Origin of the sequence: Enterobacter sp. MGH 37 (genome assembly GCF_000534515.1) — a bacterium.
GTDB lineage: Bacteria > Pseudomonadota > Gammaproteobacteria > Enterobacterales > Enterobacteriaceae > Enterobacter > Enterobacter kobei.
On sequence record NZ_KI973205.1, the window covers coordinates 1,823,645 to 1,881,315 of the forward strand.

The 57,671-nt window shown below is 54.4% G+C and carries 56 protein-coding genes, 1 pseudogene and 1 riboswitch (2 of these 58 running past the window's edge); of the genes and pseudogenes, 26 read left to right on the top strand and 31 right to left on the bottom strand.

Translation table 11 applies throughout. The annotated features are described in order from the left end of the window. Both L383_RS15115 and L383_RS15110 read right to left on the bottom strand, forming a co-directional pair. Window positions 1-888, bottom strand: partial view of a TonB-dependent siderophore receptor gene (locus tag L383_RS15115; protein ID WP_023330625.1) — the beginning only. The gene continues 1,215 nt to the left of window position 1, outside the view; 888 of the gene's 2,103 nt are visible here — the first part of the coding sequence; it begins with the start codon at window positions 886-888; the stop codon falls past the left edge of the window. A gap of 112 nt (window positions 889-1,000) precedes the next feature. Further along, window positions 1,001-1,255 (bottom strand): GlsB/YeaQ/YmgE family stress response membrane protein, encoded by a 255-nt coding sequence (locus L383_RS15110; RefSeq protein WP_014884251.1) that lies wholly within the window; start codon window positions 1,253-1,255, stop codon window positions 1,001-1,003. 207 nt (window positions 1,256-1,462) lie between these two features. Here L383_RS15110 and L383_RS15105 point away from each other — a divergent pair, with 207 nt between their 5' ends. After that, the gene (locus L383_RS15105) at window positions 1,463-2,194 is read left to right on the top strand and encodes a flagellar brake protein YcgR (RefSeq protein WP_014884252.1); all 732 of its coding nucleotides are present in this window, start codon (window positions 1,463-1,465) and stop codon (window positions 2,192-2,194) included. Between the two features lie 37 nt (window positions 2,195-2,231). Here L383_RS15105 and emtA read toward each other — a convergent pair whose 3' ends face one another. After that, window positions 2,232-2,843 (bottom strand): membrane-bound lytic murein transglycosylase EmtA, encoded by a 612-nt coding sequence (gene emtA, locus L383_RS15100; RefSeq protein WP_014884253.1) that lies wholly within the window; start codon window positions 2,841-2,843, stop codon window positions 2,232-2,234. A 106-nt stretch (window positions 2,844-2,949) separates the two neighbouring features. On the opposite strand from emtA, the gene ldcA reads away from it, so the two are divergent. Together ldcA and L383_RS15090 are read left to right on the top strand one after the other, a co-directional pair. After that, window positions 2,950-3,864, top strand: coding sequence for a muramoyltetrapeptide carboxypeptidase (gene ldcA, locus L383_RS15095; protein WP_014884254.1), 915 nt, complete (start codon window positions 2,950-2,952; stop codon window positions 3,862-3,864). 97 nt (window positions 3,865-3,961) lie between these two features. Further along, window positions 3,962-5,695 (top strand): potassium/proton antiporter, encoded by a 1,734-nt coding sequence (locus L383_RS15090; RefSeq protein ID WP_014884255.1) that lies wholly within the window; start codon window positions 3,962-3,964, stop codon window positions 5,693-5,695. Between the two features lie 48 nt (window positions 5,696-5,743). Here L383_RS15090 and dadX read toward each other — a convergent pair whose 3' ends face one another. After that, window positions 5,744-6,814 (bottom strand): catabolic alanine racemase DadX, encoded by a 1,071-nt coding sequence (gene dadX, locus L383_RS15085; protein ID WP_014884256.1) that lies wholly within the window; start codon window positions 6,812-6,814, stop codon window positions 5,744-5,746. Between the two features lie 9 nt (window positions 6,815-6,823). Beyond that, complete coding sequence (locus L383_RS15080; RefSeq protein ID WP_023330626.1) at window positions 6,824-8,122, bottom strand: D-amino acid dehydrogenase; 1,299 nt, start codon at window positions 8,120-8,122, stop codon at window positions 6,824-6,826. Window positions 8,123-8,443: 321 nt separating this feature from the next. Here L383_RS15080 and L383_RS15075 point away from each other — a divergent pair, with 321 nt between their 5' ends. Further along, on the top strand, window positions 8,444-9,976 hold the full coding sequence (locus L383_RS15075; RefSeq protein WP_014884258.1) for a SpoVR family protein: 1,533 nt from the start codon (window positions 8,444-8,446) through the stop codon (window positions 9,974-9,976). Between the two features lie 67 nt (window positions 9,977-10,043). Here L383_RS15075 and fadR read toward each other — a convergent pair whose 3' ends face one another. Continuing rightward, the gene (fadR, locus tag L383_RS15070) at window positions 10,044-10,763 is read right to left on the bottom strand and encodes a fatty acid metabolism transcriptional regulator FadR (protein WP_014884259.1); all 720 of its coding nucleotides are present in this window, start codon (window positions 10,761-10,763) and stop codon (window positions 10,044-10,046) included. A gap of 200 nt (window positions 10,764-10,963) precedes the next feature. On the opposite strand from fadR, the gene nhaB reads away from it, so the two are divergent. Beyond that, window positions 10,964-12,502, top strand: a complete 1,539-nt coding sequence (nhaB, locus tag L383_RS15065; protein WP_023330627.1) for a Na(+)/H(+) antiporter NhaB — start codon at window positions 10,964-10,966, stop codon at window positions 12,500-12,502. A gap of 143 nt (window positions 12,503-12,645) precedes the next feature. Beyond that, entirely contained in the window at window positions 12,646-13,176 is a 531-nt protein-coding gene (dsbB, locus tag L383_RS15060; protein ID WP_014884261.1) for a disulfide bond formation protein DsbB, read from the top strand. Window positions 13,177-13,275: 99 nt separating this feature from the next. Here the strand turns inward: dsbB and L383_RS15055 are convergent, their stop codons facing one another. The 3 genes from L383_RS15055 to L383_RS15045 all read right to left on the bottom strand — a co-directional run bounded on the left by L383_RS15055 (window position 13,276) and on the right by L383_RS15045 (window position 14,791). Beyond that, window positions 13,276-13,716 (bottom strand): YcgN family cysteine cluster protein, encoded by a 441-nt coding sequence (locus L383_RS15055; protein ID WP_014884262.1) that lies wholly within the window; start codon window positions 13,714-13,716, stop codon window positions 13,276-13,278. Between the two features lie 93 nt (window positions 13,717-13,809). Beyond that, on the bottom strand, window positions 13,810-14,469 hold the full coding sequence (locus tag L383_RS15050) for a fumarylacetoacetate hydrolase family protein (protein ID WP_023330628.1): 660 nt from the start codon (window positions 14,467-14,469) through the stop codon (window positions 13,810-13,812). Window positions 14,470-14,515: 46 nt separating this feature from the next. Continuing rightward, window positions 14,516-14,791 carry a YcgL domain-containing protein gene (locus tag L383_RS15045; RefSeq protein WP_014884264.1) on the bottom strand — a complete coding sequence of 92 codons (276 nt, stop codon included), beginning with the start codon at window positions 14,789-14,791 and terminating at the stop codon, window positions 14,516-14,518. 123 nt (window positions 14,792-14,914) lie between these two features. Here L383_RS15045 and minC point away from each other — a divergent pair, with 123 nt between their 5' ends. Genes minC through minE form a run of 3 tightly spaced genes read left to right on the top strand, consistent with a single transcriptional unit; the run spans window position 14,915 to window position 16,731 of the window. Then, entirely contained in the window at window positions 14,915-15,622 is a 708-nt protein-coding gene (gene minC, locus L383_RS15040) for a septum site-determining protein MinC (RefSeq protein ID WP_023330629.1), read from the top strand. 23 nt (window positions 15,623-15,645) lie between these two features. Further along, window positions 15,646-16,458 (top strand): septum site-determining protein MinD, encoded by an 813-nt coding sequence (gene minD / locus L383_RS15035; protein ID WP_014884266.1) that lies wholly within the window; start codon window positions 15,646-15,648, stop codon window positions 16,456-16,458. A 3-nt stretch (window positions 16,459-16,461) separates the two neighbouring features. Continuing rightward, complete coding sequence (minE, locus tag L383_RS15030; RefSeq protein WP_008500504.1) at window positions 16,462-16,731, top strand: cell division topological specificity factor MinE; 270 nt, start codon at window positions 16,462-16,464, stop codon at window positions 16,729-16,731. 74 nt (window positions 16,732-16,805) lie between these two features. On the opposite strand, the gene rnd is transcribed toward minE, so the two are convergent. The 5 genes from rnd to L383_RS15005 all read right to left on the bottom strand — a co-directional run bounded on the left by rnd (window position 16,806) and on the right by L383_RS15005 (window position 23,185). Beyond that, window positions 16,806-17,921, bottom strand: coding sequence for a ribonuclease D (rnd, locus tag L383_RS15025; protein WP_162184518.1), 1,116 nt, complete (start codon window positions 17,919-17,921; stop codon window positions 16,806-16,808). An 83-nt stretch (window positions 17,922-18,004) separates the two neighbouring features. Next, complete coding sequence (gene fadD, locus L383_RS15020) at window positions 18,005-19,690, bottom strand: long-chain-fatty-acid--CoA ligase FadD (RefSeq protein WP_074146898.1); 1,686 nt, start codon at window positions 19,688-19,690, stop codon at window positions 18,005-18,007. 203 nt (window positions 19,691-19,893) lie between these two features. Continuing rightward, a complete protein-coding gene (locus L383_RS15015; RefSeq protein WP_014884269.1) occupies window positions 19,894-20,475 on the bottom strand; it encodes a Slp family lipoprotein in 582 nt (193 codons plus the stop codon). Between the two features lie 37 nt (window positions 20,476-20,512). Further along, entirely contained in the window at window positions 20,513-21,208 is a 696-nt protein-coding gene (gene tsaB / locus L383_RS15010) for a tRNA (adenosine(37)-N6)-threonylcarbamoyltransferase complex dimerization subunit type 1 TsaB (protein WP_014884270.1), read from the bottom strand. A gap of 66 nt (window positions 21,209-21,274) precedes the next feature. Then, a complete protein-coding gene (locus L383_RS15005; protein ID WP_023330632.1) occupies window positions 21,275-23,185 on the bottom strand; it encodes an ATP-dependent DNA helicase in 1,911 nt (636 codons plus the stop codon). A 133-nt stretch (window positions 23,186-23,318) separates the two neighbouring features. On the opposite strand from L383_RS15005, the gene L383_RS15000 reads away from it, so the two are divergent. Next, window positions 23,319-23,663 (top strand): RidA family protein, encoded by a 345-nt coding sequence (locus tag L383_RS15000; protein ID WP_014884272.1) that lies wholly within the window; start codon window positions 23,319-23,321, stop codon window positions 23,661-23,663. 6 nt (window positions 23,664-23,669) lie between these two features. Here L383_RS15000 and L383_RS14995 read toward each other — a convergent pair whose 3' ends face one another. Then, entirely contained in the window at window positions 23,670-23,864 is a 195-nt protein-coding gene (locus tag L383_RS14995) for a YoaH family protein (protein WP_014884273.1), read from the bottom strand. 61 nt (window positions 23,865-23,925) lie between these two features. Here L383_RS14995 and pabB point away from each other — a divergent pair, with 61 nt between their 5' ends. The 4 genes from pabB to L383_RS14975 all read left to right on the top strand — a co-directional run bounded on the left by pabB (window position 23,926) and on the right by L383_RS14975 (window position 29,113). Then, window positions 23,926-25,254 (top strand): aminodeoxychorismate synthase component 1, encoded by a 1,329-nt coding sequence (gene pabB, locus L383_RS14990; protein ID WP_032629030.1) that lies wholly within the window; start codon window positions 23,926-23,928, stop codon window positions 25,252-25,254. A 2-nt stretch (window positions 25,255-25,256) separates the two neighbouring features. Further along, complete coding sequence (locus L383_RS14985) at window positions 25,257-25,835, top strand: CoA pyrophosphatase (protein WP_014884275.1); 579 nt, start codon at window positions 25,257-25,259, stop codon at window positions 25,833-25,835. A 184-nt stretch (window positions 25,836-26,019) separates the two neighbouring features. Continuing rightward, window positions 26,020-27,384, top strand: a complete 1,365-nt coding sequence (sdaA, locus tag L383_RS14980) for an L-serine ammonia-lyase (RefSeq protein ID WP_023330634.1) — start codon at window positions 26,020-26,022, stop codon at window positions 27,382-27,384. Window positions 27,385-27,514: 130 nt separating this feature from the next. After that, the gene (locus L383_RS14975) at window positions 27,515-29,113 is read left to right on the top strand and encodes an EAL domain-containing protein (protein ID WP_023330635.1); all 1,599 of its coding nucleotides are present in this window, start codon (window positions 27,515-27,517) and stop codon (window positions 29,111-29,113) included. 6 nt (window positions 29,114-29,119) lie between these two features. Here the strand turns inward: L383_RS14975 and yoaE are convergent, their stop codons facing one another. Then, window positions 29,120-30,679, bottom strand: coding sequence for a CNNM family cation transport protein YoaE (gene yoaE / locus L383_RS14970; RefSeq protein WP_014884278.1), 1,560 nt, complete (start codon window positions 30,677-30,679; stop codon window positions 29,120-29,122). A 461-nt stretch (window positions 30,680-31,140) separates the two neighbouring features. On the opposite strand from yoaE, the gene manX reads away from it, so the two are divergent. The 5 genes from manX to mntP all read left to right on the top strand — a co-directional run bounded on the left by manX (window position 31,141) and on the right by mntP (window position 35,306). Beyond that, window positions 31,141-32,106, top strand: a complete 966-nt coding sequence (gene manX, locus L383_RS14965; protein WP_023330636.1) for a PTS mannose transporter subunit IIAB — start codon at window positions 31,141-31,143, stop codon at window positions 32,104-32,106. Window positions 32,107-32,153: 47 nt separating this feature from the next. Continuing rightward, the gene (manY, locus tag L383_RS14960) at window positions 32,154-32,954 is read left to right on the top strand and encodes a PTS mannose transporter subunit IIC (RefSeq protein WP_008500490.1); all 801 of its coding nucleotides are present in this window, start codon (window positions 32,154-32,156) and stop codon (window positions 32,952-32,954) included. A gap of 12 nt (window positions 32,955-32,966) precedes the next feature. Further along, window positions 32,967-33,818 (top strand): PTS mannose transporter subunit IID, encoded by an 852-nt coding sequence (locus tag L383_RS14955; RefSeq protein ID WP_006810994.1) that lies wholly within the window; start codon window positions 32,967-32,969, stop codon window positions 33,816-33,818. Between the two features lie 62 nt (window positions 33,819-33,880). Then, window positions 33,881-34,339: a DUF986 family protein gene (locus L383_RS14950; protein WP_023330637.1), complete on the top strand. Its 459-nt coding sequence runs from the start codon at window positions 33,881-33,883 to the stop codon at window positions 34,337-34,339. Window positions 34,340-34,538: 199 nt separating this feature from the next. Beyond that, a riboswitch (yybP-ykoY riboswitch) is annotated at window positions 34,539-34,729 on the top strand. Between the two features lie 10 nt (window positions 34,730-34,739). Continuing rightward, entirely contained in the window at window positions 34,740-35,306 is a 567-nt protein-coding gene (gene mntP / locus L383_RS0123910) for a manganese efflux pump MntP (RefSeq protein WP_032629253.1), read from the top strand. Here the strand turns inward: mntP and rlmA are convergent. The 6 genes and pseudogenes from rlmA to mgrB all read right to left on the bottom strand — a co-directional run bounded on the left by rlmA (window position 35,303) and on the right by mgrB (window position 39,670). After that, the gene (gene rlmA, locus L383_RS14945) at window positions 35,303-36,118 is read right to left on the bottom strand and encodes a 23S rRNA (guanine(745)-N(1))-methyltransferase (RefSeq protein ID WP_023330639.1); all 816 of its coding nucleotides are present in this window, start codon (window positions 36,116-36,118) and stop codon (window positions 35,303-35,305) included. The genes mntP and rlmA overlap by 4 nt on opposite strands. A 67-nt stretch (window positions 36,119-36,185) precedes the next feature. After that, the gene (gene ftsI, locus L383_RS14940; protein ID WP_032629033.1) at window positions 36,186-37,904 is read right to left on the bottom strand and encodes a peptidoglycan glycosyltransferase FtsI; all 1,719 of its coding nucleotides are present in this window, start codon (window positions 37,902-37,904) and stop codon (window positions 36,186-36,188) included. Window positions 37,905-38,122: 218 nt separating this feature from the next. After that, window positions 38,123-38,332 carry a transcription antiterminator/RNA stability regulator CspE gene (gene cspE, locus L383_RS14935; RefSeq protein ID WP_001062678.1) on the bottom strand — a complete coding sequence of 70 codons (210 nt, stop codon included), beginning with the start codon at window positions 38,330-38,332 and terminating at the stop codon, window positions 38,123-38,125. Window positions 38,333-38,344: 12 nt separating this feature from the next. Continuing rightward, window positions 38,345-38,489, bottom strand: a pseudogene (locus L383_RS0123915) (DUF2627 domain-containing protein). Between the two features lie 672 nt (window positions 38,490-39,161). Continuing rightward, on the bottom strand, window positions 39,162-39,452 hold the full coding sequence (locus L383_RS14930; RefSeq protein ID WP_014884285.1) for a YebO family protein: 291 nt from the start codon (window positions 39,450-39,452) through the stop codon (window positions 39,162-39,164). Between the two features lie 74 nt (window positions 39,453-39,526). Then, window positions 39,527-39,670, bottom strand: a complete 144-nt coding sequence (gene mgrB, locus L383_RS0123920; protein ID WP_014884286.1) for a PhoP/PhoQ regulatory lipoprotein MgrB — start codon at window positions 39,668-39,670, stop codon at window positions 39,527-39,529. A 160-nt stretch (window positions 39,671-39,830) separates the two neighbouring features. Here mgrB and L383_RS14925 point away from each other — a divergent pair, with 160 nt between their 5' ends. Continuing rightward, entirely contained in the window at window positions 39,831-40,070 is a 240-nt protein-coding gene (locus L383_RS14925) for a YobH family protein (RefSeq protein WP_014884287.1), read from the top strand. A gap of 66 nt (window positions 40,071-40,136) precedes the next feature. Here the strand turns inward: L383_RS14925 and kdgR are convergent, their stop codons facing one another. Next, window positions 40,137-40,928: a DNA-binding transcriptional regulator KdgR gene (gene kdgR, locus L383_RS14920; protein WP_014884288.1), complete on the bottom strand. Its 792-nt coding sequence runs from the start codon at window positions 40,926-40,928 to the stop codon at window positions 40,137-40,139. Between the two features lie 178 nt (window positions 40,929-41,106). Here kdgR and L383_RS14915 point away from each other — a divergent pair, with 178 nt between their 5' ends. Further along, on the top strand, window positions 41,107-42,480 hold the full coding sequence (locus tag L383_RS14915; RefSeq protein ID WP_023330641.1) for an MFS transporter: 1,374 nt from the start codon (window positions 41,107-41,109) through the stop codon (window positions 42,478-42,480). A 50-nt stretch (window positions 42,481-42,530) separates the two neighbouring features. Here L383_RS14915 and htpX read toward each other — a convergent pair whose 3' ends face one another. The 4 genes from htpX to L383_RS14895 all read right to left on the bottom strand — a co-directional run bounded on the left by htpX (window position 42,531) and on the right by L383_RS14895 (window position 46,954). Beyond that, on the bottom strand, window positions 42,531-43,412 hold the full coding sequence (htpX, locus tag L383_RS14910; protein ID WP_014884290.1) for a protease HtpX: 882 nt from the start codon (window positions 43,410-43,412) through the stop codon (window positions 42,531-42,533). Window positions 43,413-43,605: 193 nt separating this feature from the next. After that, window positions 43,606-45,654, bottom strand: a complete 2,049-nt coding sequence (prc, locus tag L383_RS14905; protein ID WP_014884291.1) for a carboxy terminal-processing peptidase — start codon at window positions 45,652-45,654, stop codon at window positions 43,606-43,608. A gap of 19 nt (window positions 45,655-45,673) precedes the next feature. After that, window positions 45,674-46,360, bottom strand: a complete 687-nt coding sequence (proQ, locus tag L383_RS14900; protein WP_014884292.1) for an RNA chaperone ProQ — start codon at window positions 46,358-46,360, stop codon at window positions 45,674-45,676. 96 nt (window positions 46,361-46,456) lie between these two features. After that, entirely contained in the window at window positions 46,457-46,954 is a 498-nt protein-coding gene (locus L383_RS14895) for a GAF domain-containing protein (RefSeq protein WP_023330642.1), read from the bottom strand. A gap of 132 nt (window positions 46,955-47,086) precedes the next feature. On the opposite strand from L383_RS14895, the gene yebS reads away from it, so the two are divergent. The 4 genes from yebS (at window position 47,087) to L383_RS14875 (ending at window position 52,837) form a co-directional block, all read left to right on the top strand. Then, window positions 47,087-48,370: a membrane integrity lipid transport subunit YebS gene (gene yebS, locus L383_RS14890; protein WP_023330643.1), complete on the top strand. Its 1,284-nt coding sequence runs from the start codon at window positions 47,087-47,089 to the stop codon at window positions 48,368-48,370. Then, window positions 48,339-50,972, top strand: a complete 2,634-nt coding sequence (locus L383_RS14885; RefSeq protein WP_014884295.1) for a PqiB family protein — start codon at window positions 48,339-48,341, stop codon at window positions 50,970-50,972. Before yebS ends, L383_RS14885 begins: the two co-directional genes overlap by 32 nt. A 77-nt stretch (window positions 50,973-51,049) precedes the next feature. Further along, on the top strand, window positions 51,050-52,492 hold the full coding sequence (rsmF, locus tag L383_RS14880; RefSeq protein ID WP_032629037.1) for a 16S rRNA (cytosine(1407)-C(5))-methyltransferase RsmF: 1,443 nt from the start codon (window positions 51,050-51,052) through the stop codon (window positions 52,490-52,492). A 105-nt stretch (window positions 52,493-52,597) separates the two neighbouring features. Beyond that, window positions 52,598-52,837: a YebV family protein gene (locus L383_RS14875; RefSeq protein WP_008500472.1), complete on the top strand. Its 240-nt coding sequence runs from the start codon at window positions 52,598-52,600 to the stop codon at window positions 52,835-52,837. A 33-nt stretch (window positions 52,838-52,870) separates the two neighbouring features. Here the strand turns inward: L383_RS14875 and pphA are convergent, their stop codons facing one another. Next, window positions 52,871-53,515, bottom strand: a complete 645-nt coding sequence (pphA, locus tag L383_RS14870) for a protein-serine/threonine phosphatase (protein ID WP_023330645.1) — start codon at window positions 53,513-53,515, stop codon at window positions 52,871-52,873. 167 nt (window positions 53,516-53,682) lie between these two features. Here pphA and L383_RS14865 point away from each other — a divergent pair, with 167 nt between their 5' ends. Beyond that, window positions 53,683-54,624 (top strand): VirK/YbjX family protein, encoded by a 942-nt coding sequence (locus tag L383_RS14865; protein ID WP_014884298.1) that lies wholly within the window; start codon window positions 53,683-53,685, stop codon window positions 54,622-54,624. Between the two features lie 469 nt (window positions 54,625-55,093). Here L383_RS14865 and L383_RS14860 read toward each other — a convergent pair whose 3' ends face one another. From L383_RS14860 to L383_RS14850, 3 genes are all read right to left on the bottom strand, one after another. Next, window positions 55,094-56,359, bottom strand: a complete 1,266-nt coding sequence (locus L383_RS14860) for a Y-family DNA polymerase (RefSeq protein ID WP_023330646.1) — start codon at window positions 56,357-56,359, stop codon at window positions 55,094-55,096. Beyond that, window positions 56,359-56,667, bottom strand: coding sequence for a hypothetical protein (locus tag L383_RS14855; protein ID WP_023330647.1), 309 nt, complete (start codon window positions 56,665-56,667; stop codon window positions 56,359-56,361). Before L383_RS14855 ends, L383_RS14860 begins: the two co-directional genes overlap by 1 nt. A 114-nt stretch (window positions 56,668-56,781) precedes the next feature. Further along, window positions 56,782-57,671, bottom strand: the final stretch of a protein-coding gene (locus L383_RS14850; RefSeq protein ID WP_023330648.1) for a hypothetical protein. Its footprint extends 901 nt past the window's final position; only the last 890 of its 1,791 coding nucleotides appear in the window; its start codon lies off the right edge, out of view; the stop codon is at window positions 56,782-56,784.

Sequence of the window (57,671 nt, forward strand, 5' to 3'; positions counted from 1 at the left end):
GCTGTCAAACTCGTGTTCAAAGCTATAGCCCAGCATCCACTGGCGCTGCTTAAACCCACTCCATTCATCTCCGGCGTAATCACGGCGATCGGCATATTTCGAGCGCAGATAAGACAGCGGGAGCGGATTTGACGGCGTCAGGCTCGGGGAGTTTTGCGCCAGCGCATCGAGCGTGAGACGGGTTTTGCTGTCGGGTTGCCAGGTGACGGACGGGGCGACCAGGTAATTTTCATACCGGGTGGTGTGCGGCTGATCGTCATTCTCCGTCGCCTTGCCCAGCAGACGGTAATTCCAGTCGCTGTCGGCTATCTGCCCCGTTGAGTCGAGATAGCCCTCTTTCAGGTTGCGGTTACCGGTATTAAAACCGACCTCCGTTCGCGCTTCCCGCTGCGGTTTTTTACTTTGAATATTCACCAGCCCGCCCGGCGAACCACCGCCGTAAAGCACCGATGAAGGCCCTTTCAGGATATCGACGCTGTCAATCAACAGCGGATCGATACGAGCCTTGGTATTGCCGGTGACGTTATAGGGCAACTGCAATCCGTTATAGAACTCCTGATCGACGGTAAAGCCACGAATTTTGTATTCGCTCATGTAGGAGGTATTACCGCGCACTTCGGTTGAGACGCCCGGGGCATAGCGCAGGATTTCATTCACGGAGTTCGCATGACGCTTTTCAATTTCCGGGGCAGAAAGCGTATTGATGACCTGGGGCGTTTTACTTTCGGCAACGGCCGATTTCGTGGCGCTGTTCGTCCAGGCCGGCAGCGCGCTGCCCTGCTCTGAGCCCGTGACGACGATGGTAGATTCTTCGGCGAAAGCCTGGACCTGCAATGCCAGCGTGACGGCACCGGCCAGAGCGCATAACGTAAAACGTGAGGAGTTCATAATGTCGTCTTATTGTTAGATGCAATACGGAACGACAATTATTATCATTTCGATTAACAAATCAAGATTCAGGCAAAAAAAACGGCCCTCCGCAGAGAGCCGCTATGTCATTTTAGGCTCGTCGCAGTAACCTGAATATGCCCAGCACAACAATGGCACCGACGACAGCAACGAGGAAACTGTGCATGTCAAAACCACTGATGTTGCCTCCAAAGCCAAACATCGTCGCCAGCCAGCCGCCCACAACCGCACCAACAACCCCGAGAACACAGGTCAAAATGAAGCCGCCGCCATCGTTTCCCGGCATGATGAGTTTAGCGATAGCGCCAGCGATAAGACCAAAGATAATCCAGGCGATGATACCCATAGCGATGCCCTCTTTCAGGTTTAACGCATGTGCAGAAAACCTTCTGCGCAGCTAAGGTAAGTATAGGTCATCAGCATAAAATCATTTTCCTCTCACCGACTTATCTTGCGTGCAGCAATAAAAAAAACTCACCGGTTTGTATTAAGTTTGAGTGTGGATTGCCGATAACGCTCAGACAGTCTGTCATTAATCAAGGAGCCATCCGGCGTGAGTCATTACAGTGAGCAGTTCCTCAAGCAAAATCCGCTGGCTGTATTAGGGGTATTACGCGACCTGCAAAAAGGCGAAGTGCCGTTGCGCATCAGCTGGTCAAATAATCAGTTTATCAGCAAGATCCTTGACGTTTCGCAGGAGCGACTGATTGTTGACCTGGGCAGCCAGGAGTATGAAAACCGCGCTGCGCTAAGAGCGGAACATATTGCGGTAATGGCCGAAACCCATGGAGCCAAAGTGGAGTTTGTCCTGCCGCGACTGGAACTGAGCGAATATCAGGGACTTCCCGCTTTTGTGACACCTCTTCCGGGCAACCTCTGGTTTGTCCAGCGTCGTGAATACTTCCGCATCAGCGCCCCGCTTCACCCTGCCTATTTTTGTAAGGCCAAAATGCCGGACAAAAAAGAGCTTCGTTTCCGTCTCTTTGACCTGTCGCTGGGCGGAATGGGGGCGTTGCTGGATTCAGCGAAACCGGACGGACTGGTAGAAGGCATGCGTTTTACCCAAATTGAGCTCGATATGGGCGGCTGGGGTCGCTTTTATTTCGATGCACAGCTGATTGCCATCAGCGAGCGCACGGTGGTGGACAGCAAAAACGAAACGATTACCACGCCGCGTCTGAGCTTCCGTTTCCTGAACGTCGGGCCAGGCGCTGAGCGCGAGCTGCAGCGTATTATCTACTCGCTGGAGCGTGAAGCACGGGAACGTGCAAATAAAGTCCTGTGAAAAAATCGGGCAGCGCAACCGCCGCCCGTTTGCGGCATTACATGGCATCCATCGCTTTCTGTACTTTCCAGATATAACGAGGCGCCTGTGGTGCCGGATGATTCTTCGCTACATGCTCGACGAACTCATCTTTGTCCATGCCGTTGATCTCGTCTATCGCCTCTTTGCGGTCAGAGGAGAAGGTTCTGAGCAGCGCCCCTGCACCGTTCACGTAGGAGACCACCAGCGCGTATTGCATCACTTCCGGATCCTCGATGCCCTTCAGCACGCCATGTTCCAGAATGCTCAGATACGCGGTACCCATGGAAATGTTGCGTTCCGGGTTCTTCAGCTCGCTGGTCGACGGCTGTCCGCTCCAGCCCATATAGCGGTAGACCTCTCTCCCCGCCGTTGAAGCCTTAAGCTGCATCAGTCCCACCGCGTTGGATTTGCTGACGAGCGTAGGATTACCGCCGGACTCCACCGCAATAATGGCGGTGATCAGACGCGGGCTCACGCCCCAGGCCTTCCCGGCTTGTTCACTGATTGGCATCCACTGCATAGCCCGTTTCACCGGCACTTCCGGGTTCCAGGGCGGGTTTTGATAATCATGTTTTGAACTACAGCCAGCCAGCAGCACAATCAAAAAAGCAAACCATCTCAATTTCACGTCATCTATCCTTATAGCCGGTCATCGCGGTGCGCCGCCCTTGAAGCAGGCAGCGTATACGCGGCATGATATAGACAATTAGTTTCTCATTCAGCAAGGAATTGCCATGTCTCAGTTTCATCTCATCGCGCCGTCGGGCTACTGCATTAACCAGGACGCGGCACAGCGGGGCGTTCAGCGCTTACTGGAATCTGGTCATCAGGTAGAAAATCAGACAATTATCCCCCGCCGCCAGCAGCGTTTTGCCGGAACGGAAGCGCAGAGGCTGAATGATATCAATAGCCTGGTGAGTCTGAAGGGTAAGGATCGCATCGTCCTTGCCGTGCGCGGCGGCTACGGGGCGAGCAGGCTGCTGGAGAGCATTGACTGGCAGGGCCTGGCGCAGCGCCAGCAGCAGGATCCGCTGCTGATTTGCGGCCACAGCGATTTCACCGTCATCCAGCTAGGTCTTCTGGCCCTGCACAATGTCATCACGTTTAGCGGCCCAATGCTGGCCGGTAACTTCGGCGCGCCAGAGCTGGATGCGTTTACCATGGAACACTTCTGGCGCGCGCTGCGTAATCCTGCCTACAGCGTGGAGTGGCAAGGCAACGGACCGCACTGGGAGTGTGAAGGTCAGCTCTGGGGCGGAAACCTGGCGATGCTGGTCTCGCTCATCGGCACGCCGTGGATGCCGGACATCGAAGACGGCATTCTGGTGCTGGAAGATATCAACGAACATCCGTTCCGCGTCGAGCGCATGCTATTGCAGCTTTATCATGCCGGTATTCTTGCGCGTCAGTCCGCGATTGTGCTGGGCAGCTTTAGCGGCGCTGCCCCCAATGACTATGACGCGGGCTACTCGCTGGAAACCATGGTCGATTTCATTCGCTCCCGGCTGGACATTCCCGTCATCACCGGGCTGGATTTCGGCCATGAGCAGCAAACCGTCACTCTTGCGCTGGGGGCGCACGCCAGGCTGAAGCATGATGATGGCGGAAGCCAGCTCACCATCAGCGGCCATCCGGTCATAAAGGGGTAAAAAATCCGTTAAACCGCCTTAATAAAACGCTGTTACCGACGTTAATATGTTAGGGTTTTAGTAACAGCGTTAACATTGAGGTGGGAGTAAGAGAACATTGGATGCCGCAGCGATAATCAGCCTTTTCATTTTGGGTTCTGTCCTTGTAACCAGCAGTATTTTATTAAGTTCATTTTCATCGCGTCTCGGCATACCTATTCTTGTTATTTTCCTTGCTATCGGCATGCTGGCTGGCATTGATGGCATCGGCGGTATCCCATTCGATAACTACCCTTTTGCCTACATGGTGAGTAACCTCGCCCTGGCGGTGATCCTGCTTGACGGCGGCATGCGTACGCAGGCGAGCTCCTTCCGTGTGGCCCTGGGGCCTGCGCTTTCACTTGCCACGGTCGGCGTGTTAATTACCTCTGGCCTCACCGGGATGATGGCTGCGTGGCTTTTCCATCTGAATATCATGGAAGGTTTGCTGATTGGCGCGATTGTCGGCTCAACCGACGCGGCAGCCGTGTTTTCCCTGCTCGGTGGAAAAGGGCTTAACGAACGTGTCGGCTCAACGCTTGAGATTGAATCCGGCAGTAACGACCCGATGGCGGTGTTCCTGACCATCACGCTGATCGAGATGATTCAGCAGCACGAGACCGGGCTGAGCTGGATGTTTGCGTGGCATATCCTGCAGCAGTTCGGCCTGGGGATACTGATAGGTCTGGCGGGGGGATACCTGTTACAGCAGATGATTAACCGCATCTCGCTCCCCTCGGGGCTGTATCCACTGCTGGCGCTGAGCGGCGGGATCCTGATTTTTGCCGTCACCACCGCTCTGGACGGCAGCGGTATTCTCGCGGTCTACCTCTGCGGATTCCTGATGGGTAACCGCCCTATCCGCAACCGTCACGCTATTTTGCAAAACTTCGACGGTCTTGCCTGGCTGGCACAAATCGGCATGTTCCTGGTGCTGGGCCTGCTGGTTACGCCCTCGGATCTGCTGCCGATTGCCATTCCGGCGCTGCTGCTGTCTGCGTGGATGATCTTCTTCGCCCGTCCGCTGTCGGTGTTTGCCGGTCTGCTGCCGTTTCGCGGCTTCAACCTGCGCGAGCGTGTCTTTATCAGCTGGGTGGGCCTGCGTGGCGCGGTGCCGATCATCCTTGCCGTCTTCCCGATGATGGCCGGGCTGGATAACGCACGACTGTTCTTTAACGTGGCGTTCTTCGTGGTGCTGATTTCACTGCTGTTCCAGGGGACGTCGCTCGGATGGGCGGCGAAAAAAGCCAAAGTAGTGGTCCCGCCCGTGGGCTGGCCGGTGTCCCGCGTGGGGCTTGATATTCATCCGGAGAACCCGTGGGAACAGTTCGTCTATCAACTGAGCGCCGACAAGTGGTGCGTAGGGGCATCGCTGCGCGATTTGCACATGCCGGCCGAAACACGGATTGCCGCGCTGTTTCGCGATAATGTCCTGCAACACCCTACCGGCAGCACCCGGCTTCGCGAAGGGGATATTTTGTGCGTGATTGGCCGCGAACGCGATCTGCCCGCGCTGGGCAAGTTGTTCAGCCAGTCGCCTCCGGTGGCGCTGGACCAGCGTTTCTTCGGTGATTTTATTCTGGAAGCCAGCGCCAAATTTGCGGATGTGGCGCTGATTTACGGTCTGGATGAAGGTGCTGAAGACGGTGATAACCAGCAAACGCTGGGCGAAATCATCCAGCAACGACTTGGCGCTGCGCCGGTCGTCGGCGATCAGGTGGAATTTGCCGGGATGATCTGGACCGTTGCCGAAAAAGAAGATAACGCGGTGCGGAAAGTCGGTTTGCGGCCGATGGAAGAGGACGCAGAGTAGCGGGTTTATGCCGGGTGGCGGCTTCGCCTTACCCGGCATAAGAACACGTTACACCGTTACAACCGGCACTCTCGGCGCCAGGGCGCACATGAGTTCATACCCCACCGTTCCCGCCGCCGCGGCCACATCATCAATTTTGACTTCATTGCCCCACAGCTCAACCGGTGAACCGATGCCCGCCTGCGGACACGGCGTGAGGTCAACCGCCAGCATATCCATTGACACGGTCCCCACCGTGCCCGTACGGACGCCGTCCACCCAGACAGGCGTACCGGTTGGCGCGATGCGCGGATAGCCGTCGGCATACCCGCCTGCCACAATACCAATTCGCTGTTCGCCCTGCGCCCGGTAGCGGCTGCCATAGCCCACCGTGTCGCCCGCCTTCAGCGTCTGCACGCCGATTATCTCACTGCGTAGCGACATCACCGGCTTCAGGCCGCTGTTGGCGATATCCTGCCATTGACCGGACGGGGATGCACCATACAGAACGATCCCCGGACGCACCCAGTTATAATGCGCTTCGGGATGCCAAAGCGTCGCCGCAGAGTTCGACAGCGAGCGCGGACAGTCCAGCCCTTCTGCCGCCTGCTCAATGCGGACCATGGCATCGGCAATGCCGTCCGGTTTTTCCGCATCGGCAAAGTGCGCCATCAGCGTCATTTCGCCCACATTTTTCAGGGCGCGCAGCTGTTGCCAGACCGTATGCACCCGCTCAGGCTGAAAGCCCAGACGGTTCATGCCGCTGTTTACCTTGAGATAGATATCCAGCGGCGCGTGGAGTTTTGCATCCTGAATCGCTTTAATCTGCCAGTTGCTGTGAACGCTGGTGGTCAGACGATACTTATCCAGCAACGGCAGATCCTCGGGGTGGAAGAACCCTTCCAGCAGCAAAATCGGCCCTTTCCAGCCGCGTTCGCGCAGCAGGATAGCCTCTTCCAGATTGAGCAACGCAAAACCGTCGGTGGCGCTGAGCGCGCTCCAGATACGGTCAATACCGTGGCCGTAGGCATTCGCTTTGACTACCGACCAGACGCGCGAACCAGGTGCTGCCCGGCGAACAATTTGCAGGTTTTCCTTCAGGGCCTGCAGATCCAGCTGAGCCAGAACAGGACGGGACATGACAACTCCTTAGTTATGCGCGCCGTGCAGATGCTGTGGACGCGATGGCGTGAACCCTGATTGATAGCGCGCCGCACTTAAATCGTCAAATGGAATGGCTGGCGTGCGCCCGGAAATCAGGTCGCTCAGCAGCTGACCGGATCCGCAGGCCATCGTCCAGCCCAGCGTGCCGTGTCCGGTATTGGTCCACAGATTTTTAAACGGCGTACGGCCAACAATCGGCGTACCGTCCGGGGTCATCGGACGCAGACCGGTCCAGAATGTCGCCTGCTCAACAAAGCCCCCGCGCGGGAACAGGTCCCCCACCACCATCTCCAGCGTTTCACGACGCGGCAGCAGGAGGTCGGTGTTGAAGCCGACAATTTCCGCCATGCCGCCCACGCGGATGCGGTTATCAAAGCGGGTAATGGCGATTTTGTAGGTTTCATCCAGGATGGTTGATACCGGGGCGCCGCTCTCTTCTTTCACCGGAATGGTCAGCGAGTAGCCCTTCAGCGGATAAACAGGAATATCGAGAATGCCTTTCAGCATGGCGGTGGAGTACGAGCCAAATGCCATCACGTAGGCATCCGCTTTGATCACCTCGTCGCCACACTTCACGCCGTAAATTTTTTCCCCTTCCGACAGCAGCTTGTCGACAGCGGTGTTAAAGCGGAATTTCACCCCCGCCTGCTCGCACATGTGCGCCAGACGCTGGGTAAAGAGCTGACAGTCGCCGGTTTCGTCATTAGGAAGACGCAGGCCGCCCGTCAGTTTATGCGCCACTTCCGCCAGGGCAGGCTCCACCTGCCCCAGCTGGCTGGCCTCCAGCAGCTGGTAAGGTACGCCGGCATCTTCCAGCACGGCGATATCGCGGGTGGCGTTTTCATACTGTTGCGCGGTGCGGAACAGCTGCAGCGTGCCGCCCTGACGGCCTTCGTACTCAATGCCGGTCGACGCGCGCAGGGTCTTAAGACAGTCACGGCTGTATTCCGCCAGGCGCACCATGCGCCCTTTGTTTTCCATGTAGTGGCGGGTATCGCAGTTGCGCAGCATCTGCCACATCCACTTCAGCTGGAACGGCGTGCCGTCAAGGCTGATGGCCAGCGGCGCATGGCGCTGGAACATCCATTTGATCGCCTTCAGCGGTACGCCAGGGGCTGCCCACGGCGCCGCATACCCCGGAGAGATTTGCCCGGCATTCGCCGCACTGGTTTCAAGCGCCGGGCCGGATTCACGATCGATAACGGTAACCTCATGTCCTGCCTGACTTAAATACCAGGCGCTGGTTACGCCAACGACACCACTTCCCAGTATGACAACACGCATAGCCACTCCATAATGTGCAAAAGAACAATCTTCTAATTACAGATTGATAACCTAGTTGAAAATATTATTCAACATACGACTTTTTTATGGTGACTTGCCTCACACATCCCCCAGTATCAGGGGATGGTGCTAATTTGGGATCTCATGCTGAGCTTTATTTTTAACCAGCATAAAATGCTGAAGGAGTCGCTTTTTTTGCCGTATCAAAAACGGGAAATCGCAAAGAAAAAATTTCTTGTCGGGCACGCTTTTTAACACGTTGATCTATGCTTGAAAGGAGGCTCTCCAGACAGAGAGAGCACCCACAACGAGGGCGCGCTAATGGCTACTATTGATTCCCTGAACAAGGACAACACACGTCTGAGCGATGGACCCGACTGGACCTTCGAGCTGCTGGATGTCTACCTCGCCGAAATCGACCGGGTAGCAAAACTGTATCGCCTGGATACCTATCCCCATCAAATTGAGGTGATTACCTCTGAACAGATGATGGACGCTTACTCCAGCGTCGGGATGCCGATCAACTATCCGCACTGGTCGTTTGGTAAAAAATTCATTGAAACGGAGCGCCTGTATAAACACGGTCAGCAGGGGCTGGCGTATGAGATTGTGATTAACTCCAATCCGTGTATTGCGTATTTAATGGAAGAGAACACCATTACCATGCAGGCGCTGGTGATGGCCCACGCCTGTTACGGCCATAACTCGTTTTTCAAAAATAACTATCTCTTCCGCAGCTGGACGGATGCCAGCTCCATCGTTGATTACCTGATCTTCGCGCGTAAATACATCACCGACTGCGAAGAGCGTTATGGCGTGGATGAGGTGGAGAAACTGCTCGACTCCTGCCACGCCCTGATGAACTACGGCGTGGACCGCTACAAACGCCCGCAGAAAATCTCCCTGCAGGAGGAGAAAGCCCGACAGAAAAGCCGCGAAGAGTATCTGCAAAGCCAGGTGAACATGCTGTGGCGCACCCTGCCGAAGCGTGAGGAAGAGAAAGCCGTCGCCGAGACGCGTCGTTATCCCTCCGAGCCGCAGGAAAACCTGCTCTACTTTATGGAGAAAAACGCCCCGCTGCTGGAGCCGTGGCAGCGTGAGATCCTGCGCATCGTGCGCAAGGTCAGCCAGTATTTCTATCCGCAGAAACAGACGCAGGTGATGAACGAAGGCTGGGCGACATTCTGGCACTACACCATCCTCAACCATCTGTATGACGAGGGGAAAGTGACCGAGCGGTTCATGATGGAGTTTCTCCACAGCCATACCAACGTCGTGTTTCAGCCGCCTTATAACAGCCCGTGGTACAGCGGGATTAACCCGTATGCGCTTGGCTTTGCGATGTTCCAGGATATTAAGCGTATCTGTCAGTCGCCAACGGAAGAAGACAAGTACTGGTTCCCGGATATCGCCGGTTCAGACTGGCTTGAAACGCTGCATTTTGCGATGCGCGATTTTAAGGACGAGAGCTTTATCAGCCAGTTTATGTCGCCGAAGATCATGCGTGATTTCCGCTTCTTCACCGTGCTGGACGATGATCGTAACAACTACCTGGAGATTTCTGCGATTCATAACGAAGAGGGGTATCGCGAGATCCGCTCACGGCTCTCTTCTCAGTACAACCTGAGCAATCTTGAGCCCAATATTCAGGTCTGGAACGTCGATTTACGCGGTGACCGTTCTCTGACGCTGCGTTATATCCCGCACAACCGCGCGCCGTTGGATAAAGGACGTAAAGAGGTGCTGAAGCATGTTCACCGCCTGTGGGGCTTTGACGTGCAGCTGGAACAGCAGAATGAGGACGGCAGCGTAGAACTGCTGGAACGTTGCCCGGCGCGGTTGAATACGTTGTAATGTTTTTTGCCGGGTGGCGCTTCGCTTACCGGGCGAAAAAAAACCTCTCACTTGAGAGGTTTTTCTTTCAGCGACTCTGAATCGCTAAATCGCCCGGCAGCGTTTTTTGCATGCGATGCCAGATTTCACCGGAATCATGACCGTAGCGACGCACGGTTTCATAAACCTGATCGTGCAGCCCTTCAGTGCAGAGCTTGCTGAGCTTATGGTAGAAACCCAGTGCCAGACTGCGCGCTTCGGGATTGGCAAAGTAGTGACGACCAATGCGGGTATAGAGCCCTTTCATCCCGTTAAGGATAAGACCGTAAATCGGGTTGCCGGAGGCAAACGCCAGACCGCGGAAAACGTTGTAATCGAGGGTGGCAAAGGCATCGGCATGATCTTCGACCTCGTTTGCGCTGGCCAGCACTGCAAGCGCATCTTCCGGGTGCTGACGGAAAGCGGTACGAATAAAGATCGTCGCGATGTTGGTACGCACTGAGAGCAGATTATCAATGAGCTGCGGTACGCTTTCGTGGTCGAGGCGCGCCAGCGTTTCAAGAATGTTCAGCCCCGAGGTTTCCCAGAAGTTGTTTACTTTTGTTGGCTTGCCGTGCTGGATCGTCAACCATCCATCACGCGCCAGTCGCTGAAGCACTTCACGCAGCGTGGTGCGAGTGACGCCAATCAGTTCAGAGAGTTCGCGTTCAGCTGGAAGAATGGACCCTGCAGGGAAGCGATTATTCCAGATGCTTTCAATGATGTACTCTTCCGCGAAACCCGCCGGGCTCTGCGCCTTAATGACCATAGTGAGATTTCCATTACACAGCTTTAGCAAATTGCACTCATCATACCAGAGGCATGCAGCGGCAGGTAGCGCGGTAAAGAGAGAAAAGAGGGATCGCCGTTTCATTTTTATGAAATTTACTATGCTCGCTTATCCGCCGCCGGGCCGCAATTTTGCGTATACTGATGTTTTGTTTTACGTGACGGGGAAGGACGTCTGTTGTGGAAATTTCTTTTGGGCGCGCGCTGTGGCGCAATTTTTTAGGTCAGTCTCCTGACTGGTACAAACTGATACTGCTGGTTTTCCTGGTCGTTAACCCCCTTATTTTTAGCGTGAACCCGTTTATCGCCGGATGGCTGCTGGTCGCGGAGTTTATCTTCACCCTGGCAATGGCTCTAAAATGTTACCCTCTGCTACCTGGCGGTCTGCTGGCTTTTGAAGCAGTGGTCATCGGGATGACGTCTGCTGAGCATGTCAAAGCAGAGCTGGCGTCAAATCTGGAAGTGCTCCTGCTGCTGATATTTATGGTGGCCGGGATCTACTTTATGAAACAGCTGCTGCTGTTTATCTTCACTCGCCTGTTGCTCAGCATTCCGTCTAAAACGGTATTGTCGCTGGCGTTTTGCCTTGCTGCTGCCTTTCTTTCGGCCTTCCTGGATGCCTTGACCGTTGTTGCGGTGGTGATCAGCGTCGCCGTCGGGTTTTACGGGATTTATCACCGCGTGGCCTCGTCCCGCCCGGGCGAAGACTTGCAGGATGACAGCCACGTTGAGGCGCATAACCGTGAGGTGCTGGAGCAGTTCCGCGCGTTTCTGCGCAGTCTGATGATGCATGCTGGCGTAGGGACTGCATTGGGCGGCGTGATGACCATGGTGGGTGAGCCGCAAAACCTGATCATCGCCAAAGCGGCTGAATGGCATTTTGGCGAGTTTTTCCTGCGCATGGCCCCCGTGAGCGTGCCTGTCCTTATCTGCGGGTTAGCAACCTGCATTCTGGTCGAAAAGTTCAGGGTATTCGGCTACGGCGCGCAACTGCCTGAGCCGGTCCGCAGTGAGCTGCATAAATTTGACGAGCAGAGCCGCAAACAGCGCACGCGGCAAGAGACGCTGCGTCTGATTGCGCAGGGTATCATTGGCGTCTGGCTTATCGTCGCGCTGGCGTTGCATCTTGCAGAGGTTGGGTTGATTGGCCTCTCCGTTATTATTCTTGCGACCACCTTTAGCGGCGTAACGGATGAGCATGCTATTGGCAAAGCGTTTACGGAAGCCCTGCCATTTACCGCGCTGCTGGCCGTCTTCTTCGCGGTTGTGGCGGTGATTATCGATCAGCATCTGTTTGCCCCCATAATTACCTTTGTGCTGCAGGCTGCACCAGACGCGCAGCTTACGCTCTTCTATCTGTTCAACGGCCTCCTGTCGTCCATCTCCGATAACGTCTTTGTCGGGACGGTCTACATCAACGAAGCCAAATCCGCGATGGAAGAAGGCATTATTAACGCAGGACAGTTTGAGCTGCTGGCCGTAGCCATCAATACCGGCACTAACCTGCCGTCGGTAGCGACGCCAAATGGACAAGCCGCCTTCCTGTTCCTGCTGACCTCTGCCCTTGCGCCACTCATACGTCTTTCTTATGGAAGAATGGTCTGGATGGCGCTGCCCTATACGCTGGTACTCACAATTGTGGGATTGCTTTGCGTCAAAATTACCCTCATTCCCTGTACGCAATGGCTGATACAAGCGGGTATACTTGCGGCGCACTAAATGAGGCCTCTCGGGCAGTTCGCTGCCCGTTTGCCTTTTCGCACGATAAACATCCGATTACGTTTTATTTCGTCAGGTACAGGTGGCGCGAAAAACGAATTCGTTTACACTGCGCTTTCTAAGCATGTTCCAGGGAAATGATTATGTTGAGATTTTTAAACCAGTGCTCTCGCGGTCGCGGAGCGTGGTTGTTGATGGCCCTGACCGCCTTTGCGCTGGAAATGGTCGCGCTGTGGTTCCAGCACGTGATGGGGCTGAAACCCTGCGTGCTCTGTATCTACGAGCGCTGCGCCCTGTTTGGCATTATGGGTGCGGGCCTGGTAGGCGCCATCGCCCCGAAATCGCCGTTGCGCTACGCGGGTATTGCAATCTGGCTGTACAGCGCCTGGAAAGGAATTGAACTCTCCTGGCAGCACACCATGATGCAGCTGCATCCGTCACCGTTTATGACCTGTGATTTTGCCGCCCGCTTCCCGAGCTGGCTGCCGCTGGATAAATGGCTGCCGCAGGTGTTTGTCGCATCCGGTGACTGCTCTGTCCGTCAGTGGGAATTCCTGACGCTGGAGATGCCACAGTGGCTGGTGGGGATTTTTGTCGCCTACTTCATCGTGGCGTTGCTGGTGCTGATTGCCCAGCCGTTCAAGCCGAAGAAACGTGATTTGTTCGGAAGGTAAAAGCAAAACGGCAACGTCAGTTTTGTAGGTCGGGTAAGCGCAGCGCCACCCGACACAACAGCGCACAATAAAAAACCCGCCTCGGCGGGTTTTTTATTGTCACCGATTAGGGTGATTCATAATATGGTCTTCCCAGTCCCGCACCTCGGACTCTTTCACCGCGATGTGGCGCACCGAGATGCGCTCGCCGTGCATCGCCGCTTTCGAACCAGTCAGCAACGGATGCCAGTCTGGTAACCCTTTCCCTTCCGCCAGCAGGCGATACGCGCAGGTATGGGGCAGCCATTCAAAGGTGGGCAGATTATCACGGGTTAACTTGATGCAGTCCGGCTCAAATTCGAACCGACGCTCATAGTTGCGGCACTGGCAGGTTTTAATGTTCAACTGCTTGCAGGCCACGTTGGTGAAGTAGATTTCGTCCGTATCTTCATCCATCAGCTTGTGCAGGCAGCACTGCCCGCAGCCGTCGCACAATGATTCCCATTCCGCGTCAGTCATGTCGTCAAGAGTTTTGCTTTGCCAGAAAGGGATGTCGTTCATCAGGATGTCCACACGTCAAAAGAAAGCGCACCTTATAACGAGTCTGGCACGTTGTTGCAAGTTTTGCCGCCCTCTTCAGGCGGCAAAATGTGGTTACAGCACGCGGGTTTTCAGCGACAGGCCGTTAAAACCGACCTCCAGCTCATCGCCGCTGAGGAGCGGGCCAACCCCTTCAGGCGTACCGGTCAGGATCACATCGCCTGGTTTCAGGGTGAAGAAGCGGCTCATGTAGGCGATCAGCGGCACAATCTTATGGATCATGTCTGCCGTGCTGCCCTGCTGGCGGATGTCACCGTTCACCTTCAGGCTGAGCGGCGTATCCTGTGGATCGGCGGTAAATTCACTGACCGGAATGAATCCCGAAATCGGACACGCGTTGTCAAAGCCTTTGGCTTTTTCCCACGGCTGCCCGGCCTTCTTCATTTTTCCCTGCACATCACGCAGCGTCAGATCCAGCGCGACGCCGTAGCCAGCAATCGCTTTCTGGACATGCTCTTCGGAGGCCTGGCGCAGCGTGGCGCCGATCAGCACCGCGAGCTCAACTTCGTGATGCACCGACCCCAGCCCCTGCGGCAACGCCAGCGGCTGGCGGATATCGCAAAGCGCCGTCTCTGGCTTAATAAACAGAACCGGCTCTTCTGGTGTTGCGCTGCCCATCTCCTGAATATGCTTTGCGTAGTTACTGCCCACGCAGACCACTTTGCTGACGGGATAATCCAGTAACGCACCTTGCCAGTTATGATGTTGATACATGCTCGACCCCTAATCGGTTGATGTGATGCGCCCGAAACAGCTGAGACTATTTTTTCCCGTTCGCCTCAAGGTGCTGTTTTAATAAATTCTCAGGCGGTGGTGGAAGCTGTAAATAATAGCCTTGCTCGGCTAATGCCGTTTTCACTTTATCCAGATCGGCATTGACCAGTTTCTTACGACCATCCAGCGGCAGCAGCATCGCCAGCTGTGGTCGGCCAAAGCTCTTCATTAATTCTTCAGGCACGCGTGAAAAATCGTCTTTCTTTTCGACATAAAGATAGGTCTGGTCACGGCTTGTACTTCTGTAGATCACACAAAACATGTTTTTACTCTGAATTAATGGGTGGTTGCTTGCCTCAATATACTCCTGACTATAACATGCCTGATACTCTTCGGAATATCGCAGCGAATGGTTGCGGTTAATAGCAAATTGAGTAAGGCCAGGATGTCAAACACGCCCATCGAGCTTAAAGGCAGTAGCTTCACCTTATCAGTGGTACATTTGCATGATGCAAAACCCGAGGTTATTCGTCAGGCGTTAGAAGACAAAATCGCGCAGGCTCCCGCTTTTCTGAAACACGCCCCTGTTGTTATCAACGTGAGTGGTCTTGAGGCTCCGGTTAACTGGAAACTTCTCCAGCAGGCCGTCTCCTCTACTGGCCTGCGAATTGTCGGCATCAGTGGCTGTAAAGATAGCGAGCTGAAAGCGGAAATCGACCGTGCCGGGCTGCCCCTTCTTAATGAAGGTAAAGAAAAAGCCCCGCGTGCAGCGCCTGCTGCCGTGCAGGCGCCCCCTCCTGTGGTGCAAAACGTTACTCCCGTCACAAAAACGCGAATGATTGACGTACCGGTTCGTTCCGGTCAGCGCATTTATGCACCAAACTGTGATCTGATTGTTACAAGCCACGTCAGTGCTGGCGCAGAGCTTATTGCAGATGGCAATATTCACGTTTACGGTATGATGCGTGGACGTGCGCTCGCAGGCGCAAGTGGCGATCGGGACGCGCAAATATTTTGTACTCACCTGACGGCGGAACTGGTGTCCATCGCAGGTGAATATTGGCTGAGCGACAAGATCCCAGCCGAATTTTATGGCAAAGCGGCTCGTCTGCGACTGGCAGACGACGCGTTGACCGTTCAACCGTTGAATTGATCCCTTTTTAACAAGGAATTTCTATGGCACGCATTATTGTTGTTACTTCGGGTAAAGGAGGCGTTGGCAAGACCACCTCCAGCGCGGCCATCGCTACTGGTTTGGCCCAGAAGGGAAAGAAAACCGTCGTTATCGACTTCGATATCGGCCTGCGTAACCTCGACCTGATCATGGGGTGTGAGCGTCGCGTCGTGTATGACTTCGTCAACGTCATTCAGGGCGATGCCACGCTGAACCAGGCGCTGATTAAAGACAAGCGCACCGAGAACCTCTACATCCTCCCGGCCTCTCAGACGCGTGACAAAGACGCCCTGACCCGTGAAGGTGTCGAAAAGGTACTCGAGGAACTGAGAAAAATGGAGTTCGACTTCGTTGTCTGTGACTCCCCTGCCGGCATCGAAACCGGTGCCCTGATGGCACTCTACTTTGCTGATGAAGCGATCATCACCACCAACCCTGAAGTCTCATCCGTGCGTGACTCCGACCGTATTCTCGGCATCCTCGCCTCCAAATCCCGTCGTGCGGAAAATGGCGAAGAGCCGATCAAAGAGCACCTGCTGCTGACCCGTTATAACCCGGGTCGCGTCAACAAGGGTGACATGCTGAGCATGGAAGACGTACTGGAGATCCTGCGCATTAAACTGGTGGGCGTCATCCCGGAAGACCAGTCCGTGCTGCGCGCCTCTAACCAGGGCGAGCCCGTGATCCTTGATACGACGGCAGATGCAGGTAAAGCGTATGCTGATACTGTTGACCGTCTGCTGGGAGAAGAACGTCCTTTCCGCTTCATTGAAGAAGAGAAGAAAGGTTTCCTCAAACGCCTGTTCGGAGGATAAGTTATGGCATTACTGGACTTTTTTCTCTCGCGGAAAAAGAACACCGCCAACATCGCAAAAGAACGTCTGCAAATCATCGTTGCGGAGCGTCGTCGTAGCGACGCCGAGCCTCATTACCTGCCGCAGCTGCGTAAGGACATCCTGGAAGTGATCTGTAAGTACGTACAGATTGACCCGGAGATGGTCACGGTGCAGCTGGAGCAAAAAGACGGGGATATTTCGATTCTGGAGCTGAACGTGACGCTACCGGAAGCGGAAGAGTCGCGCCCGTAGGGTTGTGATTTTGTAGCCCCGGTAAGCGCAGCGCCACCGGGGGAATATGCCGGGTATATCGCCCGGCATATTTTTTACCGCGGATACCCTTCCAGCAGGGTATTTAGACGATCGGCCATCAATTCCCCACGCCAGCCCGCCATCAGTTCCGGCAGGCCATTCTGCGGTTTCAGCTTCCAGTGCCAGTTCAGCAGCTGGTTAATCTGACGACGCGATGCCAGCAGCTCAGCACTCAGCTTACTTTCAGTGGCGACGTTCTGCACCAGCGCTTTGATATCCTTAAACGCTTTGCGGTAACCCGGCATATCCATCAGATTCAACAGCGGTTCCGGCAGCGCATCTTCCGGCAACGCCTGCGCTTTTGCGACCAACGCCAGCAGGGTTTTACCGTGGAAACGGATCTCACTGCCCGAAAGCCCAATGCTGTCCAGCTCCCCCAGGCTACCCGGCATATAGCGCGCAACTGCCCAGAGATGTTCCTCGCGCACCACAAAGTTAACCGCCAGATCGCGCTCGCGCGCTTTGCGTAAACGCCAGTCCGCTAACAGCTGCAGGCACGCCAGCTGACGCGTACGCAGCTGCCAGGCGTTGCTGATATCACGCCAGGCGTCTTTCGGATCAACCACTTCCTGGCGACGCAGCTGCGTCATACGACACTCGTCCAGCGCGGCAGAGAGCCAACCGGAGGCCTCCGCCTCTTTCATCAGTTGTCCGGCAATCGGCAGAAGGTAAAACACGTCTGCCGCCGCATATTCCAGCTGACGTTCGGTAAGCGGGCGCGCCAGCCAGTCAGTACGGGATTCACTTTTGTCCAGCGTCAGGCCCGTATACTCCTCCACCATGGCGGCAAAGCCCCAGGAGAGCGGACGACCGCTAAAAGCCGCAAGGATCTGCGTATCGATCAGCGGCTGAGGCATGATGCCAAAGGTATTCAGAAAAACTTCCAGATCTTCACTGCCTGCGTGCAGGTATTTCGTTACTGCCGTATCCAGCAGCAGGTCACGCATCGGCGTCCAGTCGGTGATGCCTAGCGGGTCGATCAGCGAGACGTGCTTGCCGTCATACATCTGAATCAAACCCAGCTGCGGATAGTACGTCCGGGTACGGACAAACTCGGTATCCAGAGCGATGGCAGGAAAGTCGCGCGTCACTTCGCACAGCGAAGCCAGCTCGTCGTTGGTCGTGATCATCTGGTAATTCAAATCGGATTCTCTTTTGTTTGCGCCCATAAAAAACGCCGGCTTAACCGGCGTCAGGGCGATTAACGTGAAGCTCAGGCCTTATTGTCTACTTTGGCACGGGCTTCGTCACGTAATTCTCGTCGTAATATCTTCCCGACGTTGGATTTCGGCAGCTCATCGCGGAATTCCACCAGCTTCGGCACTTTATAGCCCGTCAGCTGACGACGACAGAACGTTATCAGCGCTTCCTCGGTGAGTGAAGGATCTTTTTTGACCACAAAAATCTTCACCGCTTCCCCGCTGCTGCCGGAAGGCACGCCCACCGCCGCAACTTCCAGCACGCCGCTGTGCTGCATGACCACGTCTTCGATTTCGTTCGGATAGACGTTGAAACCGGAGACCAGAATCATATCTTTTTTGCGATCGACGATGCGCAGGAAGCCTTCGTCATCCATCACCGCAATATCGCCGGTATGCAGCCAGCCGTCTTTAATGATTTCGTCTGTTGCATCCGGGCGTTGCCAGTAGCCCAGCATCACCTGCGGCCCTTTCACGCATAGCTCGCCCGGTTCGCCCGGCGCGACGTCGTTATCGTTGTCATCGACCAGTTTGGCCTCCGTGGAGGGAACCGGCAGGCCAATGCTTCCGCTGTGGTAGTCAATGTCATGCGGGTTGACGCTGACCAGCGGTGCGCATTCCGTCAGGCCATAACCTTCCAGCAAATACTGCCCGGTGAGTTTCACCCAGCGCTCGGCGACCGCCTGCTGAACCGGCATACCGCCTCCCGCAGAGAGGTGCAACGTTGAGAAATCCAGCTGCTGAAATTCTTTATTGTTGAGCAGCGCGTTGAACAAGGTATTTACCCCGGTCATGGCGGTGAAGGGGTATTTTGCCAGCTCTTTCACCAGCCCCGGAATGTCTCGCGGGTTAGTGATCAGGACGTTTTGACCGCCCAGCTCGATAAACAGCAGGCAGTTCATGGTCAGCGCGAAAATGTGATACAGCGGTAGCGCCGTGATCACCAGTTCTTTGCCCGGATGCAGCAGCGGCCCGTAGGTGGCATTGACCTGTTCAAGGTTTGCCAGCATGTTGCGGTGGGTTAGCATCGCCCCTTTGGCCACGCCGGTTGTGCCACCGGTGTATTGCAGAAAAGCGAGGTCCTCAGAGACCACTTCCGGTTTAACGTATTGCATGCGATAGCCCGCATGCAGCGCGCGGCGGAAGGAGATGGCATCCGGCAGATGGTATTTTGGCACCAGGCGCTTGACGTATTTAACCACAAAGTTAACCAGCGTCCCTTTGGCGGTGGACAGCTGATCCCCCATGCGCGTCAGGATGACGTGTTTAACCTGGGTTTTGTCGACCACTTTTTCCAGTGTATGGGCAAAGTTAGAAACAATAACTATCGCCACCGCACCGCTGTCGTTGAGCTGGTGTTCCAGCTCGCGCGGGGTGTAAAGCGGGTTGACGTTGACGACAATCATCCCGGCACGCAGGATGCCGAACAGCGCCACCGGGTATTGCAGCAGGTTCGGCATCATCAGCGCGACGCGGTCTCCTTTTTGCAGCCCAAGCCCTTCCTGCAGATAGGCCGCAAACGCCCGGCTACGCTCCTCAAGCTTACGGAACGTCATTACCTCGCCCATATTCACAAATGCGGGCTGGTCTGCGTAACGCCTTACCGAGTGTTCAAATAATTCAACCAGGGATTGATAACGGTCAGGATTGATCTCGGCAGGAACATCTGCGGGATAACGGTTAAGCCAAACCTTTTTCAATGCATCACCTCTGAAATGAGTGTTCGTCGTCATCACAACCCCGATAATAAACAGTTTGTTAACATTATATTAACTCAGCGTACCAGTTTATTAATTGTTCAGATTTAAGGTTGCGAAGCGCGTCACTCTTTTTTTTCGTATTATCCGTAAAAAAACAGAGACAGCGGCTAAGCCGCTGTCTCTTTCCCAGCAATAACAGTAAGTTACTCAGTTACGATCGTCTGGACCTGCGCAGGACCGGGGTTATACCAGCCCCAACCCGGGTAACCGTAACGATAAGGATGCGGACCCCACATCCACGGGTCAATCGGCTGAGGCGGCATGATCACCTGCTGTGCCAGACGCCAGCGTTTATACCCATTGACCTGCATGGTCATGAATTTATAAGGCGTGTTACCGATTTTACCCTGCACGGCGCCGGTTATCGGTCCGACGACGGTCACCAGTTGCCCACGGAAATCAACGGGATCGAGGAAACCACTGACATCCGCATAGATGCGTCCCCGGGAGGCCTCACCCAGTACGGGTCGCGCACCGCTGTCCAGCGGCACGGTAGCAATCTCCAGCCGGGTTTTCCCCTGCTGGTTCTGCACCTCGATCACTTTCCCGCCGAAGCGCGCTTCCTGGCCGACGTAAAGCTCAGGCGCATTCATCACCCGAACCAGATCCTGCTGGGGCGTCGGGCTACTGCCCTTGATCGCATCAGGGACGGATACGCATCCGCTCAGTGCTATGGCAACCGCGCCTGCCATAAAAAGGCGTACTACTTTAGTCTGAACCGCCATGATGCGACTCCTTTTTCTCAGTTCCTGTTACTGAGATTCACTCGCGGCCCGGAAGTTTCTTCCACGCGACGGTGTTTCGCAAATAAACCGGCTCCGCGTGTTCAACAGCAACGGTTTTTCCTGCTGCGAGCAGCTGAGTGGCAATCGGAAGCATGTCTTCCGCCGCTGGCAGCAGCATGTTGCCGTCCACCAGCGTCACGCCAGTGTCGTTCGCCATGTCTGGCCATGCCGGCCAGCCCGTCCCCACGGTCGCCCACTCGCCGGACAGTTGCTTAAGACGTTCAGTGACCGCGTCAGGTTTAAGTACCGCTTCCGTCTCTTCGCCGTGCCAGACGCCGTTCTCATCACGGGTATATTCCGCCCAGTAAACTTCCCCCATGCGGGCATCAATGGCAGCCAGCACGCGGGTGGCGCCCGTCATACGCCAGGCCCCCTGCGCCATCGTCGCAAGCGTAGAGACGCCGATCATCGGCAGGTCAGCGCCCAGCGCCAGTCCCTGAGCAATGCCAATACCAATACGGACGCCCGTAAAGCTGCCGGGCCCGCGGCCAAAGGCCAGGGCATCAAGGTCGGTTAAGGCGGTGTTGCCCTGAGTTAAAATGTCTTTTACCAGGGGCAGAATACGTTGGGTGTGTTCCCGTGGGCACTCTTCGAAATGAGCAGAAACAGCACCATCACTCAGCAGAGCAACAGAGCAAGCCTCTGTTGCGGTATCAATAGCCAGAATTCGCATCAGTCGTCGCGCTCTCGCAAGGGTCAGTCACAAAATGGCGCGCATCTTAGCACACTCCGGGGCAAATTACTCCGCCGTTGGGTTTGCCAGAAAACGCACCGCGCGTTTTATATCCCGCGTCCGTGGCGCTGGAGGGAGGCTCGCAAGGAAGGTTGCGCCGTAAGGGCGCATGACCAGCCGGTTATCGCAGATAACCAGCACGCCGCGATCGGTCACGTCGCGGATTAAGCGCCCTACCCCTTGCTTGAGCGTGATGACCGCCTCAGGCAGCTGAACCTCGTCGAACGGATCGCCTCCGCGCAGGCGGCAGTCTTCCATCCGCGCTTTCAACAGCGGGTCATCCGGGGAGGTAAACGGTAGTTTGTCGATAATGACCAGCGAGAGCGTATCGCCACGCACATCCACCCCTTCCCAGAAGCTGCTGGTCGCCACCAGCAGGGCATTACCGGCGCTGACAAACTGCTGGAGCAGTTGTCCTTTGCTGGTTTCCCCCTGCAACAGCACCGGCAGGGTCATGGTGGCACGGAACTGCTCGGCGAGGTCACGCATCATGGCGTGCGACGTGCAAAGCATAAAGCAGCGGCCGTTGTTGGCCTCAATCATGGGCTTTAGCATCGCCGCCAGATGACGCGCCGCACCCGGCTGGTTTGGCAGCGGTAAATTGCGCGGGACGCAGAGCAGCGCCTGCTTTTCATAATCAAACGGGCTTGGCAGCAGCAGCGACTCCGCCTGCTCAATGCCGAGGCGCTCGGTAAAGTGGTGCAGATCGTCATTCACCGACAGGGTTGCCGAGGTAAAGATCCAGCTTCCCGGTTTCTGCGCCATCACCTCTTTAAATTTATCGGCCACGGTCAGCGGCGTAAGCGCCAGGGTGAAGTGGCGCGAGGTGCATTCATACCAGTAGCTGTACCCTGGCTGGTTGATTTCTTTCAGCCGTTTCAGCCGTCCGCGGTACAACGTGGCGCGTTCGAAGGCGGCATCCAGCAGTGCGGAGCGACCAAGCGACAGCTTCGCGACGTCATAACAGAGTTCAAGGGCATCGTCGAGCAGCAGCAGCGCGCGCTGGATGTTTTTGTCCGCCAGCAGCTCGCGCAGGTTACCGCGATAGCCGGGTTCACCAAGCTGTAAACGGAAATCCTGCGCGCTTTGCGCCAGGCGGTCGGCACACTTCTGCAACTGCTGGGTATCTTTGAGTTCGGTCCGGTAGGCGATGGTGAAATCTTTTGCCAGGTCCTGCAGCTGGCGGCTGGAGAGCGACTGGCCAAAATACTGGCTGGCGATATCCGGAAGCTGGTGGGCTTCATCGAAGATCATGACATCCGCTTCAGGGATCAGCTCACCGAAGCCGCTGTCCTTAACCACCATATCTGCGAGGAACAGATGGTGGTTGACCACCACCACATCGGCATCCATCGCCGTTTTACGCGCTTTCACCACAAAGCAGTCTTTATACAGCGGACAGTCGCTGCCGAGGCAGTTGTCGTTGGTGCTGGTCACCAGTGGCCAGGCAGGAGAGTCTTCCGGCACGCTCGCACAGGTGCTGATATCCCCCTCTTCCGTCTGGTTGGCCCAGGCGCGAAGGATAATCACGTCGCTCAGGGTCTGAACCGGCAGATCGCCGCCCGCCAGCGCCTGCTGTTCAAGGCGCTCCAGGCAAAGGTAGTTAGAACGGCCTTTCAGCAGCGCCAGTCGGCCCTTGTATTTCAGCGCTTTCGCCACGGTGGGCAAATCACGGCTGTAGAGCTGATCCTGCAGCGCTTTTGAACCGGTGGAGATAATGACCTTCTTTTTCGCCCGCAGCGCCGGAGCGAGATACGCGTAGGTTTTCCCCGTGCCGGTACCGGCCTCGACCACCAGCGGCTGCGCCTTGTCGATAGCGTGCGCTACGGCGTGCGCCATCTGCCGCTGAGGTTCACGCGGTTTGAAGCCGGGAATCGCTTGTGCTAACTGACCTTCAGGGGAAAAATCGTCTGCCACGGTGCTCTCTCACTGTATTTTTGCACAGGGATTATGTCAGTCCCGCCTCTCCAGTGCCACCCCAAATAGTGACGACGCCAGCACAATATGGCAGTCTTGCCGCCTGATGACGAAAAATAACGAGGAAACGTTTATGACGATTAAGCGCATTGATGCCGAAGCCCGCTGGTCTGATGTGGTGATCCACAATCAGACGCTCTACTACACTGGCGTACCGGCTAACCTGGACGCGGATGCCTTCGAGCAAACGGCCAACACGCTGGCGCAAATTGATGCCGTGCTGGAAAAACAGGGCAGCGATAAATCCCGCATTCTGGATGCGACCATTTTTCTGGCCAATAAAGATGATTTTGCGGCGATGAACAAAGCCTGGGATGCATGGGTGGTGGCGGGTCACGCGCCTGTACGCTGCACTGTACAGGCCACGCTGATGAAACCGGAGTATAAGGTCGAAATTAAGATTATCGCGGCGGTTTAAGCCCGATCACTCCTCTTGATCTTCTGGATCATCATCTTCGAATCGCGCCACAATCCGCTCGCCGGAATGACTGGCGCGAATCTCCTGAGCGACGACGGTAATCGCCTGTCCGCTGCTCATTCCCTGGGACATCAGTTCCTGAATTCGCTCAACCGCTTTCTGCTGCTGTTCATGGCTCAGAGAAGGTAAACCTGCAAACATCGTCAACTCCTGCTAAATTATTCGCGCTAATTATTTCACGCTGCCCGGTAGTATGCCACACATGAACATGCGCTTCCCCACTGTATTGACGTTGCCCTGGCGTGCTGACGCCGCGGAGTTCTGGTTTGCCCGCATAAGCCACCTTCCCTTTGCCATACTGCTGCATTCTGGCCATGCGGATCACCCCTACAGCCGCTTTGATATTCTGGTTGCCGACCCGCTTAAAACGCTGACAACCGATGACCTGGCGCCGACGCACGATCCCCTGATGCAGCTTCAGCAAGCGCTCAACGCGTTAGGCTTATCCGCCACACCAGACCCGGATCTCCCTTTTCAGGGTGGCGCGCTTGGTCTGTTTGGCTACGATTTGGGTCGCCGTTTCGAAACGCTGCCCGAGCATGCGCAGGCTGATATTTCCCTGCCAGACATGGCCGTGGGGCTGTATGACTGGGCGTTAATTGTCGATCACCAGAAAAAAACGGTTTCTCTGCTGAGCCATAGTGACGTGCAGGCGCGACTGGCCTGGCTTGAAGCGCAACAGCCCGCCCCGGCCCAGATGTTCAGGCTGACCTCCGGCTGGCGCTCGAATATGAGCGAGACGGAATACGATGAAAAATTCGCGCGCGTTCAGGCGTATCTGCAAAGCGGCGACTGTTATCAGGTGAACCTTGCCCAGCGTTTCCAGGCGACTTATCACGGAGATGAGTGGCAGGCGTTTTCCCGTCTTAATGCCAGCAACAAGGCGCCGTTCAGCGCATTCGTACGTCTGCCTCAGGGCGCTATCCTCAGCCTGTCGCCAGAGCGCTTTATTCATCTGGCCGAGGGGGTCATTCAAACCCGCCCGATTAAAGGCACACTACCGCGTCTGGCGGACCCCAACGCCGATCGCCAGCAGGCGGAGAAACTCGCCGCATCGCCGAAAGATCGCGCCGAGAACCTGATGATCGTCGACCTGATGCGTAACGATATTGGCCGCGTCGCCGAACCCGGCAGCGTGCGCGTGCCGGAGCTGTTCGTCGTCGAGCCTTTCCCGGCGGTACATCATCTGGTCAGCACCATTACCGCGCGCCTGCCCGCCACGCGCACCGCCTGCGATCTGCTTCGCGCCGCGTTTCCGGGCGGCTCCATCACCGGAGCCCCCAAAATTCGCGCGATGGCTATCATCGACGAACTGGAACCGCACCGCCGCAACGCCTGGTGCGGCAGTATCGGCTATATCAGCCTGTGCGGCACCATGGATACCAGCATCACCATTCGTACCCTGACGGCCTGCGACGGCAATCTGTACTGCTCTGCAGGCGGTGGCATTGTGGCGGATAGCCAGGTCGAGGCGGAATATCAGGAAACCTTTGATAAAGTTAACCGTATCCTGAAACAACTGGAGAACTAACGGTGGAGAAAGAGAACCTGACGCTGGATGATTTTCTGTCGCGCTTTCAGCTTTTGCGACCGCAGGTCAACCGCGCCACGCTGAATCAACGTCAGGCGGCGGTGCTGATCCCGGTGGTGCGCCGGGAGCAGCCGGGGCTGTTGCTGACGCAGCGCTCGCCGCATATGCGTAAACACGCCGGTCAGGTTGCTTTTCCCGGAGGCGCGGTGGACAGCACCGATGCGTCGCTGATCGCCGCCGCGCTGCGGGAAGCTCAGGAAGAAGTGGCCATCCCGCCTGAGGCGGTCGAGGTGATAGGCGTGCTGCCGCCGGTCGACAGCGTGACCGGTTTTCAGGTCACGCCCGTGGTGGGTATTATCCCGCCGGGCCTGCAGTATCACGCCAGCGTCGATGAAGTGTCAGCCGTGTTTGAGATGCCGCTTGAAGAGGCGCTCCGGCTCAGCCGTTATCATCCGCTGGATATTCAGCGTCGAGGGCATGATCATCGGGTCTGGTTGTCCTGGTATCAGCATTATTTTGTCTGGGGCATGACGGCGGGGATCATTCGTGAACTGGCGCTGCAAATCGGCCTGAAACCTTGACTATACTTTACATTCCATCCTTCTTTGCAGGTTTGCGATCCGCGTCGCGCTATTAGCAAAACCCATCGTTAACCATTAGTTTAATTCATGTGAATAGTTAAGCCGAGGTCGGTGTTCCCTCTTACACTATGCGCAGTTATAACATCGTTACTGGAACCCCGGTAACCCTGTCAGGAGTGTGAAAGTGATTAGTATATTCGACATGTTTAAAGTGGGAATTGGCCCTTCGTCTTCCCATACTGTTGGGCCTATGAAGGCCGGTAAACAGTTCGTCGATGATCTGGTCGAAAAAGGATTACTGGAAAGCGTTACCCGTGTCGCCGTAGACGTTTACGGATCACTGTCATTAACGGGTAAAGGCCACCACACCGATATCGCCATTATTATGGGTCTGGCAGGCAATATGCCGGACACTGTTGATATTGATGCCATCCCGGCATTTATCCGCGACGTGGAAACGCGCGGACGCCTGCTGCTGGCTAACGGCCAGCATGAAGTGGATTTCCCGCAGGATGACGGCATGCGTTTTCGCAGCGACAACCTGCCGCTGCATGAAAACGGCATGACCATTCATGCCTGGAGCGGTGAAAAAGAGATTTACAGCAAAACGTACTACTCCATCGGCGGTGGCTTCATCGTCGATGAAGAGCATTTTGGCAAAGACAGCGTTGGCGACGTCAGCGTCCCGTATCCGTTTAAGTCGGCTACCGAGATGTTGGGGTACTGCAAAGAGACCGGTCTTTCCCTGTCCGGTATGGTGATGCAGAACGAACTGGCGCTGCACAGCAAAAAAGAGATTGAAGACTATTTTGCTAACGTGTGGCAAACCATGCGCGCCTGTATTGACCGCGGGATGAACACCGAAGGCGTATTGCCTGGGCCACTGCGCGTGCCGCGTCGTGCCTCTGCCCTGCGCCGTATGCTGGTGACCACGGATAAATTCTCGAATGACCCGATGAACGTGGTCGACTGGGTAAACATGTTTGCCCTGGCGGTTAACGAAGAGAACGCCGCCGGTGGCCGTGTCGTGACGGCGCCAACCAACGGTGCCTGCGGCATCGTTCCAGCGGTACTGGCCTACTACGATCACTTTATTGAGCCTGTCACGCCCGATATCTATATCCGCTATTTCCTCGCGGCAGGGGCCATCGGCGCGCTGTACAAGATGAACGCGTCCATATCCGGTGCGGAAGTGGGCTGTCAGGGTGAAGTGGGCGTTGCCTGCTCGATGGCTGCCGCCGGTCTGGCTGAACTGTTGGGTGCAAGCCCTGAGCAGGTTTGCGTGGCGGCAGAGATTGGTATGGAGCATAACCTCGGTCTGACCTGTGACCCTGTCGCGGGCCAGGTACAGGTACCGTGCATTGAGCGTAACGCGATTGCCTCTGTCAAAGCGATCAACGCCTCACGCATGGCGATGCGCCGTACCAGCGAACCGCGCGTGTCGCTGGATAAGGTCATCGAAACCATGTACGAAACCGGCAAAGACATGAACGCGAAGTACCGTGAGACGTCGCGTGGTGGTCTGGCTATTAAGGTGCAGTGCGACTAATACTCGCTTTCGCCCATCTGCAACGGATGGGCGAATTTCCCCCCTCTTTCTCGTCTCCTTTCGCTTTCCCCACTACACTTTTACTGTTGCGTCCGGCTTTTGGGGCTGGTGGCTTATCAGGCGACCGTTCATGCAAACTGCACAAACGATCATTAAACATTACCGCCGAAAACGCGTTATCGTCTGTGTGACGGTTGCGATCCTTACGCTCATTCTGACCCTGGGCGCTCGCTTTATTTCTCAGCGCAACGTTAACCAGCAGCGGGTACTCGACTTCAGCAGCCATACCGTTCGCTCTCTGGATAATCTTCTCCTTTCGCTGGAAAAACGCCGCAGCGTGTTCCAGCAGCTGGTGGGTCAACCCTGCCCTCAGGCACATTTGGCCCTGCGAAAACAGGCGGCCATTTTACAAACGGTACGCTCCATTGCCCTGATTAAAGACGGTATCCTGTATTGCTCCAGTGTTTTCGGCAGCCGTAATATTCCCATCCGCGACTTTCTCCCGGAATTACCCGCCAGCACGCCGAAGCTGATTTTATCGACCGATCGGTGGCTGATGAAGGGCAGTCCGATCTTGATCCAGTGGAACCCGGTGTCCCAGGACGGGGAAGATGGCGTCATTGAGATCATTAATATTGATTTGATCACCAGAATGATACTGGAGCCCGAGCGTCCACTTATTGATGATGTGGCGTTATCCGTGGGCGATCGTTTTTTGCGCTATGGTCAACGGGTCACCGATAGCCTGACTTTCGGAAAGGCTGGCGCGCTTGTTCAGCTGTCATCCACCCACAACCCCTTCTCCATCATCGTCAGCGGGCCAGGTCCAGGAGAGCTGGCCCTGAAGACGCTGCCCGCGCAGCTTCCGTTGGGTCTTATGCTGAGCCTGCTGCTGGGCTATCTCGCCTGGCTGGCGACGGCGAACAGGATGAGTTTCACGTGGGAGATTGATATGGGCATTGCGGCCCGGGAATTCGAGCTTTTCTGCCAGCCGCTGGTGAATGCCCGAACTCAGGCGTGCGTCGGCGTTGAAATTCTGCTGCGCTGGAATAACCCGCGACAGGGGTGGATCTCCCCGGAAGTGTTTATTCCTCTGGCGGAAGAACATAATCTGATTGTCCCTCTGACACGCTATGTCCTCGCCGAAACCGTACGTCAGATAGGCTACTTTCCTTCCAGCGCCGGTTTTCACATCGGCATTAACGTCGCTGCCAGCCATTTCCGTCACGCGGTGTTGTTACAGGACCTGAACCGCCTCTGGTTCAGCGCTAACCCGCGTCAGCAGCTGGTGATTGAATTAACGGAACGGGATGCCCTGCCGGATGCGGAATATCGTATTGTGCGCGAACTGCATCGCAAAGGGGTGAAGCTTGCCATCGACGATTTTGGTACCGGAAACAGCTCCCTCTCCTGGCTTGAAAAGCTGCACCCGGACGTACTAAAAATCGACCAGTCGTTTATCACCGCCATTGGCACCGACGCCGTGAATTCAACGGTGACGGATATCATCATTGCACTGGGTCAGCGACTCAATATCGAACTGGTGGCTGAAGGGGTCGAAACAGAGGAGCAGGCGCGATATCTGCGCCGCCATGGTGTATCGGTCCTGCAGGGATTTTACTATGCGCGGCCGATGCCGCTGAGAGACTTTCCACAATGGCTGGCGGGAAGTGCTCCCCCGCCAGCACAGCATAACGGACACATTGTGCCCTTAATGCCCCTGCGTTAAGCAGAGCTATTCTTCTTCATCGTGGACAGATTGTTCTTTAACAATACGGACCATATCAACGCGATAGTCGTTGGCTTCAACAATGGTAATGTGCAGCGGCGGCAACTCAATCACATCCCCGATACGCGGGATTTGCCCGTTCACGGCGATAACCAGACCGGCAACGGTCGCGATGTCTTCTTCATCGTTGACCACGTTTTCCACCCCGAGCGTGTGCGAGAGCGCGTGCAGGTCGGTCGTGCCTTTAACCAGCCAGCCTTCGCCGTCGGCGACGATCTCAGGCGTTTCGTCGGCATCAGGGAACTCACCGGCAATCGCTTCCAGCACGTCCAGCGGCGTGACCAGCCCCTGCACCACACCGAACTCGTTGGTGACGATAACGAAGCTGCCGCGTGCGCGTCGCAACACGCCCAGCAGGTTGATCGGATCCAGCGTTTCCGGCACAACAATCGCAGGCGATGCAGCCGCAATGGCTTCTACGTTGACGCCCTCTTCCAGGGCCACCAGCATCTCTTTCGCGCGCACGACGCCGATGATCTCATCCAGCTCACCGCGACACACCGGGAACAGGCTGTGCGGTGAAGAGAGCAACTGCTGACGAATTTCATCCACGCTCAGGTTCGCATCGACCCAGCTGATTTCCCCGCGCGGGGTCATGATTCCGCGCAGCGAACGGGAAGCAAGGGAGAGCACGCCGTTGATCATGTAGCGCTCTTCTTCTACAAACGCCCCTTCCGGAACCGGCACCGGATTACGGTTTTCAGTATCAGACTGAACGTTCACCTGGCGACGACCGCCCATCAGACGCAGAATGGCATCCGCGGTACGGGCACGCAGCGGCTGATTCGACTGCTGCTTAATAAAGTTCCGGCGCGCAATCTGGTTGAACAGTTCAATCAGGATCGAGAAGCCAATTGCGGCGTACAGATAACCTTTCGGAATATGGAAGCCAAAACCTTCCGCTACCAGGCTCAGACCAATCATCAGCAGGAAGCTCAGACAGAGCACAACCACCGTCGGATGTTGGTTGACGAAACGCGTCAGCGGTTTCGACGCCAGCAGCATTACCGCCATAGCAATGACCACAGCCGCCATCATCACAGGGAGATGGTTCACCATGCCGACCGCCGTGATTACCGCATCCAGCGAGAAGACCGCATCCAGCACGACGATCTGCAGCACCACCACCCAGAAACTGGCGTAGCCCTTACCGTGTCCATCGTCGTGCTGACGGTTTTCCAGCCGCTCGTGGAGTTCCGTGGTCGCTTTAAAGAGCAGGAATATCCCCCCGATCAGCATGATTAAATCACGCCCGGAGAAGGTGTAATCCATGACGGAGAACAGCGGTTTTGTCAGCGTGACCATCCAGGAAATGACGGAAAGCAGTCCCAGTCGCATGACCAGCGCCAGCGAGAGGCCAATCAGACGCGCTTTATCACGCTGTTTTGGCGGCAGCTTATCCGCAAGGATGGCGATAAACACCAGGTTATCGATGCCGAGAACGATCTCCAGCACCACCAGCGTGAGCAATCCCACCCAGATTGACGGGTCCATTAAGAATTCCATGACAAGCTCCTGCTAAAGGAATGACGAAACGGTGCCCCACTCAACGTGGGCAAAACAGAGGAAGACAGAGTCGGTACATGGCGAGGATCGCCGGTGAAAAAGGCGCAAATTGGCCTGAAAGATGACTGACGTCGGTGACGGTCCATATAGTGGGCTGTAGCCCTATACTCCTGAACAAGTAAACGGAGGCTAAACATATCAGAGACACCAGGTTTTAAGCAAAGATTTACGTTCTTTTGCAAAAACGCAATAAGACTAAATTTGTGTTGAGAATTTTCTCGATCGGGAAAGCTAAATTACGGATCTTCATCACATAAATTATTTTTTCACTGTCTAAAATAATTCGCGGAAGTCTTAGTTTTTTGAACTCTAACCCTTATCTGAATCGATTCGGTTCGCCAATACGATTCTCAGTACGTCTGCCCGGCAGGCGTATTAATGATAATAAAAGGAGGTAGCAAGTGACCATTGCTATTGTCATAGGCACACATGGTTGGGCTGCTGAGCAGCTACTCAAAACGGCAGAGATGCTGTTGGGCGAGCAGGAAAACGTCGGCTGGATCGATTTCGTTCCCGGTGAAAACGCCGAGACGCTGATTGAAAAGTACAACGCTCAACTCTCGAAGCTGGATACCAGCAAAGGCGTGCTGTTTCTCGTTGATACATGGGGCGGCAGCCCGTTCAATGCTGCCAGCCGTATTGTCGTCGATAAAGAGCATTATGAAGTCGTCGCCGGCGTTAACATTCCCATGCTGGTGGAAACCTTTATGGCGCGCGACGACAACCCGACTTTTGATGAGCTTGTCGCCCTGGCGGTTGAAACGGGCCGTGAGGGCGTGAAAGCCCTGAAAGCACAGCCGGTTGAGAAACCCGCTCCCGCGGCAGCAGCAGCACCGAAAGTGGCTACACCGGCAAAACCCATGGGCCCGAATGATTATATGGTCATCGGCCTTGCACGTATTGATGACCGATTAATCCACGGCCAGGTGGCAACGCGCTGGACTAAAGAGACCAACGTTCGCCGCATTATCGTCGTCAGCGACGAAGTTGCCGCCGACACCGTACGTAAAACCCTTCTGACTCAGGTTGCTCCTCCTGGCGTCACCGCGCACGTGGTGGATGTCGCCAAGATGATCCGCGTTTACAACAACCCGAAATACGCGGGTGAGCGCGTAATGCTGCTGTTTACTAACCCGACAGACGTTGAGCGCATTGTTGAAGGCGGCGTGAAAATCACCTCCGTGAACATTGGGGGTATGGCGTTCCGTCAGGGCAAAACGCAGGTCAACAACGCCATTTCAGTCGATGCGAAAGATATCGAGGCATTCAACAAGCTGAATGCGCGCGGTATTGAGCTGGAAGCCCGTAAAGTTTCCACTGACCAGAAACTGAAAATGATGGATTTGATCGGTAAAGTTGGGAAATAAGCCCGCGCCGGTTTTTCACATAAAGCTTATGTAATAGGAGAAGTACAATGGAGATTACCACTCTTCAGATTGTGCTGGTGTTCGTCGTCGCATGTATTGCGGGTATGGAATCCGTACTTGATGAATTTCAGTTCCACCGTCCTCTGGTGGCCTGTACGTTGATTGGTGCCGTACTGGGTGATATGAAAACCGGTATCATCATCGGGGGTACGCTGGAAATGATCGCCCTCGGCTGGATGAACATCGGTGCTGCCGTTGCGCCAGATGCCGCGCTGGCCTCCATCATTTCGACCGTTCTGGTTATTGCCGGTCATCAGAGTATCGGTGCAGGTATCGCTCTGGCCATTCCTCTGGCCGCAGCAGGCCAGGTTCTGACCATTATCGTACGTACCATCACCGTTGCTTTCCAGCACGCGGCGGATAAGGCGGCCGAAAACGGCAACCTTACAGCACTCTCCTGGATCCACGTTTCATCCCTGTTCCTGCAGGCGATGCGTATCGCCATTCCGGCGGTTATCGTTGCGATCTCAGTCGGTACCAGTGAAGTCCAGAGCATGCTGAACGCCATTCCAGAAGTGGTCACCGGTGGTCTGAACATCGCGGGCGGTATGATCGTGGTCGTTGGTTATGCGATGGTCATTAACATGATGCGCGCAGGCTACCTGATGCCGTTCTTCTACCTCGGCTTCGTCACCGCAGCATTCACCAACTTCAACCTGGTTGCACTGGGTGTCATTGGTGCCGTAATGGCGATTCTCTACATCCAGCTCAGCCCGAAATATAACCGCGTTGCGGGTGCCCCAGCGCAGGCTGCTGGTAACAACGATCTCGATAACGAACTGGACTAACAGGTGAGCGAAATGGTTGATATGACAAAAACTACCACCGAGAAAAAACTCACTCCGGGTGATATTCGTGGCGTGTTCATCCGTTCTAACCTGTTTCAGGGTTCATGGAACTTCGAACGTATGCAGGCGCTGGGCTTCTGCTTCTCCATGGTACCGGCGATCAAGCGCCTGTACCCGGAAAATAACGAAGCACGACGTCAGGCGATTAAGCGTCACCTGGAATTCTTCAACACCCATCCATATGTAGCCGCGCCGGTTCTGGGCGTAACGCTGGCGATGGAAGAGCAGCGTGCCAACGGCGCAGAGATTGACGATGGTGCGATCAACGGTATCAAAGTCGGTCTGATGGGTCCTCTGGCCGGTGTAGGTGACCCTATCTTCTGGGGTACGGTTCGTCCGGTCTTTGCCGCGCTGGGGGCGGGTATCGCCATGAGCGGCAGCCTGCTCGGTCCTCTGCTGTTCTTTATCCTGTTCAACGCGGTGCGACTGCTGACACGTTACTACGGCGTGGCCTACGGCTACCGCAAGGGCGTGGATATTGTTAAGGATATGGGCGGCGGCTTCCTGCAGAAACTGACCGAGGGGGCGTCAATTCTCGGCCTGTTTGTGATGGGGGCACTGGTGAACAAGTGGACGCACGTGAACATCCCGCTGGTGGTATCGACCATCACCGGCCAGGATGGTCAGACCCGCGTCACCACCGTGCAGACTATCCTGGATCAGCTGATGCCGGGCCTGGTACCGCTGCTGTTGACCTTCGCCTGTATGTGGCTGCTGCGTAAGAAGGTGAACCCGCTGTGGATCATCGTTGGCTTCTTCGTCATCGGTATCGCGGGCTACGCTGTCGGCCTGCTGGGTCTGTAAAGCAGTAACGTGAGACGCCGGGGGCTTGCCCCCGGTTTTTTTATCGGTTATCCGGAGGATGAATGACTGTCACGGACATCGTACTGGTTTTATTTATTGTCGCCCTTCTGGCTTACGCTATCTATGACGAGTTCATTATGCCTCGCCGCCACGGCGAGACGCTACTGACCCTTCCCCTCTTACGCCGCGGACGCATTGATGCGTTTATCTTCGCGGGTCTGGTGGTCATTCTGATCTACAATAACGTCACCAGCCACGGTGCAATATTAACCACATGGTTATTATGTGCGCTGGCATTAATGGCGATATACCTTTTCTGGATCCGTTCGCCAAAACTCATTTTTAAAAAATACGGATTCTTCTTCGCCAACGTATGGATAGAATATAACCGCATTAAAGAGATGAATTTATCCGAAGACGGTGTGTTAGTGATGCAATTAGAACAACGCCGCCTGCTCATCCGGGTCAAGAATATTGATGACCTTGAGAAAATCTACACATTACTCCTTAAAACTCAATAAGTTAAATTTATAGCATCGGCTATATATTACGCTATTTTCTCACCCTGAATATAGCCGTTGCTATATCTGCTATCCTCTTTTGACTTATATTCATTAACGATATTTTCACGCATAAACCTAAATGAAAATCGTTATCAAGAAAGCGAGTAAATTAAGCCTTCCTCGATGTTGTTTTATATTCTCAAAATATGTTAAGGTTGCGCCCGTCGTTGGGGAGTAGCCGATTTCCTGCACGCAGGAAATGTACGTGTCAACATACTCGTTGAAAAACGTGGCACGTACGGATCGCTTTCAGCACGCTTACGGTGCAAAAGAGATCAGGCGAGACCATAGATACATCAACTGCTGTTTACTGGGGGCAGTGATGTGTCATATGGATATCCCCGGTCTGGACGCTGTTATGAATATCTCCGCTACGATCCTTCTCGCTTTTGGCATGTCCATGGACGCTTTTGCTGCCTCCATTGGCAAGGGTGCCACGCTCCACAAACCTAAATTCTCAGAAGCACTGCGTACCGGGCTGATTTTTGGCGCCATCGAAACGCTGACACCGCTCATCGGTTGGGGTCTGGGTATGCTCGCCAGCCAGTTCGTGCTCGAGTGGAATCACTGGATCGCGTTCGTTCTGCTGGTGTTTCTCGGTGGCCGAATGGTCATCGAGGGTTTTCGCGGCGGGGATGATGAAGATGCGGAACCGCAATACCGCCATGGATTCTGGCTGCTGGTGACAACCGCTATCGCCACAAGCCTTGACGCCATGGCCGTCGGGGTGGGTCTGGCTTTCCTGCAGGTTAACATTATCGCCACTGCGCTGGCCATTGGCTGTGCAACACTGATTATGTCCACGCTGGGCATAATGGTCGGACGCTTTATCGGCCCGCTACTGGGTAAACGCGCCGAGATCTTAGGCGGTATCGTTTTGATCGGCATTGGTGCCCAGATCCTCTGGGCACACTTCGCGGGTTAAGCGTCGCGCTGCCAGACATGGATACTGAAATCTGTCTGGCAGCTAAATGTCGTCCGGGCCGCTAGCGCCGCCCAAACTTCCGGTTTTGCCCGCCACGCGAACGGCGTCATCTGCAATAGTGCTACCGCCTCCTGCCCCTCCAGATCCATGTGATACGCCACTGACTGCTCCTGCTTCAGCGTAAAACCTGCCAGCTGTTCAGAATGGGGGGCATGCAGACGCACTTCGTCGTAGATCAGCCCTTTCAGCTCCATCAGATGACGCGGGCCGGGTGTGACGGTGATGACCCATCCGCCGGGTTTCACCACCCGTGCAAGCTCTTGCGCTTTACAGGGAGCATAGATGCGGATGATAGCGTCCTTACTGGCATCTTCGAACGGCAACCGGTGGCTTGAAGCCACGCAGTACGTCACGCCAGCGTAGCGTTTAGCCGCCGCGCGAATGGCCACTTTCGACACGTCGAGACCGAATGTTACGGCCCCCTTCTCACGCGCCACTTCCGCAAACCGCGCGGTGTAGTATCCTTCTCCACAACCGATATCCAGCATGGCGGACGCCGAATCAGGCAACATATCATCCAGCATCTGCGCAACTGTCTCCCGCAGCGGCAGATAGTGTCCGGCATCGAGAAATGCACGGCGTGCCTGCATCATCTCCGCACTATCGCCCGGATCGCGGGAGCGCTTATGCTGCACCGGCAGAAGATTCACATATCCTTCTTTCGCCATATCAAACTGATGTCCCTGCGGACAACGATAACTTTTATCTGAGCGCATCAGCGACGCATGACAAAGGGGGCAACTGAAGGACATGGCAACTCCGGGGCATAAACCAAAGGGCGAAGTGTACCGCTATTCGCCCCGCTATAAAACGGCTGGATTACCGCATGACGATAAGGTGGTCAGAACCGGCCGGGAGGCCATCAGGTTTTATATTCTCCAGGCGCAGCACGTTGCCCATGATTTCGCTGAAAACCGGCGCTGAAACCGCCCCACCGTAGTACGCCCCGTTTTGAGGCTCGTTAATCACCACGACCAGCGCAAAACGCGGATCGCTCGCAGGTGCGACGCCCGCGGTATAGGCGACATATTTATCGACATATTTGCCGCTGTCATCAATCTTCTTCGCCGTACCGGTTTTTACCGCCACGCGGTAATCACGCACCGCGGCCTTAACGCCACCGCCACCGGGTAGCGCAACGCTCTCCATCATATGCTCCACCTCATGCGCGATCTCCTCCGGCATAACGCGGTGCCCGATAACGGGGGGATCGATGCGGGTGATCGACAGGGGACGCTCCAGTCCAAATCCGCCAATCGTCGCATAGACGTGGGCAAGCTGGAGCGGCGTCACCATCAGGCCATAGCCGAAGGCAAAGGTCGCGCGGTCGAGCTGGCTCCAGTACTTACGCTGTGGCAACAGGCCCGCGCTCTCCCCCGTTAAGCCAAGACCCGTGTTCGTGCCAAAACCAAAGTTCCGGTAGGTATCAAGAAGGTGCTGTATGGGCATCGCCAGCGAGAGCCGGGAGACTCCGGTATCGCTCGATTTCTGCAGGATCCCGGTCATCGTCAGCTCCGGGTAGTAGCCCACGTCGCGAATACGGTGTCCATCAAGTGTATAAGGATGGGTGTCAATCACGCTGTCCGGCTGGACCAGCCCCTGCTGCAGCGCCGTCATCAGCACCAGCGGTTTAACGGTCGAACCGGGTTCGAACGTATCGCTAATAGCCCGGTTACGAAAATCGTTAATTGTCGCGCCTTCCCGGTTATTGGGGTTGAAGTCCGGGTAACTCGCCATGGCGAGTATTTCGCCGGTTGGGATATTGATCAATACCGATGCCCCTGATTCGGCCTTATTCCAGGCCACGGCATTATCCAGCGCGTCTTCGGTAATGGTCTGTAGCCGCTCGTCGATGCTGAGCTGAATGTTATGCGCTGGCGTGGGCGCAACTTCCGTCAGGTTTTCAACCACCCGGCCGTAGCGATCCTCCCTTACCTGTCGGACACCCGCTTTACCCGTCAGCTGAGTATTAAAGCTTTTTTCCACCCCTTCAATGCCCTGCCCGTCAATATTGGTGAAGCCAATCAGATTGGCCGCCACGTGGCCTGCCGGGTAAAAACGGCGCGATTCATCACGCAGGTTAATTCCCGGCAAATTCAGTTTATCAATCCATTTGGCCTGCGCAGGATCAACCTGACGAGCCAGGTAAATGAACCGGCCCCTGGGATTGGCGTTAATGCGCGAAGAGAGGGTATTCAGGGAGAGATGAAGCGCGCTCGCCAGCGCCTGCCAGCGATCGTCAAAACCAACGCCCCCTTTTGCGAGTACCGTTTTAGGGTCGGCCCATACGGCTCTGACGGGCACGCTGACCGCCAGAGGTCGGCCTTCACGATCCGTGATCATCCCTCGTGGAGCATCAATCGTCAGCTGACGCAGCGATCGCATATCTTCCTGCTTCACCAGGTTGTCAGGTTTGATGATTTGTAGCCAGGCAACACGACCCAGTAAAAAAGCCAGACTGCAGAAAATAGCAAAACAGAGCAGCGCAAAACGCGCTGGTGTGAAATTGCCAGCGCTCATAATTAATTTCTTTTTCACCTGAACCCCAGAGCTGTTAAACAACGCTCTGATTTAACGGGAAAAGATGCGCTGAGGGAGGCGAAACTGTGCTTCTAACCTCGCAGCTTTGCAACAAGTTGCTAACGAGACAGAGGATAGTCATATTTTGAAAGATAGGGGCATAAAAAAGCCCCGCATTGTGCGAGGCTTTATGTCTGAGATTGAAGTGCTACGCGCTTCAGTCAGCAGCGGTTCGATCAGATAGCAGTTACGTTAACTGCAGCTGGGCCTTTCTGGCCGTCCTGAATTTCGAACTCAACGTTCTGGCCTTCAGCCAGAGTTTTGAAGCCGTTACCCTGGATTGCAGAGAAGTGTACGAACACGTCTTTGCTGCCGTCAGCAGGAGTAATGAAACCAAAACCTTTAGACTCGTTGAACCACTTAACTTGACCTTTAATCTTTGCCATTTGCAAAATTCCTTAGAGTGTTTTCTTAGCCCGCAGGCATTGACTGAGATAAAACTGAGACATTACTGCATGAGGCACTAATATAAGGTTCGGCAGAGAAGCGGTATTCAACGACAACGTGTTTACTCAGGACTTCTTTACTGAAAATGCCACACATAAACAGAACTGTACCTCGTTTGACCCAAAACGTGTTATCACACACTATGTTTAATATGGCAAGCCATTTTTAAACATGTCTCGATCCGCCGCACAAATTCGAACACTGTCTGTAAGGATTTGCACAATTATGCGCGATACACACAGACAGCTTAACGCTCTTACACAGGCTCTACGGTGCTTTCGCAAGCACTGTAATCTAAGACTTTTTTAACATAGCTCAATCATTACAATGCGTCCAGCAACCGTGAAAAGAAATCTTCGGAATTGATTGAGTTAGAACAAATTGTGAAAACTTATGCTTAAATCATTGCAACGGGGGGCGTATTGTTTCAGGAAAAACTCGATGTTAATAATCCGCACCGAACTGTATTAAAATGCAGCAGGTAATAAGGAGGGTTATGCACCAAAATAATGAAATTTTTATGACGCTGCATCAAAACAAGGCAAACAAAACGTTTCGATAAAAATAAAACATTTTTGAGCGTAGATACATACAGAATATATGCAACAATTCATCGCTTCGTTTCTAAGGATAAATAATCGCCAGTTTTCAGTATCCTGAAAGTACTATTAACTGGTGCTAAATTATCTGCCTTGCCACTTAACGCATTTTCAGGGAGGGATTACACCTGGACTGAACCAGACCACAGTCCCTCCCGGGACACGGCAATCAGCGCTCAGCCACCAGACGGATAAAATCGTCCTGATCCTGGTTGTTTTCAGCGACAGCCTCTTTTGACTCGTCTTTCCCTTCCGGTTCGTTAGCCTCGCACAGACGACGCAGCAGCGCATTCTGACGCTTTTGCTGATCGAGCAGCGCTTCCAGCAGTTCAATCTGTTCGTTTGTACGGGAACTGGCACGGTTCACGAAAAACCAAATGACCAGACCCACCAGCAGAACAACCAAAGAGATCATCAGGGATGCTACATTCAGCAACCCTGAGTTCAGTAACTCACCCATTTCACCACCTCAATAAAAACGCCTATTTTACCACTGGTGCGAAGGAAGGAAATCACCTTAAGAAAAAATGCGTGCTACCACGGGATAAACTTATTGATTGCGCAAACGCCGCTAAAAAACTGTACATCCTGATCGCACATCACATTGATCGTCTGCGTCCATAACACCACGCACGCTATCAGTACGACAATCAGAATCACCCAGCGTATTTTTTTCACTCCACACTCCGTCTAAAGACCTGATACAACCAGGTTATCACGGTGACCTTAAACAAGGACTAACTGTACCAACATCAGGTCTTTTTCAGAATCCTGCACTTGTTTCATTACGTAAACCGTTTAGGCTAGCCTCATGATAACAACGATAAAAGAGGTAACAATGCGCGTAATTATTCGAACGATTATAGTACTGGCGATACTCTGGATTGGACTTTTGTTAACCGGCTACGGTGTGCTTGTGGGAAGCACCGAAAATGCAGCAGGCTTAGGTATTCAGTGTAAGTACGTAACAGCACAAGGCGTAAGCACGGCGCAGTATCTCCATTCTGATAGTGGCATCATTGGTTTAACCAACTGCCCGGTACTGAGAAAGATGTCCGTCGTGGTTGATAATGGCTAACTGGCCTGGTTAACCACTGACGAAAAACGCCGCAGAAGATGCGGCGTTTTTTTATGCTAAAACGCGTTAAAAGGGATAGTCGTGATAGCCCATCTGCTCGGAAATCTTACGCGCGGCTGTGTGCAGAATAGCCACATACTCGTGCAGACGCTCTTCTGAGAAGCGCAGGGTTGGGAAAGAGATACTTAAACCCGCGATCACCACGCCAAAACGGTCAAACACCGGAACGCCGATGCAGCGCAGCCCTTCTTCCTGCTCTTCGTTATCTTCGCCGTATCCTTGTTCACGCACCTTGTCGAGTACCGTTAACAGTTCATCAGTATTGGTAATGGTTCGTTCCGTACTGCGTTTATATTCCACACCATCAAGGATCTGCTTCACCTCTTCGCGATCGCGCCACGCCAGCAGAACCTTGCCAATTGCCGTGCTATAAAGCGGGTTGCGGCGGCCAATGCGCGAATACATACGCAGGTTGTACATGGAGTCGATTTTATGGATGTAAACAATGCTGTCTTCATCCAGTGCACCCAGGTGGATGGTCTCTTTGGTCAGACGGGAGATCTCACGCATCTGAATGTCCGCGCTGCGGATCAAATCAACGTTTTGCAGCGCCCGGGCACCCAGTTCGAACAGCTTTAGCGTCAGAGAGTATTTTTCAGACTCTCCTTCCTGCGCTACATAACCCAGTGATTTCATGGTTTGCAAAAAGCGGTAAACGGTGCTTTTCGACATCATCACACGCTGCGACAACTCTGTAATACCAATTTCACGCTCTTCTCCGAGCGCCTGTAAGATGCCAAACACCTTCAGCACGGAAGAAACAGAATCTGGCTGTTTATCCAAATCCGCAATTGCCATTTACCACCTCATAGAGAGTGTTTTATAAAAATCAGAACCGGTTTTTATTATAAATTCCTGTGATGTTACCTGCAATCAATGCGCGTTTGTTTCGTTACAAATCTGCGACATATAACGGCGTTAACAGTGCTAAAATCGTTACCCTGAGAATAATTTCACCCTGAGCTTTTTATCCCCGATGGAAAAGAACCTTTCCGATGGTCTGCCTTTGCCCCTGCGGTATGGCGCCATTGCTACGATTATTATTGGGATCTCAATGGCCGTCCTCGATGGCGCGATTGCGAACGTTGCCCTGCCCACTATCGCCAGCGACCTGCAGGCCTCCCCGGCCAGCTCGATATGGATTGTTAACGCCTATCAGATTGCGATTGTGGTTTCCCTGCTCTCCTTCTCTTTCCTCGGCGACATGTTCGGCCACCGTCGGGTCTATCAGTGCGGCCTGGTGGTGTTCACCTTTACCTCGCTGTTATGCGCCCTGTCTGACTCATTGCACACGCTGACGCTGGCGCGCATAGCGCAGGGCTTTGGCGGTGCGGCGCTGATGAGTGTAAATACGGCATTGATCCGCTTGATCTATCCGCAACGCCACCTTGGACGCGGGATGGGGATAAACTCGTTTATTGTCGCGGTTTCCTCCGCCGCCGGACCAACAATTGCCGCAGCCATACTCTCTGTCGCCTCATGGCAATGGCTCTTTGCCATAAACGTGCCGCTGGGTATCGTGGCTATCTTCTTTGCCCTGCGTTTTCTTCCTGCTAACGGCCCCAAAAGTACCATGCCGCGTTTTGACGTCCCCAGCGCAGTGATGAATGCACTGACCTTTGGTCTGCTGATTACTGCCCTGAGCGGCTTTGCTCAGGGACAATCCATGGCGCTTACCGGCATCGAGCTTATCGCCCTGCTGGTAACAGGCTTCTTCTTTGTTCGCCGTCAGCTCGCCCTGCCCGTTCCTTTGCTGCCGGTAGATCTGCTGCGTATCCCCCTCTTTTCGCTCTCCATCTGTACGTCCATTTGCTCGTTCTGCGCTCAGATGCTGGCGCTGGTTTCTCTGCCCTTCTTTCTGCAGAGTGTGGTAGGACGTTCGGAGGTGGAGACCGGGCTGCTGCTAACGCCCTGGCCACTGGCGACGATGGTGATGGCACCGCTGGCGGGTTACTTAATTGAACGTATTCATGCCGGTTTGTTGGGTGCGGTGGGACTGGCCGTCATGGCAACCGGCCTTTTCGCGCTGGCACTGTTACCGTCATCACCCAGCGATCTGGACATCGTCTGGCGCATGATCCTCTGTGGTGCGGGGTTCGGCCTGTTTCAGTCCCCCAATAATCACACCATCATCACCTCTGCGCCCCGTCACCGCAGTGGCGGCGCCAGCGGGATGTTGGGAACTGCGCGCCTTCTGGGGCAAAGCAGCGGCGCGGCGCTGGTTGCCCTGATGTTTAACCTTGCCGGGCAAAACGGTAACCACGTTGCGCTGCTCACCGCCGGCGCGCTTGCCACCCTCGCGGCCATCGTCAGCGGTCTGCGCGTTACCCAGCCCAGGGTTCAGGCATAAAAAAAGCCGGGCGGAGAATACGCCTGCCCGGCTTATTGTGACGCTTCGCGTTACTTCAGGTATTCCCCACTGCGCAGCGCTTCAATACGTTTATCCAGCGGCGGGTGAGACATAAACAGCTCACTGAGCGACTTTGATTTACCGTTGATGCAGAAGGCCATCATGCTGTTCGCTTCCTGCGGCTCGTAGCTGGTTTTCAGGCGCTGCAGGGCAGCAATCATCTTCTCGCGTCCCACCAGTTTCGCAGAGCCGGCATCCGCGTGGAATTCACGGTGGCGCGAGAACCACATGGTGATAATACTCGCCAGAATACCGAACACCAGTTCCAGCACCATCGACACGGCGAAGTAGATCAGCGGGTTACCGTTGCTCTCTTCACCTTCATCACGGTTGCCGCCCATAAAGCCCGCCGCAATCTGCGCCAGGATACGGGAGATAAAGATAACGAAGGTGTTCACCACGCCCTGAATCAGCGTCATGGTCACCATGTCGCCGTTGGCAATATGGCTGATTTCGTGAGCGATGACCGCTTCGGCTTCGTCACGGCTCATGTTTTGCAGCAACCCGGTGCTGACAGCAACCAGCGATGCATCACGACGGGCACCCGTGGCAAACGCGTTAATATCGGGCGCATGGTAAATGGCCACCTGCGGCATGGCGATCCCGGCCTGACGGGATTGCTGAGCCACCGTATTCATCAGCCACTGTTCCATATCGTTACGCGGCTGCTCAATCACCTCACCGCCGACGGATTTCAGCGCCATCCACTTTGACATCAGCAGGGAAATGAACGAGCCACCAAAACCAAACAGCAGCGCCATAATCAACAGACCCTGAACGCTACTCGACTGAATTCCTGTCAGGCTTAGCACGAGCCCGAAAACCACCATCACCGCCAGGTTGGTGAGCAGGAAGAGCGCGATTCGCATCATAATTTTCTTTTAACCTCAGTTTAACAAAGCGCACTATGCGATTACCCACATCGTATGGGTATTGCGGCTATTTTCAAGCATCCGGAGGGCGTAAGTCACCAGAAAGACACAACTTTACACAATTGGAAATCTGCCTGACGGAAGGATGCGGAACAAAAAGAAACAGGCACAATTTCTTGTGCCTGTTGGGGGATTATTTCGCCGGAGCGGGTTGCTCGGCAGGCTTATCTTTTTCCAGATTCGCCAGGTCGAGGGCGATATGCACCGTCTCGTCCAGGTAAGGATCCGGCTCCTGGTAATCTTTTGGCAGATCGTCCAGTTTCTTGAGCAGAGGCTTACCTTCACGCTTGAAGCGGTCGTTGATACGGGCCAGACGCGTGGCATCGTCTTCGTTGTTCTCTTTCTCACGCTGGGCGTAGTTCAGAGAAACAATATTCCGTTTATCCTTCAGGGCATTGAAACGCGCAATGTCCTTCATGATGTACTGGAATTCCGGATCTTTCGCGATGCGGTCGTTATGCGCTTTCAGCAGTTCAGGGCCAAATTGCGTCATATCACCCGCTTTCACATAGGTCGCAGCATTGATGCTGTCCCACGGTAACGCGTTATCTTCAAACTTCTCGCCAGTTTCGGTCTCTTCCGTTCCTGTCGGCATCATGATATCCGGCGTGACGCCTTTACGCTGCGTACTGCCGCCGTTGACGCGGTAGAACTTCTGAATGGTGTACTGCACTGAACCCAGCGCAGGCCATTCCGGACGCAGCATCTGATCGTAGATACGGTTCAGCGATCGATACTGCTGAACGGTGCCTTTACCAAAGGTTGGCTCACCCACGATCAGCGCACGGCCGTAGTCCTGCATTGCCGCGGCAAAGATCTCAGACGCAGACGCACTGAAGCGGTCGACCAGCACGACCAGCGGGCCTTTGTAGTAGACCACACCGTCGTTGTCGGCATCTTCACGGACTTTACCGTTGTTATCACGCACCTGAACCACAGGGCCAGACGGGATGAAGAGGCCAGAGAGCGATACCGCTTCTGTCAGCGCACCACCGCCGTTGCTGCGCAGGTCAATGATGACGCTGCTGACGTTCTGTTTCTCAAGTTTCTGCAGCTGAACCTTCACATCGTCGGTCAGCCCTACGTAGAAGCCAGGGATATCCAGGACACCCACCTTCTCTTTACCCACGGTTTTCACCGACATTTTCACCGCGCGGTCTTCCAGACGGATACGCTCACGGGTCAGGGTAACGATACGGGTTTTAGTGCCTTTACCCGCAGGCAGAATTTCCAGACGAACTTTGCTGCCTTTCGGACCTTTAATCAGCGCAACCACGTCGTCAAGACGCCAGCCAATGACATCGACCATGCCTTTACCGGTTTGTCCGACCCCGACAATGCGGTCACCTACGCTGATCGCTTTGCTTTTGGAGGCCGGGCCACCCGCCACCATGGAATTGATCACGGTGTAATCATCGTCCATCTGCAGTACCGCACCGATACCTTCCAGAGACAGGCTCATTTCGGTATTGAACTGTTCGGTGTTGCGCGGGGAGAGATAGTTGGTGTGCGGATCGATTTCGTGCGCAAAGGCCGTCATCGCCAGAGAGAAGACATCCTCACTGTTGGTCTGCGCCAGACGACGAATGGCAAATTTGTAACGACGCGTCAGCGTGTCACGGATCTCTTTTTCATCTTTGCCGGTCAGCTTGAGACTCAGTTCGTCGTATTTGACCTTTCCGTCCCACAGCGCATTCAACTCGGCTTCATCTTTTGGCCACGGCGCTTTGCTGCGATCAAGATTAAAATTGTCGTTGCCGGTGAAGTCCATCGGACGTTCGAGCACTTTCAGGGCGTACTGATAGCGTTCAAAGCGGCGCTTTTGCGACAGGTTGTAGAGGTCGTAGAAAAGATCCAGCTTGCCTGACCGCAACTCATCACCCACCTCGGATTTGCGCTTAGCGAACTGCTCGACATCACTGGCGAGCAAAACGTTATGGCTGTAATCCAGCAAGTTCAGATAGCGGTCAAAGATTTTGGCCGAAAAGGCCTGATCGAGATCGAACTGACGATAGTGCGAGCGGGTAAAACGAGACGTCACGCGCTCGCTCACCGTCGCGTGCTGCGTCTCTTCCTTGAGTACCGGAATTTGATCAACACGCGTGATATCGTCCACTGCGAAAGCATGGCCTGTTATAGCAAACAGACCCGCCAGCGCGGTGAGCTTAAAAAAAGTGTTCATGCCAGGCTTGGCCTCCGTTTCAGAACAACAAGTGTTCTGCGCGTACAATCATTGACATACCAGAAGTCAGCTGTACACGAACGCCATCTTTGGTGATTTCCAGTACGGTGGCGTCCATAGCATTGTTGCCCGCTTTGACCTTCAGCGCCTGACCCACGCTCAGCGCGTTGATGTCAGAAACCGGGGTATGGCGCGGCTCTTCACGAGGCGCACGTGGAGCTTTGGCTGCTGGTTTGTCTGCACGCGGTTTGCGATCGTTATTATCGTGACGACGCGGCGCAGGGCGCGGTTTACGCTCACGACGAGGCGCTTCTTCCTGGCCGTTTGCCGCTGCGGCTTCGCGTTTTTTCGCTTGCTGTTCTGCACGTTGTGCCTGAACGCGTGCTTTGGCTTCTTCAAGCTGCTTGCGTGCGTGTTCAACGTGCTGCTCGTCCAGCTCACCACAAGGGTTGCCGTCGAGATCCACGCGAGTCGCGCCCGGTTTGATACCGTACAGGTAACGCCAGCTCGAAGTATAAAGACGTAAGGCAGATCGCAACTGAGTTTTGCTGAGGTTCATTTCCCCCTCAACGCGCGCTACCAGATCCTGAAAAATACCGACTTTCAGGGGACGAGCTTCACCTTCCGCGCTGAAGCACTGCGGGAAACGCTCGGCCAGAAATGCGATAACTTCTTTACTGCTATTCAACTTAGGTTGATTTTCCATGAAATTTCCTGATTACAACGGACGTTGCCAACAAGCGCAGGCATGAACAGGCGTCATTATAATGACGCTATCAGTAAATGCTACGTTATCCGTTGATTATCCTGCGACGCTCGCAAAGAATTTTTGATAATCGGTGCCGGCAAGGACGTTTTCCAGATTCGCCACCAGCTCGCGCAGCCCTTGCTCGTCCTCGGTTGTGAAGCGACTGAAGACGGTGCTGTCGATATCCAAAACGCCAATAATCTGATTTCTTACCACCAGCGGCAGTACGATCTCAGAATTACTGGCGGCATCACAGGCGATATGCCCGTCAAACACATGAACATCTTCCACACGCTGTACCTGATTCTCGGCCACCGCAGTACCGCATACACCGCGCCCGACCGGAATACGCACGCAAGCCAGTTTGCCCTGGAACGGGCCAAGTACCAGCGTGTCACCTTCCAGGAGGTAAAAGCCAGCCCAGTTCACGTCAGAGAGACGTTCGAACAACAATGCGCTAGTATTTGCCAGAGTGGCTAAGAAGCTGGTCTCACCCGCCATCAATGCCTTAAAATCGCGGTTCAGATCCGCGTAGAATTCTGTTTTGTTCATTATTCAATCACTTAGTTGTCTTACAAAATTACCGCATAGCCTATTAAAATAAGCATTAAATGCGCTCATGCTCAAGATGAATCCGTTCATGAGTTAATATAACGTTCAACAATACTTATTTGTGCGCAGCTGATGGCCTTAAAAACAACCAAAATTACGCCGACAAAAAAGATAACGGTCCATACGGTAAGAGACGCTTTGCCTCGTGCACATTATCAGCGTTGCCCCCAGTGCGATACGCTTTTTATGTTGCCGAAGATGAAATCGCACCAAAGTGCCTTTTGCCCCCGATGTGACGCGAAAATTCGTGACGGCCGAGACTGGTCGTTAACCCGTCTGGCCGCCATGGCCGTCACCATGCTGCTGCTGATGCCCTTCGCCTGGACCGAGCCCCTGCTGAAGCTCTACCTGCTTGGCGTACGCATTGATGCCAACGTGCTGCAGGGGATCTGGCAGATGACCCGTCAGGGCGATCCGATTACCGCTGCCATGGTGCTGTTTTGCGCCGTTGGCGCGCCACTGGTGCTGGTTGCAGCCATTGCCTATCTGTGGTTTGGCAACATCCTGGGGATGAATCTTCGCCCGGTGCTGCTGATGCTGGATAAACTCAAAGAGTGGGTGATGCTGGATATCTATCTGGTCGGTGTGGGCGTGGCATCAATTAAAGTGCAGGATTATGCTTTTCTGCAGCCGGGCGTCGGGCTTTTTGCCTTTATCTGCCTGGTGCTGCTCAGCATCCTGACGCTGATCCACCTGAACGTTGAGCAACTCTGGGAGCGTTTTTACCCTCAGCGCCCTGCCACCCGTCCGGATGAGAATCTCCGCGTCTGTCTGGGATGCCATTACACCGGGTTGCCCGATCCCCGTGGGCGCTGTCCGCGCTGCCACATACCCTTGCTGCATCGACGCAATAACAGTCTGCAAAAATGCTGGGCGGCGCTGATTGCCTCCCTGGTGTTCTTGATCCCCGCCAATATGCTGCCGATTTCCATCATTTACGTGAATGGTGCCCGTCAGGAGGATACAATCCTCTCCGGCATTATCTCCCTGGCACACAGCAACGTTGGGGTGGCGGCCATCGTCTTTATCGCCAGTATCCTGGTTCCTTTTACCAAAGTCGTGGTGATGTTCACCCTGCTCATCAGCATTCACTTTAAGTGTGAACAAGGATTACGAACCCGAATACTGCTTCTGCGATTTGTCACCTGGATTGGCCGCTGGTCCATGTTGGATCTGTTTGTGATTTCGCTGATGATGTCGCTAATAAATCGCGACCAGTTACTTGCTTTTACTATGGGACCCGCAGCTTTTTATTTCGGCTCTGCGGTGATATTGACTATTCTTGCTGTGGAATGGCTGGATAGCCGCTTACTTTGGGATGCACATGAGTCAGGAAACCCCCGCTTCGCCGACTGAAGCGAGAATTAAAACTAAACGCCGCATTTCGCCATTCTGGTTGCTGCCTGTCATCGCCCTGATGATTGCAGGCTGGCTTATCTGGACGAGCTATGAAGATCGCGGAAGTACCGTCACCATTGATTTCCAGACCGCCGACGGCATCGTCGCCGGACGAACCCCCGTTCGTTTTCAGGGGGTTGAAGTCGGTACGGTTCAGGACATCTCACTCGGAAAAGGGCTGAACAAAATTCAGGTGCGGGTCAGCATTAAATCGGACATGCAGGACGCGCTGCGCAGCGAAACGCAGTTCTGGCTGGTCACGCCGAAGGCGTCTCTGGCGGGTGTCTCGGGGCTGGATGCGCTGGTTGGCGGTAACTACATCGGTATGATGCCAGGCAAGGGCGAACCGCAGGATCACTTTGTCGCGCTGGATACGCAGCCAAAATACCGTCTCAATAACGGCGATCTGATGATCCATCTGCAGGCGCCGGATCTCGGCTCACTGAACAGTGGCTCGCTGGTCTATTTCCGAAAAATTCCGGTGGGTCGCGTTTACGATTACGCCATCAATCCGAACAAACAGGGCGTGACCATCGATGTGCTGATCGAAAGGCGATTCACCAACCTGGTGAAAAAAGGCAGCCGCTTCTGGAACGTGTCTGGCGTAGATGCCGACCTCAGCCTGAGCGGTGCTAAAGTGAAGCTGGAGAGCCTGGCCGCGCTGGTAAACGGAGCGATTGCCTTTGACTCCCCGGAGAACTCCAGCCCTGCTGCTGCCGATGATACGTTCGGGTTGTACGCTGATCTGGCGCACAGCCAGCGAGGGGTGATCGTCAAACTTGTTCTGCCCGATGCGAAAGGTCTGAAAGCCGGATCAACACCGCTGATGTATCAGGGTCTGCAGGTAGGTCAGCTCACCAAAATGACGCTCAACCCTGGCGGCTCGGTGACGGGCGAAATGACCGTCGACCCCAGCGTGGTCGATCTCCTGCGCGAGAAAACGCGTATCGAGATGCGCAGTCCGAAGCTCTCTCTGAACGATGCCAGTCTCAGCACTTTGCTGACCGGCAACACGTTTGAACTGATCCCCGGAGAAGGAAAGCCAAGCAACAACTTCGTGATCGCCCCGGCGGATAAAGCCCTGCTGCAAAAACCGGGCGTTGTGACGGTTACGCTAAATGCACCCGAAAGTTATGGTATTGAAGCCGGTCAGCCGCTGATCCTCCACGGTGTCCAGGTGGGTCAGGTTCTGGAGCGAACGCTTTCCGAAAACGGCGTGAGCTTCTCGGTAGCGATCGATCCGCAATACAGCAACCTCGTCCATGGCGACAGTAAATTCGTGGTTAACAGCCGCGTCGATGTGAAGGTAGGCCTGGACGGCGTAGAGTTCCTTGGTGCCAGTGCCAGCGAATGGGTTAACGGCGGCATTCGCATTTTGCCGGGCGATAAAGGCCCCATCCGCGAAAATTACCCGCTGTATGCCAACCTGGACAAAGCGATTGAAAACAGCCTGAGCGATCTGCCGACGACCACGCTGACCTTGAGCGCCGAGACGCTACCGGACGTCCAGGCGGGTTCTGTGGTGCTGTATCGCAAGTTTGAAGTCGGGGAAGTGATCGCCGTTCGCCCGCGTGCGGACGCGTTTGATATCGAACTGCATATCAAGCCGGAGTATCGCAAGCTGCTGACGCCAAACAGCGTCTTCTGGGCCGAAGGCGGCGCGAAAGTTCAGCTTAACGGTAACGGGCTGACCGTGCAGGCCTCCCCGCTCTCACGCGCGCTGCGCGGCGCCATTAGCTTCGATAACCTCAGCGGTGCAGGCGCAAACCTGCGTAAGGGCGATAAGCGTATTCTCTTCCCGTCCGAAACCGCCGCGCGTGCCGTGGGTGGGCAGATTACCCTGCATGCGTTTGATGCCGGTAAGCTGGCGGAAGGCATGCCGATTCGCTACCTGGGCATTGATATCGGCCAGATCCAGAAGCTGACGCTGATCACCTCCCGCAACGAGGTACAGGCCACCGCGGTGCTCTACCCGGAATATGTGCAGACCTTCGCCCGCACCGGTTCCCGCTTCTCGGTGGTGACGCCGCAGATTTCGGCCGCAGGCGTTGAACATCTCGACACTATTCTGCAGCCCTATATCAACGTCGAACCCGGCCAGGGCAATGCACGGCGTGATTTCGAACTGCAGGAAGCCACCATCACCGATTCGCGCTACCTCGGTGGCCTGAGCATTGTGGTGGAAGTCCCGGAAGCAGGCTCACTTGGCATCGGCACGCCGGTTCTGTTCCGCGGTATTGAGGTAGGTACGGTAACGGGTCTGACGCTTGGTACGCTCTCCGATCGTGTGATGGTGGCGTTACGTATCAGCGACCGTTACCAGCACCTGGTACGAAATAACTCGGTATTCTGGCTGGCATCTGGCTACTCGCTGGACTTCGGCCTGACGGGGGGCGTGGTGAAAACCGGTACCTTCAACCAGTTCATCCGTGGTGGTATTGCGTTTGCCACCCCGCCGGGCACGCCACTGGCGCCAAAAGCGCAGTCAGGGAAACACTTCCTGCTGCTCGAAAGCGAACCGAAAGAGTGGCGTGAATGGGGAACGGCCCTGCCGCGTTAATCTGAAAGGCTCCGGTGTCAACGCGCCGGAGCCTTTATGTTACACTGCGCACCTGAACTTTTCCCTGTGGTGTGCACGTGGCTCAAAACTCCGTATTTTTTCCTGAACAATTCCTTGCGCAAATGCGCGAGGCGCTCCCCTCTCACCTGTCGTTAGATGATTTTATCGCCGCCTGCCAGCGTCCGTTACGCCGGAGCATTCGCGTCAACACGCTGAAAATCAGCGTCGATGATTTTCTGACGCTGGTTTCCCCCTACAACTGGCAGCTTACGCCGGTGCCCTGGTGTGCAGAGGGGTTTTGGATCGAGCGCGATGACGAAGATGCCGTGCCGCTGGGAAGTACCGCAGAACATCTGAGCGGTCTGTTTTATATTCAGGAAGCCAGTTCGATGCTGCCGGTTGCCGCCCTGTTCGCAGAAGGCAACGCACCTGAACGCGTGATGGACGTTGCCGCCGCGCCCGGCTCGAAAACAACACAAATTGCCGCCCGGATGGGTAATCACGGGGCGATTCTTGCCAACGAATTTTCCGCCAGCCGCGTGAAAGTCTTGCATGCCAACATCAGCCGCTGCGGTATCCAGAATGTCGCCCTGACGCATTTTGACGGACGCGTGTTTGGCGCCGCCTTGCCGGAAGCGTTCGATGCCATTCTGCTCGACGCCCCCTGCTCCGGTGAGGGGGTGGTGCGTAAAGATCCCGATGCGTTAAAGAACTGGTCTGTGGAAAGCAATCTTGAGATCGCTGCCACGCAGCGCGAACTGATCGACAGCGCCTTTCACGCCCTGCGACCCGGCGGCACGCTGGTGTACTCCACCTGTACCCTCAACCGCGATGAAAACGAAGACGTCTGTCTGTGGTTGAAAGCGCAATACCCGGATGCCGTTGAGTTCCTGCCACTTAACGATCTGTTTGCCACGGCAGATGAGGCCGCCACGCCGGAAGGTTTCCTGCACGTGTTCCCACAGATTTACGACTGCGAAGGGTTCTTTGTGGCTCGTCTGCGCAAAACTCAGGCGGTGGCTCCCCTGCCAGCCCCGAAATTTAAGGTCGGCAATTTCCCGTTCGCCCCGCTGAAAGGCCGCGATGCTGTGCAACTTAAAGCCGCCGCCAATAAGGTTGGGCTGATCTGGGATGAGAATCTGCACCTCTGGATGCGTGATAAAGAGATATGGCTGTTCCCGGCACCCATTGAGCCGCTTATTGGTAAAGTCCGTTTTTCACGTATCGGGATCCGCCTGGCGGAAGTGCATAATAAAGGGTATCGCTGGCAGCACGAAGCGGTCATCGCCCTGGCGGACAGCGATAACACGTTTGAACTGACGCATCAGGAAGCCGAAGAGTGGTATCGTGGTCGCGACGTTTACCCGGAAACCACCCCGTCTCAGGATGAGGTTATTGTGACGTATCAGGGCTTCCCGTTGGGTCTGGCGAAAAAGGTCGGCTCGCGGCTGAAAAATAGTTATCCGCGGGAGTTGGTCCGCGATGGCCGGTTGTTTACGGGTAACAGTCCCACCGACTAAAAAAAGCGCATTTTTTTACTGGCGATTTTGCTCTCCTTGTCTACGATCAAAAATGGATGCCCATACTGGTCATACCAGATTCTGAAAACCGACCCGGAGAGCACTATGACGAAAACCAGCGTGCGTATTGGCGCTTTTGAGATCGACGACGCAGAGCTGCGCGGCGAAGCACAAGGCGATCGAACGTTAAGTATTCCCTGCAAATCCGACCCGGATTTGTGCATGCAACTCGACGCATGGGATGCGGATACCAGCGTCCCGGCGATACTTGATGGCGAACACTCTGTTCTTTACCGTGAGCATTACGATAGCAAAACCGATGCCTGGGTCATGCGCCTTGCCTGACCTAAGAGAACCCGCCCGAAGGCGGGTTATTTATTACTGTAGCTGTGCCAGCGTGAAGTAACCGTCGAACACCGCTCCGGTATCAATATAGTGCAGGTTATCAAAATCATACCGCCTGTCGACGGGCGTATGCCCGAACCAGAAATGATCCGCACCGCTAATCCCCTGCCCTTTGCCCACCATAAAGCCCATCAACCTGTCGCGATCCCACAGCACGCGCTGGGCGCTCACCGGTTTTTGCCAGCGGTATTCCGCGGCGGGGTAATCTGCGTGCGCAATAACATTGAGACCGTTTGCGCAGCTTATCTCGATAATATGCGGCAATTCGCGGCAGGCGTTTAGTAACGTTCGCGCCAGCGCCTGCTGCTCGCGATCAAGGCGCGTAAACCACACGCCACCATTCATCGCCCACAGCGCAGAATCGTTATTGTCCAGACTATCCATTGCCATTTGCTCATGGTTACCCCGCACGGCTCTGAACCATTTCTCATTGATGAGCTGCAGTGTTTTTACGCTGTCAGGACCGCGATCGATCAAATCGCCAACGGAAATAAGCAAATCCTCATACGGATTAAAATGGCGGCGTTTCAGTTCGTCCATAAGCCAGTGATAACAGCCATGTATATCGCTGACAACCCAGACGTGACGCCACATCCCACCCTCTATTCGCTGATACATAAGGCCTCCTTTAAACAGTATAGCCGCCGTATAAAAAGCAAAAGACGGGAGCGGTTCTTACAAAGTCAAACAAACGGTAAACCAACCAGAAATAAAGATCCTCACACTATTAATCCCTTATTCCTGGCTCCTTAGAATAGAGGCAGAAAAAAACGAGGGATCTTCACGTGTCTAATACACACCTGCATAACGATGTGTTCTACCCACATCGCACAAATATAATTTCCGAGCTGGTGAACGGCGAACGTGTCCCGGGACCCATCTGGCGGAAACGCGATTATCGGCTGAAGTTCCTTTTACGTTCGCTTCTGTTCTGGTCTTCCACCCGTCGCATGCTGGAAGCCCTTTCAGGGCGTGACGATTTCGACAAACTTCTCGCCGCTCAAATTACATTGCCCAGCAAGACCCATCGGCAGTATCTGATGCGTGGCCTGACCGCGAACGATCGCGCCGACGCTATCGTTAACCATTATTACTGGATCGATAGCCTGAAAGAGCGCGCCCTCGCCCAGGCGCTGACCAGCCCGCAGGAACAAACCGTTGTTCAGTTCCATGCAAAAGAGGGCGTGATCTATACGGTTAATGCATCCTCTGCCGGGAAAGCCGAGCGCGAAGGTGAGAGCACGCTGTGGCTGCGCGATAACGAGGATACGCTGCTTGCCAGCCTGACCTTTAGCGTAGCCCGCAGCAACGGACAACGCGTAATAGTAATTGGCGGGCTTCAGGGCCCCCGCCGCTGCGTGTCGCGGGACGTCATTAAACAATCCACCCGCGCCTGTCACGGCCTGTTTCCTAAACGCGTGCTGATGGAAGTTCTTTTCCAGCTGGCCTTACAGTCATCTGTTAAGGCGATTTTTGCCGTCAGCGACGAGGGACACGTTTTCCGCGCATTGCGCTATCGCCTCAGCAAAGGCCGCCATTTCCACGCCAGCTATGACGAATTCTGGGATTCTCTGGGCGGTAAAAAGGTCTCCGGCTTCTGCTGGCAACTCCCGCTGCAGATGGAACGCAAATCTCTCGACGAGATCGCGAGCAAGAAGCGTGCGGAATACCGCCGTCGTTTTGAATTGCTTGACGAAATTGAGGCGTCGGTAAAATCCCGCTTTTAAGCACGGCGCTGACTTTCCTTAATTGCTCACAAAAATTTAACAAAACAGGCAAAAAGGGCTGGACTTCCGCCTGCGGTGTTGTGATATGTTTTACGAAGTCGCACAGGATGCATCCGCTGCATAAAGATGATAAAAGGCGTAACGTATTGTCTTTCATACAGATAAAAAGAGACCGAATACGATTCCTGTTTCCGTCACAACCAGCCTTTTTTGATTTAATTCAAACGCTTACGCTTCAGAAACCCGTTAAATTCGGGTTTCAATGCTTACCAATACATCCATTCAAGATCAAACCGTTGCCATCTTTTTCGTGTGGTCGACGAGTGAACTTCGGGATCGCTTCGGTCCACAACCTCCACAACTTTGCGTAGCTCCTTCCAGTTTCGCAACTTGCCGCTTTACGCCTACCTCTGCCATCAGCATAATTACCACCGATCCGATTGTAAGATTTATCAGGTGCGCACCTCTTTTATCGGACAACAAGCAAATCTGAAAATCTCGTAGTGTAACGAGGCGACAGCATTTCACGCTTCATCTGCCAATTCTGCTGTATACCCTGCCCAGCAAAATACAGCGTGCCCTTTCCATCCTTTGCATTCAGGTGATCCAGTACCTCCATTAACTTTTCACTACCAGCTCGTGGCGCACTGTCGTCGAACAGGTTCAGCTGAGCAACTCCCTGGCTGAAGAAGTCGCCGAGCATGATCCCCGCTTTCTGGTACCGGTGTCCATCCTTCCAGATAACATCCAGGCATCTGGTAGCGGCGTTGATGATATCGCGACTGTCCTGCGTCGGAGTCAGCAGCTTCACGGATGCACTGTTGCCGTAATATGGTTCGTTCAGGGCAAATGGTGACGTTTTCACAAACGCCGATATGTACCGGCAATACTGATGCTCCCCGCGTAGCTTCTCTGCGCCGCGCGCGGCATAGCTGCAGATTGCCTGCCGCATCTGTTCGTACTCGGTAACGCGCTCGCCGAATGACCGGCTGCAGACGATTTCCTGCTTAACCGGCGCGAACTCTTCCAGTTCGAGACATGGTTCGCCGCGCAACTCTCGTACCGTTCTCTCCAGAACAACGTTGAAGTGTTTACGAATCACGGCAATATGCGTGTCCGCCAGGCCGAGCACGGTTTTGATGCCCATCGCTTCCAACTTCTTGCTGATACGTCGGCCAACTCCCCAAACCTCTTCTACTGGCAGCAATGCCATCAACTTACGTTGGCGATCGACGTTCGACAGGTCCACAACGCCGCCAGTGGCCTTCCATGTTTTTGCAGCGTGATTGGCGAGCTTTGCCAGCGTCTTTGTCTGAGCAATTCCCACACCTACGGCAAGGCCGGTATTCCTGCGCACCGCATCTTTCAGCTCGTGACCGAACTCTTCCAGAACGCGGCAGTTACGCACACCGGTCAGATCACAAAAAGCCTCATCGATTGAGTATATTTCCACCCTAGGACTCATTTCCTCGAGCGTGGTCATCACCCGGTTGCTCATGTCGGCGTAAAGCTCGTAATTGGAGCTGAAGCAAACCACGCCATGCTGCCGGAAGTAGTCCTTGCACTTGAAGTACGGGTCACCCATTTTAATGCCGAGCTTTTTGGCTTCAGCAGAGCGGGCGATCACACAGCCGTCATTATTGGATAGCACGACAACCGGCTTTCCCCACAAATCAGGCCTGAATACCGTCTCGCAGCTCGCATAAAACGAGTTCACATCCACCAGGGCAAACATCACATCACCGGATTGTCGTCTACCCACACAGGGCTAATGGTGTGAGTTACCACACCAACCAGGCGAACGTCATCCAGCGCATCTCCTTCGATGGCTTCGCCATCATCCGTGATAAGCGCGCTACCCGCCCAATAGGCGTGCTGCTGGCGGCCGCAAAACCAGATCAGCAATGTATCTCCGCGATTGAATGACAATGCTTTATCAATGACATCAAAGCCTTCCTGCGTTTCAACGATATTTGCAGAAGGAGGAAGGGATGGCTCTGAGACCGCTACAAAGGCGGCATGTATGTCTGCTGTGCGTAGCATAATCACCTCACAAGATAACTGTATGCATATACAGCATAACTTGTAAGGTCAAGAAATCAAGAGTTAAACATAAAGCCCACTTTTGCGGGCCTGACCGTTTAATTTTTAAGGGAATTATTTATTAATCTTAAATTCGCTCCCAGTTGCTAAGTTTTTCCATGTGTTACCTGAGAACACAACCAAACCAAGCCCGCAGGGGAGAGAATTATTCGTGTTAATCACAACTGATGATTCTTTTGCTTTTAACAATGAAACGTCACAGCAGATATTATTAATTCCAGGCCTTGTGCTGATTACACCTCCATTATCAGCAGCAATTGTGTTGTAATCACAATCTACATCACCTGAAATTGTAATCTCCCCACCTTTGACGTAAAATATTTTATCTGATGGATTCCCATTGATTACTTTTGTATTAGTTATTTTCAAAAAAAGCTTAGATGATAATACTTGTGCAATCCTGCCTCTGCCATTGCAAGTATAGTTTATAACATTTAGATTGCTTGCTGTAGACATTCCTGAGTTAATGTTTATCCACCCGCTTACACCGTTCTCTTGTAATACTCCGCTAAAAATGGCCTCATCAACCCTACAATCACCAATCATCCTAGCGATACATCCGTTTTTAGTATTTTGAAATTTCGCCTTGTAGTTATCAATGACAATTCGCTCAATGGTTCCTCTATTGAGAACAATGCTACTATTTGAATTATCTATGAAATCAGTGTATCCATTGCATACAGTAAGATTGCCTATAACTGAAGTTTTATGATTAACTCCTACAATGCAAATCGTTTTGCGGGGTGGGTTCTCAATATAAAGATTGTGAATCTTGGTGCCAACGGTGCTGCTAATACGAATAGTTTGTTCATTAACGCTTGAATTGTATATATTCCTGAATGTTGCATTTTGTATTTCTATACCAAACTTTCCTGAAGCAAAGTTTCTATCATCAATATCAACCACTGGATATCCATCAGCAGGAATAGCGTGGATATCTTCTA

Bases quoted from the DNA above. Each gene is read 5' to 3' on its own strand.
- manY (WP_008500490.1), top strand. From the start codon at position 32,154: ATGGAGATTACCACTCTTCAGATTGTGCTGGTGTTCGTCGTCGCATGT.
- L383_RS14925 (WP_014884287.1), top strand. From the start codon at position 39,831: ATGCGCGTAATTATTCGAACGATTATAGTACTGGCGATACTCTGGATT.
- prc (WP_014884291.1), bottom strand. From the start codon at position 45,654: ATGAACACTTTTTTTAAGCTCACCGCGCTGGCGGGTCTGTTTGCTATA.
- L383_RS15110 (WP_014884251.1), bottom strand. From the start codon at position 1,255: ATGGGTATCATCGCCTGGATTATCTTTGGTCTTATCGCTGGCGCTATC.
- mntP (WP_032629253.1), top strand. From the start codon at position 34,740: ATGAATATCTCCGCTACGATCCTTCTCGCTTTTGGCATGTCCATGGAC.
- L383_RS14950 (WP_023330637.1), top strand. From the start codon at position 33,881: ATGACTGTCACGGACATCGTACTGGTTTTATTTATTGTCGCCCTTCTG.
- minE (WP_008500504.1), top strand. From the start codon at position 16,462: ATGGCATTACTGGACTTTTTTCTCTCGCGGAAAAAGAACACCGCCAAC.
- cspE (WP_001062678.1), bottom strand. From the start codon at position 38,332: ATGGCAAAGATTAAAGGTCAAGTTAAGTGGTTCAACGAGTCTAAAGGT.
- pphA (WP_023330645.1), bottom strand. From the start codon at position 53,515: ATGTATCAGCGAATAGAGGGTGGGATGTGGCGTCACGTCTGGGTTGTC.
- dsbB (WP_014884261.1), top strand. From the start codon at position 12,646: ATGTTGAGATTTTTAAACCAGTGCTCTCGCGGTCGCGGAGCGTGGTTG.
- L383_RS15055 (WP_014884262.1), bottom strand. From the start codon at position 13,716: ATGAACGACATCCCTTTCTGGCAAAGCAAAACTCTTGACGACATGACT.
- L383_RS15000 (WP_014884272.1), top strand. From the start codon at position 23,319: ATGACGATTAAGCGCATTGATGCCGAAGCCCGCTGGTCTGATGTGGTG.
- L383_RS14855 (WP_023330647.1), bottom strand. From the start codon at position 56,667: ATGCTACGCACAGCAGACATACATGCCGCCTTTGTAGCGGTCTCAGAG.
- dadX (WP_014884256.1), bottom strand. From the start codon at position 6,814: ATGTCCCGTCCTGTTCTGGCTCAGCTGGATCTGCAGGCCCTGAAGGAA.
- L383_RS15015 (WP_014884269.1), bottom strand. From the start codon at position 20,475: ATGGCGGTTCAGACTAAAGTAGTACGCCTTTTTATGGCAGGCGCGGTT.
- L383_RS14875 (WP_008500472.1), top strand. From the start codon at position 52,598: ATGACGAAAACCAGCGTGCGTATTGGCGCTTTTGAGATCGACGACGCA.
- htpX (WP_014884290.1), bottom strand. From the start codon at position 43,412: ATGATGCGAATCGCGCTCTTCCTGCTCACCAACCTGGCGGTGATGGTG.
- pabB (WP_032629030.1), top strand. From the start codon at position 23,926: ATGAACATGCGCTTCCCCACTGTATTGACGTTGCCCTGGCGTGCTGAC.
- yoaE (WP_014884278.1), bottom strand. From the start codon at position 30,679: ATGGAATTCTTAATGGACCCGTCAATCTGGGTGGGATTGCTCACGCTG.
- L383_RS14915 (WP_023330641.1), top strand. From the start codon at position 41,107: ATGGAAAAGAACCTTTCCGATGGTCTGCCTTTGCCCCTGCGGTATGGC.
- yebS (WP_023330643.1), top strand. From the start codon at position 47,087: ATGGCCTTAAAAACAACCAAAATTACGCCGACAAAAAAGATAACGGTC.
- fadR (WP_014884259.1), bottom strand. From the start codon at position 10,763: ATGGTCATTAAGGCGCAGAGCCCGGCGGGTTTCGCGGAAGAGTACATC.
- L383_RS14955 (WP_006810994.1), top strand. From the start codon at position 32,967: ATGGTTGATATGACAAAAACTACCACCGAGAAAAAACTCACTCCGGGT.
- L383_RS15045 (WP_014884264.1), bottom strand. From the start codon at position 14,791: ATGTTTTGTGTGATCTACAGAAGTACAAGCCGTGACCAGACCTATCTT.
- L383_RS15080 (WP_023330626.1), bottom strand. From the start codon at position 8,122: ATGCGTGTTGTCATACTGGGAAGTGGTGTCGTTGGCGTAACCAGCGCC.
- L383_RS14895 (WP_023330642.1), bottom strand. From the start codon at position 46,954: ATGAACAAAACAGAATTCTACGCGGATCTGAACCGCGATTTTAAGGCA.
- proQ (WP_014884292.1), bottom strand. From the start codon at position 46,360: ATGGAAAATCAACCTAAGTTGAATAGCAGTAAAGAAGTTATCGCATTT.
- minC (WP_023330629.1), top strand. From the start codon at position 14,915: ATGTCAAACACGCCCATCGAGCTTAAAGGCAGTAGCTTCACCTTATCA.
- kdgR (WP_014884288.1), bottom strand. From the start codon at position 40,928: ATGGCAATTGCGGATTTGGATAAACAGCCAGATTCTGTTTCTTCCGTG.
- rnd (WP_162184518.1), bottom strand. From the start codon at position 17,921: ATGATCACGACCAACGACGAGCTGGCTTCGCTGTGCGAAGTGACGCGC.
- L383_RS15050 (WP_023330628.1), bottom strand. From the start codon at position 14,469: ATGTATCAACATCATAACTGGCAAGGTGCGTTACTGGATTATCCCGTC.
- ldcA (WP_014884254.1), top strand. From the start codon at position 2,950: ATGTCTCAGTTTCATCTCATCGCGCCGTCGGGCTACTGCATTAACCAG.
- L383_RS14995 (WP_014884273.1), bottom strand. From the start codon at position 23,864: ATGTTTGCAGGTTTACCTTCTCTGAGCCATGAACAGCAGCAGAAAGCG.
- L383_RS14860 (WP_023330646.1), bottom strand. From the start codon at position 56,359: ATGTTTGCCCTGGTGGATGTGAACTCGTTTTATGCGAGCTGCGAGACG.
- L383_RS14885 (WP_014884295.1), top strand. From the start codon at position 48,339: ATGAGTCAGGAAACCCCCGCTTCGCCGACTGAAGCGAGAATTAAAACT.
- L383_RS14975 (WP_023330635.1), top strand. From the start codon at position 27,515: ATGCAAACTGCACAAACGATCATTAAACATTACCGCCGAAAACGCGTT.
- L383_RS15075 (WP_014884258.1), top strand. From the start codon at position 8,444: ATGGCTACTATTGATTCCCTGAACAAGGACAACACACGTCTGAGCGAT.
- L383_RS14930 (WP_014884285.1), bottom strand. From the start codon at position 39,452: ATGGGTGAGTTACTGAACTCAGGGTTGCTGAATGTAGCATCCCTGATG.
- rlmA (WP_023330639.1), bottom strand. From the start codon at position 36,118: ATGTCCTTCAGTTGCCCCCTTTGTCATGCGTCGCTGATGCGCTCAGAT.
- tsaB (WP_014884270.1), bottom strand. From the start codon at position 21,208: ATGCGAATTCTGGCTATTGATACCGCAACAGAGGCTTGCTCTGTTGCT.
- minD (WP_014884266.1), top strand. From the start codon at position 15,646: ATGGCACGCATTATTGTTGTTACTTCGGGTAAAGGAGGCGTTGGCAAG.